At 73.6% G+C, this 48,694-nt stretch carries 41 protein-coding genes (1 of these 41 running past the window's edge); 27 read left to right on the top strand and 14 right to left on the bottom strand.

The features are described 5' to 3' along the window. From Asi02nite_RS17375 to Asi02nite_RS17365, 3 genes are all read right to left on the bottom strand, one after another. A partial coding sequence (locus Asi02nite_RS17375; RefSeq protein ID WP_203714121.1) for a hypothetical protein occupies window positions 1-230 on the bottom strand: 230 nt, incomplete at its 3' end. A 132-nt stretch (window positions 231-362) separates the two neighbouring features. Further along, window positions 363-1,757 (bottom strand): FAD-binding oxidoreductase, encoded by a 1,395-nt coding sequence (locus tag Asi02nite_RS17370; RefSeq protein WP_203714120.1) that lies wholly within the window; start codon window positions 1,755-1,757, stop codon window positions 363-365. A 98-nt stretch (window positions 1,758-1,855) separates the two neighbouring features. Beyond that, on the bottom strand, window positions 1,856-2,914 hold the full coding sequence (locus tag Asi02nite_RS17365) for a class I SAM-dependent methyltransferase (RefSeq protein ID WP_203714118.1): 1,059 nt from the start codon (window positions 2,912-2,914) through the stop codon (window positions 1,856-1,858). Between the two features lie 79 nt (window positions 2,915-2,993). Between Asi02nite_RS17365 and Asi02nite_RS17360 the strand changes: the two genes are divergently transcribed. The 6 genes from Asi02nite_RS17360 (at window position 2,994) to Asi02nite_RS17335 (ending at window position 9,689) form a co-directional block, all read left to right on the top strand. Next, window positions 2,994-4,253 carry an NAD(P)/FAD-dependent oxidoreductase gene (locus tag Asi02nite_RS17360; RefSeq protein ID WP_203714117.1) on the top strand — a complete coding sequence of 420 codons (1,260 nt, stop codon included), beginning with the start codon at window positions 2,994-2,996 and terminating at the stop codon, window positions 4,251-4,253. Between the two features lie 83 nt (window positions 4,254-4,336). Beyond that, entirely contained in the window at window positions 4,337-4,861 is a 525-nt protein-coding gene (locus Asi02nite_RS17355) for a (2Fe-2S)-binding protein (protein ID WP_203714116.1), read from the top strand. Further along, window positions 4,861-5,850 carry an FAD binding domain-containing protein gene (locus Asi02nite_RS17350; protein ID WP_239126775.1) on the top strand — a complete coding sequence of 330 codons (990 nt, stop codon included), beginning with the start codon at window positions 4,861-4,863 and terminating at the stop codon, window positions 5,848-5,850. The genes Asi02nite_RS17355 and Asi02nite_RS17350 overlap by 1 nt, the downstream gene beginning before the upstream one ends. Continuing rightward, window positions 5,847-8,096 (top strand): xanthine dehydrogenase family protein molybdopterin-binding subunit, encoded by a 2,250-nt coding sequence (locus Asi02nite_RS17345; protein WP_203714115.1) that lies wholly within the window; start codon window positions 5,847-5,849, stop codon window positions 8,094-8,096. The genes Asi02nite_RS17350 and Asi02nite_RS17345 overlap by 4 nt, the downstream gene beginning before the upstream one ends. Window position 8,097: 1 nt before the next feature. After that, window positions 8,098-9,231 (top strand): hypothetical protein, encoded by a 1,134-nt coding sequence (locus Asi02nite_RS17340; protein WP_203714114.1) that lies wholly within the window; start codon window positions 8,098-8,100, stop codon window positions 9,229-9,231. 53 nt (window positions 9,232-9,284) lie between these two features. Further along, window positions 9,285-9,689, top strand: a complete 405-nt coding sequence (locus Asi02nite_RS17335; protein ID WP_203714113.1) for a cytidine deaminase family protein — start codon at window positions 9,285-9,287, stop codon at window positions 9,687-9,689. On the opposite strand, the gene Asi02nite_RS17330 is transcribed toward Asi02nite_RS17335, so the two are convergent. Both Asi02nite_RS17330 and Asi02nite_RS17325 read right to left on the bottom strand, forming a co-directional pair. After that, the gene (locus Asi02nite_RS17330; RefSeq protein ID WP_203714112.1) at window positions 9,682-10,032 is read right to left on the bottom strand and encodes an MmcQ/YjbR family DNA-binding protein; all 351 of its coding nucleotides are present in this window, start codon (window positions 10,030-10,032) and stop codon (window positions 9,682-9,684) included. The two genes, Asi02nite_RS17335 and Asi02nite_RS17330, sit on opposite strands and share 8 nt — an antisense overlap. A gap of 9 nt (window positions 10,033-10,041) precedes the next feature. Further along, entirely contained in the window at window positions 10,042-10,608 is a 567-nt protein-coding gene (locus Asi02nite_RS17325) for a CGNR zinc finger domain-containing protein (RefSeq protein ID WP_203714111.1), read from the bottom strand. A 56-nt stretch (window positions 10,609-10,664) separates the two neighbouring features. Here Asi02nite_RS17325 and Asi02nite_RS17320 point away from each other — a divergent pair, with 56 nt between their 5' ends. The 12 genes from Asi02nite_RS17320 (at window position 10,665) to Asi02nite_RS17265 (ending at window position 26,085) form a co-directional block, all read left to right on the top strand. Beyond that, window positions 10,665-11,936 (top strand): MFS transporter, encoded by a 1,272-nt coding sequence (locus tag Asi02nite_RS17320; protein ID WP_203714110.1) that lies wholly within the window; start codon window positions 10,665-10,667, stop codon window positions 11,934-11,936. A 546-nt stretch (window positions 11,937-12,482) separates the two neighbouring features. Further along, window positions 12,483-13,544, top strand: a complete 1,062-nt coding sequence (locus Asi02nite_RS17315) for a LacI family DNA-binding transcriptional regulator (protein ID WP_239126774.1) — start codon at window positions 12,483-12,485, stop codon at window positions 13,542-13,544. Then, window positions 13,541-14,461, top strand: coding sequence for a carbohydrate ABC transporter permease (locus Asi02nite_RS17310; protein WP_203714108.1), 921 nt, complete (start codon window positions 13,541-13,543; stop codon window positions 14,459-14,461). The genes Asi02nite_RS17315 and Asi02nite_RS17310 overlap by 4 nt, the downstream gene beginning before the upstream one ends. Before the next feature lies 1 nt (window position 14,462). Beyond that, window positions 14,463-15,302, top strand: coding sequence for a carbohydrate ABC transporter permease (locus Asi02nite_RS17305; protein ID WP_203714107.1), 840 nt, complete (start codon window positions 14,463-14,465; stop codon window positions 15,300-15,302). A 30-nt stretch (window positions 15,303-15,332) separates the two neighbouring features. Continuing rightward, on the top strand, window positions 15,333-16,625 hold the full coding sequence (locus Asi02nite_RS17300) for an ABC transporter substrate-binding protein (RefSeq protein WP_203714106.1): 1,293 nt from the start codon (window positions 15,333-15,335) through the stop codon (window positions 16,623-16,625). Between the two features lie 3 nt (window positions 16,626-16,628). Continuing rightward, window positions 16,629-17,765 (top strand): ADP-ribosylglycohydrolase family protein, encoded by a 1,137-nt coding sequence (locus tag Asi02nite_RS17295; RefSeq protein WP_203714105.1) that lies wholly within the window; start codon window positions 16,629-16,631, stop codon window positions 17,763-17,765. Next, entirely contained in the window at window positions 17,762-19,099 is a 1,338-nt protein-coding gene (locus Asi02nite_RS17290; RefSeq protein WP_203714104.1) for an ADP-ribosylglycohydrolase family protein, read from the top strand. The genes Asi02nite_RS17295 and Asi02nite_RS17290 overlap by 4 nt, the downstream gene beginning before the upstream one ends. Further along, window positions 19,096-20,001 (top strand): PfkB family carbohydrate kinase, encoded by a 906-nt coding sequence (locus Asi02nite_RS17285; protein WP_203714103.1) that lies wholly within the window; start codon window positions 19,096-19,098, stop codon window positions 19,999-20,001. Before Asi02nite_RS17290 ends, Asi02nite_RS17285 begins: the two co-directional genes overlap by 4 nt. Continuing rightward, window positions 19,998-21,932, top strand: coding sequence for an SUMF1/EgtB/PvdO family nonheme iron enzyme (locus Asi02nite_RS17280; protein ID WP_203714101.1), 1,935 nt, complete (start codon window positions 19,998-20,000; stop codon window positions 21,930-21,932). The genes Asi02nite_RS17285 and Asi02nite_RS17280 overlap by 4 nt, the downstream gene beginning before the upstream one ends. Window positions 21,933-21,950: 18 nt before the next feature. Continuing rightward, the gene (locus tag Asi02nite_RS17275; protein ID WP_239126773.1) at window positions 21,951-24,071 is read left to right on the top strand and encodes an alpha/beta hydrolase-fold protein; all 2,121 of its coding nucleotides are present in this window, start codon (window positions 21,951-21,953) and stop codon (window positions 24,069-24,071) included. Beyond that, window positions 24,068-25,255 (top strand): CaiB/BaiF CoA transferase family protein, encoded by a 1,188-nt coding sequence (locus tag Asi02nite_RS17270; RefSeq protein ID WP_203714096.1) that lies wholly within the window; start codon window positions 24,068-24,070, stop codon window positions 25,253-25,255. The genes Asi02nite_RS17275 and Asi02nite_RS17270 overlap by 4 nt, the downstream gene beginning before the upstream one ends. Further along, window positions 25,255-26,085 carry an HpcH/HpaI aldolase/citrate lyase family protein gene (locus Asi02nite_RS17265; RefSeq protein ID WP_203714095.1) on the top strand — a complete coding sequence of 277 codons (831 nt, stop codon included), beginning with the start codon at window positions 25,255-25,257 and terminating at the stop codon, window positions 26,083-26,085. The genes Asi02nite_RS17270 and Asi02nite_RS17265 overlap by 1 nt, the downstream gene beginning before the upstream one ends. On the opposite strand, the gene Asi02nite_RS17260 is transcribed toward Asi02nite_RS17265, so the two are convergent. Continuing rightward, the gene (locus Asi02nite_RS17260; RefSeq protein WP_203714094.1) at window positions 26,075-27,004 is read right to left on the bottom strand and encodes a hypothetical protein; all 930 of its coding nucleotides are present in this window, start codon (window positions 27,002-27,004) and stop codon (window positions 26,075-26,077) included. The two genes, Asi02nite_RS17265 and Asi02nite_RS17260, sit on opposite strands and share 11 nt — an antisense overlap. Window positions 27,005-27,032: 28 nt before the next feature. Here Asi02nite_RS17260 and Asi02nite_RS17255 point away from each other — a divergent pair, with 28 nt between their 5' ends. The 7 genes from Asi02nite_RS17255 (at window position 27,033) to Asi02nite_RS17225 (ending at window position 37,123) form a co-directional block, all read left to right on the top strand. Then, window positions 27,033-29,600 carry a hypothetical protein gene (locus Asi02nite_RS17255; RefSeq protein ID WP_203714092.1) on the top strand — a complete coding sequence of 856 codons (2,568 nt, stop codon included), beginning with the start codon at window positions 27,033-27,035 and terminating at the stop codon, window positions 29,598-29,600. Next, on the top strand, window positions 29,597-31,009 hold the full coding sequence (locus Asi02nite_RS17250; RefSeq protein WP_203714090.1) for a hypothetical protein: 1,413 nt from the start codon (window positions 29,597-29,599) through the stop codon (window positions 31,007-31,009). The genes Asi02nite_RS17255 and Asi02nite_RS17250 overlap by 4 nt, the downstream gene beginning before the upstream one ends. Further along, on the top strand, window positions 31,006-32,385 hold the full coding sequence (locus tag Asi02nite_RS17245; RefSeq protein WP_203714088.1) for a DUF4407 domain-containing protein: 1,380 nt from the start codon (window positions 31,006-31,008) through the stop codon (window positions 32,383-32,385). The genes Asi02nite_RS17250 and Asi02nite_RS17245 overlap by 4 nt, the downstream gene beginning before the upstream one ends. Before the next feature lie 24 nt (window positions 32,386-32,409). Beyond that, window positions 32,410-33,123: a vWA domain-containing protein gene (locus Asi02nite_RS17240; protein ID WP_203714086.1), complete on the top strand. Its 714-nt coding sequence runs from the start codon at window positions 32,410-32,412 to the stop codon at window positions 33,121-33,123. Between the two features lie 35 nt (window positions 33,124-33,158). Next, window positions 33,159-34,628, top strand: a complete 1,470-nt coding sequence (locus Asi02nite_RS17235; protein WP_203714084.1) for a protein phosphatase 2C domain-containing protein — start codon at window positions 33,159-33,161, stop codon at window positions 34,626-34,628. 4 nt (window positions 34,629-34,632) lie between these two features. Next, window positions 34,633-35,649 carry a hypothetical protein gene (locus Asi02nite_RS17230; protein WP_203714082.1) on the top strand — a complete coding sequence of 339 codons (1,017 nt, stop codon included), beginning with the start codon at window positions 34,633-34,635 and terminating at the stop codon, window positions 35,647-35,649. Between the two features lie 436 nt (window positions 35,650-36,085). Further along, on the top strand, window positions 36,086-37,123 hold the full coding sequence (locus tag Asi02nite_RS17225; protein WP_203714080.1) for a hypothetical protein: 1,038 nt from the start codon (window positions 36,086-36,088) through the stop codon (window positions 37,121-37,123). Here the strand turns inward: Asi02nite_RS17225 and Asi02nite_RS17220 are convergent. From Asi02nite_RS17220 to Asi02nite_RS42340, 6 genes are read right to left on the bottom strand one after another with little or no spacing between them, the layout of a single operon-like run. Beyond that, window positions 37,111-40,290: a CHAT domain-containing protein gene (locus Asi02nite_RS17220; RefSeq protein WP_203714078.1), complete on the bottom strand. Its 3,180-nt coding sequence runs from the start codon at window positions 40,288-40,290 to the stop codon at window positions 37,111-37,113. The genes Asi02nite_RS17225 and Asi02nite_RS17220 overlap by 13 nt on opposite strands. Window positions 40,291-40,332: 42 nt before the next feature. Beyond that, window positions 40,333-40,881, bottom strand: coding sequence for an FHA domain-containing protein (locus tag Asi02nite_RS17215; RefSeq protein WP_203714077.1), 549 nt, complete (start codon window positions 40,879-40,881; stop codon window positions 40,333-40,335). After that, entirely contained in the window at window positions 40,872-41,504 is a 633-nt protein-coding gene (locus Asi02nite_RS17210; RefSeq protein WP_203714075.1) for a 4Fe-4S single cluster domain-containing protein, read from the bottom strand. Before Asi02nite_RS17210 ends, Asi02nite_RS17215 begins: the two co-directional genes overlap by 10 nt. Continuing rightward, window positions 41,501-43,333, bottom strand: a complete 1,833-nt coding sequence (locus Asi02nite_RS17205; protein ID WP_203714074.1) for an AAA family ATPase — start codon at window positions 43,331-43,333, stop codon at window positions 41,501-41,503. Before Asi02nite_RS17205 ends, Asi02nite_RS17210 begins: the two co-directional genes overlap by 4 nt. Next, on the bottom strand, window positions 43,333-44,634 hold the full coding sequence (locus Asi02nite_RS17200) for a hypothetical protein (RefSeq protein WP_203714073.1): 1,302 nt from the start codon (window positions 44,632-44,634) through the stop codon (window positions 43,333-43,335). Before Asi02nite_RS17200 ends, Asi02nite_RS17205 begins: the two co-directional genes overlap by 1 nt. Further along, window positions 44,631-46,922, bottom strand: coding sequence for a protein kinase domain-containing protein (locus tag Asi02nite_RS42340; RefSeq protein WP_203714072.1), 2,292 nt, complete (start codon window positions 46,920-46,922; stop codon window positions 44,631-44,633). The genes Asi02nite_RS17200 and Asi02nite_RS42340 overlap by 4 nt, the downstream gene beginning before the upstream one ends. Before the next feature lie 103 nt (window positions 46,923-47,025). On the opposite strand from Asi02nite_RS42340, the gene Asi02nite_RS17190 reads away from it, so the two are divergent. After that, the gene (locus Asi02nite_RS17190; protein WP_203714071.1) at window positions 47,026-47,448 is read left to right on the top strand and encodes a hypothetical protein; all 423 of its coding nucleotides are present in this window, start codon (window positions 47,026-47,028) and stop codon (window positions 47,446-47,448) included. Window positions 47,449-47,498: 50 nt separating this feature from the next. Further along, entirely contained in the window at window positions 47,499-47,981 is a 483-nt protein-coding gene (locus tag Asi02nite_RS17185) for a heme-degrading domain-containing protein (protein ID WP_203714070.1), read from the top strand. A 1-nt stretch (window position 47,982) separates the two neighbouring features. Here the strand turns inward: Asi02nite_RS17185 and Asi02nite_RS17180 are convergent, their stop codons facing one another. Together Asi02nite_RS17180 and Asi02nite_RS17175 are read right to left on the bottom strand one after the other, a co-directional pair. Further along, a complete protein-coding gene (locus Asi02nite_RS17180) occupies window positions 47,983-48,468 on the bottom strand; it encodes an HIT family protein (protein ID WP_203714069.1) in 486 nt (161 codons plus the stop codon). Continuing rightward, window positions 48,465-48,694: the final stretch of a hypothetical protein gene (locus tag Asi02nite_RS17175; RefSeq protein WP_239126772.1), read on the bottom strand. It continues 949 nt past the right edge of the window; only the last 230 of its 1,179 coding nucleotides appear in the window; its start codon lies beyond the right edge, outside the window — the gene reads right to left on this strand; it ends in the stop codon at window positions 48,465-48,467. Before Asi02nite_RS17175 ends, Asi02nite_RS17180 begins: the two co-directional genes overlap by 4 nt.

The following is a 48,694-nucleotide window of genomic DNA, read 5'->3' as shown; positions in this document are numbered from 1 at the left end:
TGCCCCGGCAGGTCGCGCAGTGCCAACGCGCCGATCGCCTGCGCGCGCACCGCGAACGCGCCCGGCGTCAGGCGCACCTGTCTGGAGGGCTCCCGGTGTGCGCCGCCCCGGCCGCGCGGGTGGCGGCGCCGGGTGATCCGCCCGAACAGCCGCTTGCGGTCGGCCTCGGCGATCAGGTCGCGCTGGTGTTCGTGTGCCACGGTGAGCATCAGGTCGGGGTGCTGGTACATCGCGGATCTCCTGTCGTTCTCGTTCGACAGGTTCAATCCTGTGCGGCCGGGCGCCCCGCGACATCGGGAGTGATTCCCTAACCGCGGGGCGCCCACCCTCCTTAGCCGACCCCCGGACCGGCCTAGGTATACCTAGACGGGCTGGATGTTGTGGTTGACGCGGAACATGTTCGTCGGGTCGTACGCCTTCTTGATCTCGGTGAGGCGCGCGTACCGCTGCGATCCGTACACCGCCCGCAGTGCCTCCGGCGTGGTCGCCTCGTCCGGTGACAGGAAGTTGACCATCTTGCGGCCTTCGACGCTCCACGGCGCGAGCCGGTGGACGATCTCGTCGAGGTAGCCGCCCATCCGCCCGGCCTGCTCGGGCCCGCCGAGGCCGAAACCGAAGAGCACGAACGGGACACCCCGGGTCGGTACGGCGTTGGGCACGGCGGGCTCCCGGTCGAGCGCGCCGCCGAGCGCGCGGATCTCGACGTTGACGAGCGGGCAGTCCGACTCCGGCCCGGTCAGCTCGACCAGCGTGGCCACGGCCTCGGGCGTCAGGTCCCACAGCGAGGTGGTCCGGTCGTGGTAGGGCATCGGGTCCGGCGGGTCCATGTGGATGAACCCGACGTTGGCGTACGGCTGCTCGGCCACCGCGTCGAGCAGCGCCGGCGCGGCCGCCCGCATCGGCGCGAGCAGGCGTTCGCCCTCGGCCGCCGGACCCACGTACGCGAACCGCAGGTGCACGACGAACGCGCCGCGCAAAGGCTCCGGCAGGTCCGGGAGGTCCGGCAGGCGCTGCACGGCCACCGAGGTGGTGGCCTCCTCGGGCAGCGTCGGCGCCCAGTCCCGCCACATGGCGAGCAGGTCGGCGAGCCACTCGCCCGAGTAGTAGATCCCGCCGCCGTAGAACGACGTGACCGGGAACAGGTCGAACTCCAGCGCGGTGACCACGCCGTAGTTCCCCTTGCCGCCCCGGACCGCCCAGAACAGGTCGGGTTCGGTCTCGGCCGACGCCGTCCGCAGCGCGCCGTCGGCGGTCACGATCTCGACGCGGCGCACGTGGTCGGCGGCGTACCCGAGCGACCGCCCGAGCACCGGGCTCTGCCCGCCGCCCAGGGTGTAGCCCACGACGCCGACCGACGGCGCGGAGCCGTTCATCGGCGCCAGCCCGACCCGCGCCGCGGCCTCGACCACGTCGTGCCAGCGGGCGCCGGCGCCGACCCGGGCGACCCGGGCGGCCGCGTCGATCGCGACGTCGTCCATCCGCGAGGTGTTGACCAGCACGGCGCCGGCCCCGGCCTGGACGACCTGGTGGCCGGCGCCGCGCACCGCGACCGGAAGGCCGTGCCGGTCCGCGAACGAGACGGCGGCCTGGACGTCCCGGGCGCCGGTGGCGCCGACCACGAGCGCGGGCCGCATGACGGCGTTGATGTTGAAGGCCGAGGTCTCGCGGGCGAAGTCCTCGTCGCCCGGCAGCAGGACCGGCCCGTCGACCTCCCGCGCGACTTCCGCGGCCTGGATCTCGAGCGTTGGTGCGTTCATTCCGGCTCACTTCCCCCGTTACAAGCGGAGCCCAAAACTCCCCGCGTCGACGGTAGCGCCGGTTGTGCTCAGTCTGAGTATGACTGCGCCCACACCCGTCAGTGGGTCAGCTGGTAGAAGCGGAAGAAGCCGAAATCCGTGATCGGCAACACCTCGACGTCGGCGAAGCCGGCCGCCCGGGCGTAGTCGCGCAGCGTGTCCGGGCGCATCACGGTGCCGGTGCCCACCGACTCCGGGTCGGTCATGCTGTCAGGCAGGCAGACCAGCGTGCTGAACCCGTACATCAGCCGTTCGACGTCGTCGCCGGGCGCCTGGAACGACTCGGCGACCGCCTCGTCCATCACGACCACCGGCGCGCCGGGGCGGACCGCGCCGCGGACGGCCGCCAGCACCTGGGCCGGGCGGGGCAGGTCGTGGACGCACTCGAACGCGAACGCCGCGTCGTAGCCGCCGTCGCCGGGCAGCCCGCCGCCGGCGTCGACCTCGTGGAAGGCCACCCGGTCGCGCAGCCCCGCCGCCTTGGCGTTGGCGTTGGCCAGGGCCACCGACGGCTTGTCGACGTCGAAGCCGTCGACGGTGGCCTCCGGGTAGGCCCGGGCGAGCGCGATCGACGACCAGCCGCCGCCGCAGCCGACGTCGGCGATCCGGGCGCCCGGCCGGCGCAGCGCCGCGTCCAGGTGGGCGACGCCGGCCAGCGCGCCCGCGAGCTCGCGCTCGAACCAGGGCCGGTTGGCGTCGGCCTGCGCCTCGCGCATCTCGGTGCCGTACGCCGCCCAGCCGACCCCGCCACCGTCCCGGTAGGCCGCGACCAGGGCCGGGAGCTGGATCGCCGCCGCCGCGAAGGTGCGGGCGAGCGGCGCGAGGTAGTTGAGGCTGCCGGTGTCGGTGAGGACCTCGGCGGCACCCGCGGGCAGCGCGAACCGGCCGTCGCCCGTGGCGGTCAGGATGCCGTAGGACGCCTGCTGCTGCAGCCACTCGTGCGCGTACCGGCGCGTGCCGCCGGCCCGTTCCACCAGCGCCGCGGCGTCGGCCGGGCCGCCCTCGGCGAGCGCGCGGTACCAGCCGAGCCGGTCGCCGAGGTAGACCGAGAGCAGCTCGGCGGTGCCGAGGGCGCTGCGGAACATGCGGTCGGCGAACTCTTCCGTCGTCTGCGTCATGCGTCGGACGCTAGCCACCGCCCGAGGACACCGCACCGCATAAAACGCCACGGAGCGTGGTTTCTGGTTGACTGTCCGAATGACGACCGAGCCGGTGTTCGTGATCGTGGGCGCGTCGCTGGCCGGCGCCCGGGCCGCCGAGACGCTGCGCGCCGAGGGCTTCGACGGGCGCGTCGTGCTGATCGGCCGGGAGCCCCAGCTTCCCTACGAGCGGCCGCCGCTGTCCAAGGGCTATCTGCTCGGCAAGGACGAGCGCGGGAAGGCCTTCCCGCACGACCAGGAGTGGTACGACCGGCAACGGATCGAGCTGCGGACGGGCACCGTGGTCACCGCGGTCGACCCCGCCGCGCACACGGTGACGCTCGACGGCGGCGAGACCCTCGGCTACACCAAGCTGCTGCTGGCCACCGGCTCGACACCGCGCACCCTCGACCTGCCCGGCGGCGAGGGTCCGCGGATCCACCGCCTGCGCACGATCGAGCAGTCCGAGGCGTTGGGCGCGACGCTGCGCGCGGGCGACCCGGTGGTGGTGATCGGCGCCGGCTGGATCGGCCTCGAGATCGCCGCCGCCGCGCGGACGTTCGGCTGCGACGTGACCGTCGTCGAGAACGACCGCGCGCCGCTGCGGCACGTCCTGGGCGACGAGGTCGGCACCGTCTTCCGCGCCCTGCACGAGGCGCACGGGGTGACGTTCCGGTTCGACACCCAGGTGCGCGAGCTGGGTGGGATCGGTGACCGGCTCACCCACGCCGTGCTCGACGACAACACCGAGGTGCCGGCGTCGGCGGTGCTGATCGCGGTCGGCATCACGCCCGAGGTCGAGTTGGCCCGCGACGCCGGCCTGCGGGTCGACGACGGCGTGGTGGTCGACGCCGCGCTGCGCACCAGCGACCCCGACATCTACGCCTGCGGCGACGTCGCGTCCGCGTACCACCCGCTGTTCCACCGGCACGTCCGGGTCGAGCACTGGGCCAACGCGCTCAACGGCGGCCCGGCCGCGGCCCGGTCGATGCTCGGCCAGGACGTCTCGTACGACCGCCTGCCCTATTTCTTCACGGATCAGTACGACCTCGGCATGGAGCTGGCCGGCTGGTTCCCGCGCAGCGGCTACGACCGGGTGGTGTTCCGCGGCGATCCGTCCATCGTGGAGGGCAAGACGCCGGAGTTCATGGTGTTCTGGACCCGGCAGCGCCACGTGCTCGCGGGGATGAACGTCAACATATGGGACGTCCAGGACGATATCCAGAAACTCGTGCGGGCCGGCTACAGCGGCCAGGATGTCGACCTCGACCGGCTCGCCGACCCCAGCGTGCCCCTGGACACGCTTCTCGCCCGATAGCACGCGGGATTCCCCGATCGCCCGCGTCCCGCGCGCGGCCTTCGCGATGCTGAAACTCTGGCGAGCGAGCCGAGGAGCGAGCGATGGCAATCAACCAGTCGACCGCGCCCGCGGAAACGGGCCTGCGGGGACCGCGGGGCGAGCCGGTCACCCTCGACGTCAACGGCGCGACGTACGCGATCGAGCTGGAACCACGCGTCAGCCTGCTGGACGCGCTGCGCGACCACCTCGACATGACCGGCACGAAGAAGGGCTGTGACCAGGGCACCTGCGGCGCCTGCACGGTCTGGATGGACGGCCGCAGGGTGCTGTCCTGCCTGACCCTGGCGTACTCCTGCGAGGGGCACCAGATCGCCACGATCGAGGGGATCGCGCAGGACGGCGAGTTGCACCCGATGCAGCAGGCGTTCATCGACCATGACGCCTTCCAGTGCGGCTACTGCACGCCCGGGCAGATCATGTCGGCGATCGCGCTGCTCCGCGAGGGCAACGCGACGACCGACGCCGACATCGCGGAGCACATGAGCGGCAACATCTGCCGCTGCCAGGCGTACCCGAACATCCACGCGGCGATCCGCGAGGTGCGCGACGCCGACGACGGGGGCTGATGACGATGCGACCGATCACGTTCTTCCGGGCCGGGTCGATCGACGAGGCGGTGGCCGCCGTCAGCAGCCATCCCGACAGCGCGTTCCTGGCCGGCGGCACCACGGAGATCGACCTGCTGCGGCTCAACGTCGTGCAGCCCACGCTGCTGGTCGACGTCAACGACCTGCCGCTGACCTATCTCGAGGACGTCGACGACGGCGGCGTACGGATCGGCGCGATGGCCCGGATGAGCGACGTGGCCCGGGCGCCGCGCATCGTCGAGCGGTACCCCGGCATGTCGCAGGCGCTCCTGCTGGGCGCGTCCGAACAGCTACGCAACATGGCGTCGATGGGCGGCAACATGTGCCAGCGGACGCGGTGCTCGTACTTCCGCGACGGCCAGTCGCCGTGCAACAAGCGCGAGCCCGGCAGCGGCTGCTCGGCGCTGACCGGGATCAACCGTGGGCACGCGGTGCTCGGCACGTCGGAGCAGTGCATCGCCACCCACCCGTCGGACGTCGCGGTGGCGCTCGTGGCGTTGGACGCGATGATCCGGACGATCGGGCCCGACGGTACGAACGCCATCCCGATCGAGCGCTTCTTCCTGCGGCCCGCGGACACGCCGAGCATCGAGCACCCGCTCGCGCACGGCGAGCTGATCGTCGCGATCGACGTGCCGGCCCTCCCGGTCGCCCGCACGTCCCGCTACGTCAAGCACCGCGACCGCGCCTCGTACGAGTTCGCCCTGGTCTCGGTCTTCTCGGCCATGCGGGTCGACGACGCCGGCAACGTCGCCGAGCTGCGGCTGGCCCTCGGCGGCGTCGGCACCGTGCCCTGGCGGGCGCACCGCGCGGAGGAGGCGCTGATCGGCCGGCCCGCGACGCCCGAGAACTTCGCCGCGGCCGCCGACGCCGAGTTCGCCGACGCGCGGACGACGCCGATGAACGAGTTCATGGTGACGTTCGCCAAGCGGGCGATCGTCCGGGAGCTGAGCGAGGTGACCTCATGAGCCCCGTCGTGGGCAAGCCGGTGAACCGTGTCGACGGGCCGGACAAGGTCACCGGGACGGGTCGCTACTGCGGCGAGATCGTGCTGCCCGGCCTCGCGTACGGGCTGATCGTGGGTGCCGCGGTGGCCAACGGCCGGGTCGTGTCGATCGACGAGACGGCGGCCCGGGCGGCGGGCGGCGTCTTCGGCATCATGACGCACCGCAACACGCCGAAGGTCGCGAACCAGCCGCGGCTGATCCCGTCGCTGGCCGGCCAGCCGGCGCCGGGGGAGAGCTTCTTCCCGATGCAGGACGACGTCGTGCACTACTGGGGACAGCCGGTCGCCCTCGTGGTCGCCGACTCGGAGGAGGCGGCCGCGCACGCCGCGGCGCTGCTCGACATCACCTACGAGCCGGGCGTTCCCGTGGCGACGATCGCGGACGGGCGGGCCTCGGCGACCCAGGCGAAGACGCTGTTCGGCGGGCTGATGCCGGCGACGGACGAGCGGGGCGACGTGGAGGGTGCCCTGGCCGCGGCCGAGGTGACCGTCGACGCCACGTACCACTTCGCCGCCAACCACCACAACCCGCTGGAGACGTCGGTGACGACGGCGCAGTGGGACGGCGACCGGGTCACCCTCTGGGACTCCACGATGGGCGTACGGGCCAGCCAGCTCACGGTCGCGTCGCTGCTGGGCATCCCGCTCAGCGACGTCCGCGTGATCACCCACTTCGTCGGCGGCGGGTTCGGGTCGAAGGCGATGGTCTGGCCGCACGTGACGCTGGCCGCGATGGCCGCGCGGCACGTGGGCCGCCCGGTGCGGCTCGCGCTGACCCGGCCGCAGAGCTTCACCTCCAACGGGCACCGCGAGGAGCAGGAGCAGCGGATCACGCTGGGTGCGGGCCGGGACGGCCGGCTGACCGCGATCCGGCACCGGAAGCTCTCGGTGACCTCGCCGTTCGACGACTGGGCCGAGCCGGCGACCGGCGTGTCGACGCAGATCTACGGCTGCGACAACTACCTCGGCGACCACCAGCTCATCCATGGCAACACGATGACGCCGACGTTCACCCGGGCACCCGGCGAGTCGCTCGGCTCGTTCACGCTGGAGACGGCGATGGACCGGCTCGCGTACGAGTTGGGGATGGACCCGATCGAGTTGCGGATCATGAACCATCCGCCGGTCGACAACCACGGCAACCCGTGGTCCAGCGACGGCATGGCGGACTGCCTGCGCCGCGGCGCCGACCTGTTCGGCTGGGCCGGCCGCGACCCGACACCGGGGACACGGCAGGAAGGCAACGACCTCATCGGTACGGGCGTCGCCGGCGCCGGCTACCCGGTCGCGTTCATGATGCCGGTGCAGCACGCCCGGGCCCGGATCTTCCACGACGGCAGCGTGGTCATCCAGACCAGCGCGCAGGAGTTCGGCATCGGCGTCACGACCTCGATGTCCCAGGTCGGCGCGGACGGGCTCGGCGTCGACATGGACGTGCTGCGGTTCGAGGCGGGCGACACCGACCTGCCCAACACCACGTCGGCCGTGGGCTCGATGGGGGCGACCATGCAGTCGTCGGCCGTGCACAACGCGGCCACGACCCTGCGCAACGACCTGATCGCGCACGCCGTCAACGACGGGAAGTCGCCGCTGCACGGGCTCTCGCCGAGCTCGGTCAAGGTGGCCGACGGCCGGATGACGTCCACTCTGGACCCGTCCATCGGCGAGTCCTACGCGGACCTGCTGCAGCGCAACCGGCTGCTCGACATGGAGGCGCTGGGCAGCTGGACGCCGCCCGGCATGGACACCCCGCACGGGCTGCTCACCTTCGGCGCGCAGTTCGCCGAGGTGGCCGTCGACAAGGACCTGGGGCTGGTCCGGGTGCGCCGGATGACCGGCGTGTTCGCCCCCGGCCGCGTGCTCAACCCCAAGCTGGCCCGCAGCCAGCTGCTGGGCGGCATGCTCTGGGGGCTCGGCCAGGCACTGCTGGAGGGCAACCAGATCGACCGCCAGTCGGGCCGGTGGGCACTCAACAACCTGGGCGAGTACCTGGTGCCCGTGCACGCCGACATCCCCGACATCCAGGTCGACTTCGTGGAGGTCGAGGACGACGTGGTCGGCCCGCTGGGCGTCAAGGGCGTCGGCGAGGTCGGCCAGGTGGGTGCGGCCGCGGCGATCGCCAACGCGGTCTTCCACGCCACCGGCCGGCGGATGAACGAGCTGCCGATGACCGCGGAGGTAGTGATGAACGGTGGCGGCCCCGGGTGAGGTGAGCGCGACCGCCGCCCTGCCCGAGCGGCCGGTCATCAGCACACCGTCCCAGGACCTGCACCCGGCTGTCCGCGCCGCCCAACAGCGGAGCGTGGCGCGCCAGCCGTGGCTCGGCCTGGCGGGGTTGCTGCTGGTGGTCCCGGTCGCGGTGGCGCTGGCGTTCGCGCTCGACGGCCCCGTCCGGTCGCTGCTGGTGATCGGCCCGCTCGTCACGTTCTCGCTCGTGCCGACCGCCGTCGTGGCGTTCTGGTGGGAGGACTGGCCGGGCACCGCGCTCGCGCCGCGCTGGTTGGCCGGCTGGCTCAACACCCTGTTCATCCTGGCCGCCGGCGTCGGGCTGACGTTCCTCGGCCAGTTCATAGCCGGCGGCGGCGTCGACCCGCGCGGCGTGTTCGACCCGAACCCACCGCCCGGGAGCCTGCCGACCTTCCCGGGCACGTTGCCGATCGCCGGTGCCGCGTTCACGGCGATGCTGCAGTTCACGCTGGTCAACGAGGGCTGGCCGCTGCGCAAGCTGCGCCGGGTGCCGGGCGGGTTGCTGGCCGGGCTGGTGGCCTGGGGTGCGGCGGTCCTCATCTACTACTTCGTGGTCGACGTGCACCCGCCGGCCAGCACCGGGCTGCACACCGAGACCGGTCCGATGTCCGGTGCCGCCCTGGGCGCGCTGACGGTCACGGTGGGCGCCTGGCAGACGTGGCTCTACGTGACCTGGCGCGGCTGGCCGTTCAACCTGATCAAGCGGCGCTGGCTGCGGCTGCTGGTGGCCAACGCGACGGTGGCGGTCGGCGGCTGGGCGACGTACACCCTGATCCATCTGGCGGTGAGCCCTGGCAAGATCATCGCGGGCGCGGCGGCGTTCATCGCGGCGGGCCTGGTGGTCTCGATGCTGTTCGAGAACGCGGTGCGCCCACACATCACGGCGGTGATGGACAAGTGGTTGTCGGTGCTGACGGTGTCGGCGTTGGCGGTGGTGCTGTACGTGGTGCTGACGGCCTACGCGCGCACGGTGGAGTTCGGCCGGGTGGAGCCGTCCGAGTTCGTGGTGCACGGCTGCCTCAACGCGCTCGCCTTCTCGGTGATCACGCACGTCGCGGTCGGCCGCCGCTGGCCGTTCGCCCGTGACCTACCCTGACCCGGCGGAAGCGCTCGAAGCGGTGGCCGCCCGCGGTCGACCTAGCCTGAGGTATGGAGTTCGAAGAGCTGATCGCGGCGGCGCTGGCCGTGGTGGCGCCGCGCCGGGTGCAGGGCCGGCTGGTCGGCGACGTCGGCGCCGCCTTGGTCACCGCCGACGGCAACCGGTACGTCGGGGTCTGCATCGACACCGCCTGCGGCACCGGCTTCTGCGCGGAGGCGAGCGCGATCGCCGCGATGGTCACCGCGGGGGAGGAGCGGATCGCCCGGATCGTGGCGGTCTGGCGGGACGAGCGCGACGACCGCCTCTACGTGCTGCCACCGTGCGGCCGGTGCCGTGAGTTCATCCGGCAGATGCACCCGGCCAACCTCGACACCGAGGTCGTGCTGGGCACCAACCGGTGGTCGCCGCTGCGCGAGTTGCTGCCCGACCACGAGTGGCCGGAGCCGGTCACGTGACGGGGCGCTCCCGCTTGGGCAGCTTGGCCACGACGGCGTCGTACGAGGCGTCGATCGCCTCCAGGATCTCGTCGTCGGGGATGCCGGTGCCGACGGTCAGCGTGTTCCAGCCCGACCGTCCGATGTAGGCCATCACCGCCGCCGAGTCGGGATAGCGGGTGAGCCACTCGTCGGCGATCTCCCGGTTGGCGCCGCACTTGAGCCCCACGGTGGGCGGCGGCCCGGCGCCGAGGAACGCGAAGATCTTGCTGCCCACCTTCGCGACCTGGTCGCCCTCCCACGGCTCGTCCGGCCACGCGCCCGGCTTGGCCAGGCAGTACGCGACAAGCTCGTCCCGGGTCATGACGTCACCTTAACCTCGGGCGGGGCCCGCGGCGCGGCGGTCGCGCCAGGCCTGTTGCTTGGCGCGGTTGCCGCACAGCCGCATCGCGCACCACTTGCCCGTGCCCGCGCGCGACGTGTCGAAGAAGGCCCAGCGGCAGGTGTCGTTCGCGCAGACCCTGAGCCGCGGCCACGTCCCGTCGGTCATCGCCTCGGTCATCGCGACGACGAGATCGCCGAGCGCGCCGTCGACGCCGCCGGCCCGCGCCTGCGCGCGCCAGGCGCGGTCGGGGGTGAACGAGAGGGTGACGCGGGCCCGCGCCGCGACGTCGTCGAGCGCGGCGAGCGCCTCGGCCGGCACCGGTCCGCGGTCGTGGTTGGCGGTCGCCGCCGCCCGCAACGCCTCGCGCAGGCGACGGGCCCGGGCCAGGTCGACCCCGCGGACCGCCTGCACCGTCCGGCCCCCGTCGCGCAACCAGGCCCGCAGCCCGGGGGCGTCGGCCAGCGCGTCGGTGCCGGCCTCGATGTCGCGCGTGTTGACGAACCGCCGGACCAGCTCGAGCCGGCCCGGTGCGGCCATCGGGTTGTCGCCGGACATGGCGCTCATCCTAACCGGCTTGCGACCATCAATGGTTACTCGTAACCTCCTTCGATATGACAACGGTTACGCGCGATGCGGTCGCCCCGGCCTGGTCCGACGTGAACTTCCGGCGGCTCTGGCGCGGGTCGGCGGCGTCCACTCTGGGCAGTGAGATCGCCGAGCTCGCGCTGCCGCTGTTCGCGCTGGTCACGCTCTCGGCGTCGGCCGCGCAGGCGAGCACGCTGCGGGTCGCGCAGTTCCTGCCGTTCCTGCTGGCCACGCTGCCGGCCGGGCTGCTGGTCGACCGGTTCCGCCGGGCCCGGCTGCGGCTGATGATCGGCGCCGACGTGGGCCGCGCGCTGCTCGTCGCGCTGATCCCCGTCGCCGCCTGGACGGGCCTCGCGAGCATGCCGGCGCTCTACGCGGTCGTCTTCGTCGCCGCGGTGCTGACGGTCGTCTACCAGGTCGCCGACTTCGCGCTGTTGCCGAGCGTGGTCGGGCCGGATCGACTCGTCGACGCCAACGGCAAGCTCTCCGCGACCCAGTCCGCGAGCGAGATCGGCGGTCGCGGGGTCGGCGGCCTGCTCGTCCAGGTCGTCACCGCTCCGGTCGCGCTGCTGCTCAACGCGCTCGGCTACGTCGTCTCGGCCGTGTCCCTGAGCCGGATCAGGCTGGCCGACGGGCCGCCGGACGACGCCCCGCCGCGCACCTCCGCCTGGCGGGAGGCGGTGGCGGGCCTGCGCGTCACCGTCCGGCACCGCTACGTCCGGCCGCTGCTCGGCGAGGCCGCCACGTTCAACCTGTGCAACGAGGCGTTCGTGCTGGGCCTGCTGCTGTACGCGGTCCGCGACGCCGACCTGAGCCCGGTCGCGATCGGCGCCGTCTTCACGGCCGGCGGGGTGGGCTCGTTCCTCGGGGCGTGGTTCGGCGCCCGCTTCACCGCCCGCTTCGGCTACGGCCGGGTCCTGCTGGTCAGCCTCGTCCTCGGCAACGGCGCGCCGCTCGGGGTGCTGGCCGCGGGCCGCGCGGGCGCCGCCCTGCTGCCGTTGCTCTGCGCGGTCTTCGTCGTGATGGGCGTCGGCATCGGCATCGCCAACGTGCACGCCGTGAGCCTGCGCCAGTCGGCCGTGCCCAAGGCCCTGCGCGGCCGGGTCAACGCGGCCTACCGCCTGATCTCCTGGGGCGCGGTGCCCGTCGGCGCGGCGGCCGGCGGCGTGATCGCGACCCAGGCCGGCCCGTTCACGGCCATGGCCGCCGGCGCGGTCGGCATCTCACTCGCGACGCTCTGGGTCGCGCTGTCCCGCGTCCCGTCGCTGGCCACGATCGCGGACGCGGCCCGTTCATAGTGGTTGTCCCGCGGCCCGTCCGCGGTAGTCGCCGTGGAGATGCCGAGCATGCCGCCTGTTCCGTCCGGGCAGGCCAACCACGTTCGACCAGGCGGCGGCTTCTCCAGCTCATGCCTCGTCGCCGGCCGACGGGTTCGAACCATCGGCCGAGCGGTCGCACGTTCTCCGGCCTGGCCGGCTGTTCGACGGTAACGACTTCGGCCGGCGTGGCCAAGCTCAACGGTCACGTTGGGCTTGGCCACGCCGCCCCTACCGCGGACCGCGCGCGCCACACCGTGGGGTCTCCGGGCGGGGCACTATCCGCACGAGACCGACCCCGAGCGACTGCTCCCGGCGATCCACGCCTTCCTGCGCGCTACGCAGCCGTTTCGTTACTCCGAGGACTCGTGGCGGCACGCGCCGGCGTGACGATCTGACACGCAGCGTGGTCGCCGCACCACCGTCCGGTGTGGTCGGAAACGTATTCGTAACGAGGGCTTGACCCCCGCGTTGATCTCGGCGCAGACTCCCGGAAACGTTTACAGCTACCGGGTGGAGGTGCAGGGCGTGGGTCGTAAACGTTTACAGGAGCCAGATGGCCGGCCGACGGTGCACACCGTCGCCGCGCGGGCCGGTGTCTCCATCGCCTCCGCGTCCCGGGTGCTCAACGGGGTCGGCGGCAGCCCCGAGACCGTGCGCAAGGTGCGCGCCGCGGCCGCCGAGGTCGGCTACGTGCCCAACGCGATCGCCCGGTCGCTGCAGTCGCAGCGCACCGAGCTCGTCGCGCTCGCGGTCGAGGACATCGGCAACCCGGTGTACGTGGCGATGATGCGCGCGATCGAGGCCGTCGTCGCGGAGTCGGGGCGGCAACTGCTCGTGCACGCCACCGGCGGGCGGATCGACAACGAGACCGCGCTGCTGCGCCGGCTGGCCCACCGCTACGTGGACGGCATGATCATCTCGCCGATCCGGGTCACCGCCGAGCACCTCACGGCGCTGGCCGACAGCCCCGTACCCGTGGTGGTGATCGGTCAGCTCGCCGAGGACGCGCCGATGGACAACGTGCGCACCGACTCGCGGCTGGGCATCGCGCTCGCCGTCGACCACCTCGTGGCCACCGGCCGGCGCCGGATCGGCTTCGTCAACGGCCCGCTCGACACCGTGCCAGGCGCGGCCCGTGACGCCGGCTTCCGCGCCGCGCTGGCCCGGCACGGCATCCCGCTCGACGAGAACCTGGTCGAGGTCGGCGACTTCCAGTACGCGGCCGGCCGGGAAGCCACGGAGCGCCTGCTCGCCCGCGCGGAACCCGACGCCCTCGTCTGCGCCAACGACCTCATCGCGGTCGGCGCGCTGCACACGCTGCTCGCTCTCGGCCGGCGCGTGCCGACCGACGTGGCCCTGGTCGGCATGGACGACACCGAACTCGCCCGGATGATGTTCCCCCAGCTCTCCAGCGTCTCGCTCGGCTCGGCCGAGCGTGGTCGCAAGGCCGCCGAACTGCTCCTGCAGCGCATCGACGACCCCGCCCTGCCGCCCCGCCGCGCGCAGGTCGCACCCAGCCTCGTGGTCCGCGCCTCCAGCGGCACCCCCGTGCCCGCCCAACCGATCCGCGAAGAGGTGACGTCGTGACAACTGTCCAGGAACGGCCCGACGTCGCGCGGGGTGGAAGGGCCAGGAGCCGTGACCGCACCACCATCTACCTGCTCCTGCTGCCGTCGCTGCTGCCGGTGCTGCTGCTCTCGGTGTTCCCGCTGCTGCGCGGCATCTACCTCGGTTTCACCGACGCCCGCGCCGGGCGCAACGTGGAGGCCAACTTCACCGGCCTCGACAACTACAAGGAACTGCTGACCGACGAGCTGTTCTGGAACTCGTTCAAGATCGGCCTGCTCTGGGCGTTCGGCGTGACCGTGCTCCAGTTCGTGCTCGCCCTCGGGCTCGCGCTGCTGCTCAACCAGCAGCTCAGGTTCCGCGGCGTGGCGCGGGTGCTGGCCGTCGTGCCGTGGGCGATGCCACCGGTCGTCGTCGGCATCCTCTGGAAGCTCGTCTACCACCCGGACGCCGGCCTGCTCAACGAGTTCTTCCACCGCATCGGCGCCGACGGGCTGCGGACGAACTGGCTCGGCGACTTCAGCACCGCCCTGCCCGCCGTCATCATCGTCGGCGTCTGGGCGGGCATGCCGCAGACCACGGTCGTGCTGCTCGCCGGCCTGCAGGGCGTCGCGCGCGAGCTGCACGAGGCGGCCGCCGTGGACGGTGCCAGCACCTGGCACCGGTTCCGGCACGTCACGCTGCCCGCGATCATGCCGGTCGTCGTGGCGATCACCTCGCTCGACTTCATCTGGAACTTCAACTCGTTCGGCCTGGTCTACGTGCTGACCGCGGGCGGGCCGGGCGGCAAGACCATGCTGCCGATGCTCTTCGCGTACGAGGAGGCGTTCCGCTACGGCAACTACGGCTACGCGGCGGCCCTCGGCAACGTGATGGTCGTGATCATCGTGGCGCTCCTCGCCGTCTATCTCCGTCGCCGGCTGCGGGAGGCGAACTGACATGCTGGGCAAACCGAGTCGCACCGGTCGGGCGTTGCAATACCTGGCCCTCGCCGGCTACCTGATCTTCCTCGGGTTCCCGCTCGTCTGGCTCCTGTCGACGGCGTTCAAGCCGCCGCGCGAGCTGGTCCAGCTGCACCCGTCGCTGATTCCCAGCAACCCGACGCTGCAGAACTTCGTGCAGGCGTTCACCGAGCAGGAGCTCGGCCGGGCGGCCTGGAACAGCCTCCAGGTCTCGCTCGCCTCGGCGGTGCTGACGGTGCTGGTCGCCATGCCGGCCTCGTACGCGTTGGCCCGGTTCAAATCGAAGCTCGGCACCGTCGCGCTCGGCTGGGTGCTGCTCTCGCAGCTCTTCCCGTTCGTCCTGCTGATCATCCCGATCTTCCTGGTGCTGCGGCAGGCCGGCCTGGCCAACTCCCACGCCGGGCTGGTGCTGATCTACGTGGTCTGGGCGCTGCCGTTCGCGCTCTGGATGCTGCAGGGCTTCGTCCGCAACATCCCCCGCGAGCTGGAGGAGGCGGCGTCGGTCGACGGCGCGGGCCGCCTGCAGGTGCTGCGCCGGGTCGTCTTCCCGTTGCTCGCACCGGGGCTCGTGGCGACCGCGCTGTTCTCGTTCATCTCCGCCTGGAACGAGTTCTTCTTCGCGCTCGTGCTGATCAAGACGCCGGAACTGCAGACGCTGCCCGTCGCGCTGGCCCGGTTCGTCGGCATCGAGGGCACCGCCCGGCTCGGCCCGCTGGCGGCGGGTTCGCTGCTCGCCACGCTGCCCAGCCTCATCTTCTTCGCCTTCATGCAACGCCGCCTCTCGTCCGGGTCGCTCGCCGGCGCGGTCAAGGGCTAAGGAACCCATCCCAAAAGGAGGTATACCCCCATGCTCTCCACCAGATTCCGTCGCACGCTCGCTGCCGCGGCGGTCGCGGTCGTCGGCATCGGCGCGCTCGCCGCGTGCGGTGACGGCGGCGACGACGAGGCCACGGCCGGCCCCGTCAAGCTGCGCTTCCTCAGCCTGGCCTGGCAGAAGGAGTCGCTGCAGGCCAACAAGGACCTCGTCGCGAAGTGGAACTCCGAGCACCCCGACATCCAGGTCGAGTACGTCCAGGGTGACTGGAACTCCGTGCACGACCAGTTGCTGACCTCGTTCGAGGGCGGCGACGCACCCGACATCGTGCACTACGAGGCCTCCGCGATCGGCGAGTTCAGCAAGCAGGGCTACCTGGCCGACCTGAAGGACCTGATCCCGGGCGACCTCAAGGGTCAGATCGACCAGGGCGTCTGGGACACCGCCACGTTCGACGGCCAGGTCACCGGCGTGCCGTTCCTGCTGGAGTCGCAGGTCGTCATCGCCAACAAGAAGCTGCTCGACGCGGCCGGCGTCGCGGTGCCCCCGGCCGACGGCGGCTGGACCTGGGACGAGTTCCAGAGCAACGCCCAGAAGCTGACCAAGGCCAACCAGTACGGCGTGGCCTGGGCGCTGAAGTCGCCGACCAACCGGGTGCTGAACCTGGCGCTCAACTACGACGGCAAGTTCTTCTACGACGAGGGCGGCCGTACCGAGGTCAAGATCAACGACGCCGAGCGGGAGGTGCCGAAGCGGATCCACGACATGATCTACACGGCCAAGACCGCCTCGCCGGAGGCGCTCGCGATGAGCGGCGCCGACACGCTGCCCGGCTTCTTCGGCGGCAAGTACGCGATGATCCCCGGCTCGGTCTCGCTGCGCCAGCAGATGGTCGAGCAGGCGCCGAAGGACTTCGAGTGGGTCACGCTGCCCCCGATCAAGGGCCTGTCCAGCAAGCAGGCGGCCAACCCGCAGACGCTGTCGATCTCGGCCGACTCCAAGCACAAGGAGCAGGCCGCGCAGTTCCTGTCCTACTTCCTCAACCCGACCAACATGGCCGCGCTGGCCAAGGGTGACTGGCTGGTGCCGACCGGCAAGGCGGCCAACGAGGAGCTGGTCAAGCTCACCAAGGGCGAGCAGGGCTGGGACGTCGCCGCGGACAGCGCCGCCGACCTGACCGTCGCCCCGTTCCAGATGGCCGACGGCTACCAGGAGTGGAAGACCAAGTACGCCACCCCGGCCCTCCAGCAGTACTTCGCCAACAAGATCACCCTGGACCAGCTCGCGAGCCAGCTGGTCGACGGTGGCAAGCAGGTTCTGAGGTAGACAATGTCACTCTTGCTCGACACTTCGGTCGGTTGCCTGGTCGGTGCCGCCGTCGGGGATGCCCTCGGCGGTGCCACCGAGACGGCGCTGCCCGAGCAGATCCGTGCCCGGTTCGGTGGTTGGGTCGAGGGGATCGTGCCCCCGTACCACGCCGACTGGGCGACCGCGCGGCCGTTGGCGCCGTACCACAAGGGCGACGGGCACATCACCGATGACACGTTGATGACCCATGCCCTGGTACGCGCGTACGCGGCCAAACGGGACCACCTCGACGCGTACGACGTGGCGGAGCTGCTCGTCCCCGATCTGATCGAGCGGGTGGTGCACATCCCCGACCTGGAGCGGGACGGGGTGACCTTCCACCGGCTCGCGGCTGCCGAGCGGTGGCTGGTCACCCGCCTGCACCACGCCCACGCGGACCCGCGCGAGGCCGGGGTCGGCAACATCGTCAACTGCGGTGCGGCCATGTACATGGCCCCGGTCGGCATCGTCAACGCGGGCGACCCGGCCGGGGCGTACGCGGAGGCGATCGAGATCGCCGGGGCGCACCAGCACAGCTACGGGCGGGAGGCCGCGGCGGTGTTCGCCGCCGCGGTCGCGGCGGCCGCGAGCCCCGGTGCGGGAGTCGAGGACGTGGTCACCGCCGCGCAGGACCTCGCCCGCGACGGCACCCGCGCGGCCCTGGTGGCCGTGGTCAAGGAGGCCCGCGCGCACGACGACTGGCGCACCGCCATCCCGGCGCTGCGGGCCGCCGTCGCGCCGTTCGACACGGTCGGCGAGGACTACCGCAACCCGGGCCTGGGCGCCCGCCGGCCGAGCCGGCTGCACGCCATCGAGGAGCTGCCGGTCGCGATCGGCATGCTCGTGGTGGCCCGCGGCGCGTTCCGGCCGGCGGTGCTGGGCGCGGTCAACTACGGCCGGGACGCGGACTCGACCGCCACGATGGCCGGGGCGATCGCGGGTGCGCTCGGCGGGGCCGCCGCCGTACCCGAGGAGTGGTCGTCCGCCGTCGCCGCCGGTTCGAAGACCGACCTCGAGGAGCCGGCCCGGGCGCTCGCGACCGTGGCCACCGAGATCTTCGAGCGGGACCGGGCCCGGTTCGCCCGGCGGGCCGACCGGTTCACGGAGCTGGCCCGGTGAGGATCACCTGGGTGCAGCCGGAGGACCTGCTGCCGCACGAGCTGGCCGCCAGTCGCGACGAGGGGCGTGACGTGTCGGCCCTCGAGCGGCGGTGGTCCGCCGCGGGTGGTGACCTCACCCCGCCGGTCAGCGGGGCGTCGCCGGACCCGGCGCCGCCGGCGCTGCGGGCGCTCGCGGTCGAGCTCCTGGATGCCGCGGACGCGCTGCCCGATGCTGCTGGCGTGAACGAGCCGGACGACCTGGCCGGGCTGCGCGCGACCTGGCCGGCCGACTGGTCGTTGCCCACGGACGTGACGCACGACCGGCTGCACGGTGCCTGGCTCGGCCGGGCCGCCGGCTGCCTGCTCGGCAAGCCGGTCGAGAAGATCCCGCGGGACGGGATCCGGGAGATCCTGACCGCGACCGGGCGCTGGCCGCTGCGGGACTGGTTCACCGCGGTCGGGCTGCCCGCCGAGGTGGCGGCGCGTTGGCCGTGGAACCGGCGCAGCGCGCCGACGAGCCTCGCCGAGAACATCGACGGCATGCCCGAGGACGACGACCTCAACTTCGCGCTGCTGGCGCTGCGCCTGCTGGAGACCCACGGGCGCGGCTTCACCAGTGCGGACGTGGCGCAGGCGTGGCTCGACTGGCTGCCCGGCGGGCGGGTCTTCACCGCCGAGCGGGTGGCCTACCGCAACCTGCTGCTCGGCTTCCCGCCGCCGGCCAGCGCCCGCCGGCACAACCCGTTCCGCGAGTGGATCGGAGCGCAGATCCGCACCGACGTGTACGGCTGGGTCAACCCCGGCCGCCCCGACCGCGCCGCCGAGCTGGCCTGGCGGGACGCCACCGTCAGCCACGTCCGCGGCGGCGTGCACGGCGCGATGTGGGCCGCGGCCCTGGGCGCCGCCGCGACCGTGGCGTCCGATGTGGACGAGGTGCTCGACGCGGCCGAGGCGGTGCTGCCGCCCCGGAGCCGGTTCGCGGCCACCGTGCGGGACGCGCGGGCGCTCGGCACGGGCGCAGCCGACTGGGAGAGCGTCGTCGACGAGCTGTACGCCCGGCACGGCCACCTCCACTGGGTGCACGTCCGCAACAACGCCGCGCTGGTGGCCGCCGCACTGGCGTACGGGCGGGGCGACCTCGAGCGGTCGGTCTGCGCCGTGGTCAGCGGCGGCTGGGACACCGACTCGACCGGCGCCACCGTCGGCGCGGTGACGGGCGCGCTGACCGGCGCCGCCGCCCTGCCGGAACGCTGGGTGGCGCCCCTGCACAACCGCCTGGCCAGCAGCATCGCCGGCTTCGACGGGATCGGCTTCGACGAGCTGGCCACCCGGACCCTGGCGGTGGCGCGATGACGGCCCAGGTGGTCGTGGTCGGCAGCACCAACCTCGACCTCGTCGTGACGACCGCGCAGCTCCCGGGCCCCGGTGAGACGGTGCTCGGCGAGGACTTCCGCACCGTTCCGGGCGGCAAGGGCGCCAACCAGGCGGTCGCCGCCGCCCGCGCGGGTGCGGACTGCGTCTTCGTGGGCGCCGTCGGCACAGACGAGTTCGGCCCCCGCCTGCGGGACAGCCTCGTCGCCGCCGGAGTGGGTGTCGACCGCCTGCGCACCGTGCCCGGCGCCTCCGGGGTCGCGCTGATCGCCGTCGACCGGGACGCCGAGAACTTCATCGTGGTGGCGCCCGGCGCGAACAGCGCGCTGACCGACCTGGACGCCGACGACCGGGCCGCGATCGCCGCCGCCGACGTGCTGCTGCTCCAACTCGAGGTGCCGATGCCCACCGTGGTCGCCGCGGCGGCCGCCGCCCGCGCCGCCGGCACCACCGTCGTCCTGAACGCCGCGCCGGCCGCGCCGCTGCCGGCCGACCTGCTCGACCTGGTCGACGTGCTGGTGGTCAACGAGCACGAGGCCGCGGTCGTCGGCGGTGGCGAGATCGAGGCGCTCCTGGCGCTGGTGCCCCGGGTCGTGCTGACCCTGGGTGCGCGCGGCGCCGCCTACGCCGACCGCTCCGGCGTGCGGGTGGACGTGCCCGCGCCCCGAATCGAGGCCGTCGACACCACCGCGGCCGGCGACGCGTTCACCGGCGCCCTCGCCGTCGGCTGGGCCGAGCGCGGTGGCGAAGACATCACGGCGGTCCTGCGCTGGGCCTGCGCCGCCGGTGCCGCCTGCGCTCAACGCCCCGGCGCCTCCTCCGCCCTGCCCGACCGGGCCACCATCGACGCCCTGCACGACGCGACATACCGAGGAACACCGTGAGCTTCAACCCGTACGTCCCGCGCCCGATCGACCGGCCGACGGTCGTGCCGCTCGGTGGCCACGCCGACCTGACCGAGCTGGACGAGGCGAAGATCTTCGCCGCGCCGGACGACCCGGCCGACTGGCCCGCCTGGCGCGCGCGGCTGGCGGAGTGGCGGGCCGACGCCCGGGCCCGGCTCGGCTACACCGGCCGGCACTACGACGAGATCGCCGGCGACTGCTTCTCGATCTGCCTCGCCTGGCTGTGGGACGAGACGCTCTACGACCACGACCGCGGGGTGTTCACCGTCGACGCGTTCCTCGACGCGGCCGGGCGGGACTTCGGCGGGTTCGACGGCGTCGTGCTCTGGCACGCGTACCCGGTGATCGGTCTCGACGACCGCAACCAGTTCGACTGGTACCGGGACGTGCCCGAGCTGCCCGACGTCGTCCGGGCGTTCCAGGACCGTGGCGTGCGGGTGTTCGTCGACTACAACCCGTGGGACACCGGCACCCGCCGCGCACCCGGCACCGATGCCGAGCAGGTCGCGGCGCTGGTCTCCGACCTCGGCGTCGACGGCGTCTTCCTCGACACGCTCAAGGAGGGCGCCGGCGAGCTGCGCGCGGCCCTCGACGCGGTGCGTCCCGGCCTGGTGCTGGAGGGCGAGAGCCGGGTCCCGCTGGCCCGGATCGAGGACCACGCGATGTCCTGGGCGCAGTGGTTCGCCGACTCCGACGTGCCGGGCGTGCTGCGGGCCAAGTGGTTCGAGCGCCGGCACATGCTGCACCACACCCGGCGCTGGAACAGGGACCACCTCGACGAGCTGCACTCGGCCTGGCTCAACGGCGCCGGGGTGCTGGTCTGGGAGAGCGTCTTCGGTGTCTGGGTCGGCTGGAACGCGCGGGACCGCGCGGTGCTGCGGGCGATGCGCCGCGTCCAGGCCAGCCACGCGGCCTGGTTGCGGTCGCAGGACTGGGAGCCGCTGGCCGACCACCCCGGCGCCGGCCAGGTGTACGCGTCGCGCTGGACCCACGACGGCACTCCGCTGTGGACGGTGGCGAACCGCGGTGCCGACCACGATGGGCCGTGGCTGGTCACCGAGGCGCCCTCCGCCGGCCGGTTCGTCGACCTCGTCACCGGCGCGTTCCTGACCGTCGAGGAGGTCGGCGACGGCCGGGTCAGCGTGGGCGGGCCGCTGCCGGCGGGATCGATCGCGGCCGTGACGGTCACCGGCGCCGCGGTCGAGCGGCACGAGCCGCCGACGGGCGACCCGTCGTTCCCGGCCCGGGTCGCGGTGCGCACCCGCACGCCGTGGGCGCCGCGCCCGGAGGTGCCGGCCGGGTTGGTGGCGGTCGCCGCGGGAGTGCGCGACCTGGTCGTCCGGCACCGGGTGCGGGAGACCGGGCTGTACGGCGAGACGCCGTACGTCGAGGAGTGGAAGCCGCTGCCGCCGCGCCTGCACCACGAGGCGACCGTGCGGCGCACGGTGCGGCTCGACCGGTTCGCGATCGCGACCCGCGAGGTCACCCACGGCGAGTACGCGGAGTTCCGCCGGGCCACCGGCTACGCGCCCGTGCGCCCCGAGCGGTTCACCGCGGGCGAAGGGCCGGCCGACGCGCCGGTCACCGGCGTGGACCTCGCGGACGCCCGCGCCTACGCGGCCTGGGCCGGGCTGCGGCTGCCGACCGAGGACGAGTGGCAGGTGGCCGCCGCGGCGGGGCTGCTCGTGCGGCGGGAACCGTTGGTGTGGAACCTGACCGAGAGCGAGCACAACGACGGGCGTACCCGGTTCGTGATCCTCAAGGGCGGCGCCGCGTACGCGGCCGAAGGTTCCGACTGGTACGTCGACGGCGGACCGCGACCGGCCGACGTCTCGGTGAAGCTGCTGCTCACCGGTGCTGGACTGACCCGCTCCGACCAGGTCGGCTTCCGTTGCGCGGCCGACCTCTGACCCCTGGGGAGTGACCTGATGGCACGAGGTTGGCGGCTCGCCGCCGGCATGGCCGTGGTGCTGCTCGCGCTCGGCCTGGCCGGTGCGCTGCCCGGCACGGCCGGCGCGGAGCGACCGCGCGCGGGGACCCTGACCACCGCGTCGGCGCCGTCCGCGGCGCTGGGCGGCAGCATCGACTACACCGTCTACCTGCCCTACGGCTACGACCCGGCGGCCGCCACCCGCTACCCGGCGCTCTATCTGCTGCACGGGCGCGGCGACACCATGCAGGCGTGGACCCGGGTCAAGGCCGACCTCGACCGGCTGATCGCCGAGGGGACCGTGCCGCCCGTCATCGCGGTGCTGCCCGACGCGCCGTGGAGCAGCCGCGGCAACTACTACGTCGACTCGTCCTACACCGGCGCCGACGACCCGGGCCGGCCCGTGGAGACGGCGCTGACCCGTGACCTGGTGTCGCATGTGGACGCGACGTACCGCACGGCCGCCCATCGCGGCGCCCGGCTCGTAGGCGGCTACTCGATGGGCGGTGCGGGCGCGCTGCGGTACGCCCTGGCCCATCCGGACCTGTTCGCCAACGCCTTGGTGCTCAGCCCGGCCGTCTACAAGCCGCTGCCGCCGGCCGACTCGTCGGCGCGGGAGTTCGGCGCGTTCGGCTCCGGCGACTCGACGTTCGACGACGAGGTCTACCAGCGGCTCAACTACCCGGCGCTGCTCACCGGCCGCGACCCGGACCTGCCGGTGCGGATGTACATCGCGGTCGGCGACGACGAGTGGGCCAACCCGGACCCGGCGGACGCCGCGCACGACCTCGACTACGAGGCCGCGACGCTCTACAACAGCGTGCGGCGGGCCGACGGGGTGGCCGCCGAGTTCCGGGTCGTCGACGGCGGGCACGACTGGGACGTCTGGCGACCGGCCTTCGTGGACGGCCTGACGCACCTGGCGGGCACGTTGAGCGCGACGCCGCCGGCCGGGCTGCCCGGCCCGGCGCACGGGACCCCGGGCCAGGACTGGGCCGGCGGCGTCGCCGCACACCCCGGTGGGGCCACCACCCTCGGTTTCGCCGCGTCCGGCCCGGTTTCCGGGCAGGCTTATACGGGTGGGCTGGACGCGGTCGTGACACGGGTGGGGTCGTGGACGACCCAGTTCGGCACGCCGGCCAACGACCGGCTCTACGGGGTCGTGCCGCTGGCCGACGGCGGGGTGATCACGGCCGGCTACACCCGCGGCGACCTCGACGGCGCCCACCCCGGGAGCCCGGCCGACGACGGCTTCGTGACCCGGCTGACCGCCGGTGGGCAACGGGCCTGGCTGACCCAGGCCGGCGATGCGGCGAAGGCCGACCGGTTCTACGCTGTGGCCGCCGCGCCGGACGGCGGTGCCTACGTGGCCGGCTACAGCAGTGGCTCGTTCGCGGGCGGCGCGTCGGCCGGCGACAAGGACGCCGTGCTGGCCCGGGTCGCGCCCGACGGCCGTCTGGTGTGGAGCAGGCAGTTCGGTGGTGCGGGCGAGGACAAGGCGTACGCGGTCGCGGCCGACGCCAACGGCGTCTACGTGGCCGGCAGCACCTCGGGCGCGCTGCCGGGCACGACCTCGCTCGGCGGGCTCGACGGCTGGCTGGCCCGCTTCACCCCCGCCGGGGAGCAGGACTGGGTGACCGCCGCCGGCGGTGCGGGCGACGACCTGCTCGGCGGCGTCGCGATCACGACGGAGGGCCTCGCGGTGGCGACCGGGTCGACCGACGGGGACGTGCTGACCGTCGCGCACACCAGGGCGGGAAAGCAGCGGTGGCGGGTGGTGACCGCCGGGCGCGGCCCCGACGCCGGCGCCGAGGTCGTCGCGGGGCCGGACGGCGGCGTCGCGGTGGTCGGCTTCACCAGCGCGCTCGGCCTGCCGGTCGGCGGCGCCGACGTGCTGACGCTGACGCTCGACCGGCGCGGCCGGCAGGTGGGCGTGGCGCAGTACGGCACCGCCCGCGACGACGCCGCGGACCCGTTCGGCGAGGAGAACGTCTACGCGACCCGGGCGGCCGACGGCCGGCTGCTGGTCACCGGTTGCACCGCCGGCTCGTTGGCCGGGAACCTCGGGAACGGTGACGTGTTCCTCGCCTCCGTCGACCCGGCGAAGGGGACACCATGAGCGCGCCGCTCGACGGGGTGAAGGTCGTGGACCTGGCGACGCTGTTCGCCGGGCCGCTGGCGGCGGCCTTCCTCGCCGACTTCGGTGCCGACGTCATCAAGGTGGAGCATCCGGCCAAGCCGGACCCCGCGCGCGGCCACGGCCCGGCCAAGGACGGCGTGGGGCTGTGGTGGAAGGTGCTCGGCCGCAACAAGCGGACCGTCACGCTCAACCTGTCGGACCCCGAGGGCGCGGCGCTGCTGCGGCGGCTGCTCGCCGACGCCGACGTGCTGGTCGAGAACTTCCGGCCGGGCACCCTGGAACGCTGGGGGCTCGGCCCCGCGGAGTTGCACGCGGTCAACCCGCGGCTGGTAATCGCCCGGATCAGCGGGTTCGGCCAGGTCGGTCCGTACGCGCGCCGGCCCGGGTTCGGCACGCTCGCCGAGGCGATGAGCGGGTTCGCCGCCGCCACGGGCGAGCCCGACGGTCCGCCGACGCTGCCGCCGTTCGGGCTGGCCGACTCGGTGGCCGCGCTGGCCACCGCGTACGCGGTCATGCTCGCCCTGCGGTCCCGCGACGCCAGCGGCACCGGGCAGGTGGTCGACCTCGCCATCATCGAGCCGATCATGGCGATGCTCGGACCGCAGATCACCTGGTACGACCAGATCGGGTACGTCCAGCCGCGGCTCGGCAACCGGTCCAACAACAACGCGCCGCGCAACACCTACCGGTGCGCCGACGGGCGTTGGGTGGCCGTCTCGACGAGCGCGCAGAGCATCGCGGAGCGGGTGCTGCGCCTGGTCGGCCGGCCGGAGCTGGTCGACGAGCCGTGGTTCGCCACGGGCAGCGGCCGGGCGGCGCACGCCGACGAGTTGGACGCCGCGGTGGGTGCCTGGGTCGCGGCGCGCGGGCGGGACGAGGTGGTCGCCGCGTTCGAGGAGGCGCAGGCGGCGGTCGCGCCCGTCTACGACGTGCGGGACATCCTCGCGGACCCGCAGTACGCCGCGCTCGGCACCGTGCACACCGTGCCCGACGAGGAGCTGGGCGAGGTGCGGATGCAGAACGTGCCGTTCCGGCTCTCGTCGACACCCGGGGAGATCCGGCACGCCGGGCGGCGGCACGGGCAGGACACCGACGCGGTCCTCGCGGCGCTGGGCCTGTCCGCCGCCGAGCTCGCCGCGTTGCGCGCGCGAGGGGTGATCTGATGCTGCTCACCTGGCTCTACGTGCCCGGCGACCGGCCCGACCGGTTCGCGAAGGCGGTGGCGTCCGGCGCCGACGCGGTGATCCTCGACCTGGAGGACGCCGTCGTGGCAGGGCGCAAGGCGTACGCCCGGGAAGCGGTCGCCGACTTCCTCGCGGTGGTGCAGCCGGTGCCCGTGCAGGTTCGGGTCAACGAGCTGACCGGCCCCGACGTGGCGGCCGACCTGGCGGCGCTGCGCGGGCTGCCCGGCCTCGGCGGTGGGTTGCGGTTGCCGAAGGTGGAGTCGCCGGAGGTCGTGGCCGCGCTGGGTGAGCGGGTGGACGCGCCGCTGCATCCGCTGGTCGAGTCGGCGGTCGGGCTGGAGGCCGCGTACGCGATCGCCGCCGCCCACCCTTCAGTCGCCTCGCTCGGGCTGGGCGAGGCCGACCTGCGCTCGGACCTGGGGGTCAGCCACGACGACGGGCTGCTCTGGGCCCGGGGGCGGGTGGTGGTGGCCGCGCGGGCCGCCGGCCTGCCGCCACCGGCGATGTCGGTGCACGCCGACGTTGCGGACACCGACGGCCTCGCCGCCACGTGCGCGGCGGGCCGCCGGCTCGGTTTCCTCGGCCGCGCGGCGATCCACCCGCGCCAGCTCCCGGTGATCGTCGACGCGTTCCGGCCGTCCGGGGCGGAGGTGTCCCGCGCGGCCGAGTTGCTGGCCGCGGTGGCGGAGGCGGAACAGCGCGACTCGGGCACGGTCGTGCTGCCCGACGGCCGCTTCGCCGACCGCGCGATGGTCGCCGCCGCCCAGCGCGTGGTCGACCTGGCGGCCCGCTATCCCGCTAGCCCCTGATGATCAACGCGTCGCCCAACGTCGTGTAGACGGAGGCTTGGTCGTTGGTCTTCATGACCCGGCCGGAACAGGTCATCCGGAGGCTGACGACGCCGGTGAGGTCGATCTCCACCTTGCGCGGGTGACCGACCGAGACGTCGATCGGCTTGGGCACGAGCTGCCGGCCGTCCTCGTTGTAGAAGATCATCTCGGCGGCCAGCCCGAATGCGCCCTGAGTGCCGTCGTCGATGCCCGCGGTCGCGGTGAACGTGGCCGAGCCGGCGACGTTCCACTGTACGTACGAGGAGGTCGCCCGTGAGCACCAGAAGGAGATGCTGCGCGGGTACCGCTGGTCGCTGAACGTCGCCGCTCCGGCGGAGGCTCTGCCGGCCGTCTCGTCCTGGCTGTCCAGATAGGTCGTGGCGCCGGGCCGCGGCGCGTCCGACGCCGACTCCGTGGGGAAGGGGTCCGCGCTGGGGGCGTCCGTCGTCCGATCGACGGTGGGCGACAAGGTCGGGTCCGCCGTTGGCGGCACCGGTGCCGCGGGCACGACCGTGGCGACCGATGTCGGCCCCGGCAGGACCGGTGGCGGCGGTTCGTCGCCTCCCGCGAGCACGCGCACGCCGGTCAGCGAGCCGGTGCCGATCGTGATCACGGTCAGGCCGACCAGCATGAGCAGCCACTGCCGGAGGCTGAGCAGGTTGAGGAACCGGCTCTCCGGCACGCCGTACTCGAGAGAACGTCGTTTCGATCTGTTGATGCCGTGCACGACCCGCACGGTGACCACGATCAGGCCGAAGGCCACCAGCACACACAGGGCGAGCAGGACCACCGCGTCGCGGTCGACGTCCGTGAAGCTCAGGTACAAGCCGAATCCGGTCGCCAACCCGGCCACGAGCACCAGGAAGACGAACAGGGCGGCCTTCTGGGTTCTGTCCACACCAGGTACTGACGGACAGCGGCACCGCATGGGCGCTGTCCGTCAGAACCAGACGGCGACGTTGACGGCCTCTAGGTGGCGGGAGCAACTGGTGATCGAGCAGGAGATCGACCTTCGCATCGCGGAGGCCTTGGGCGGACGACGGAACCAGCTCTCCTTCGTCGCCGAGTTGACCAGCGTCTGGCACGCCATGGTCGACGGGTTCGACCAGCTGGTGACCGTGCTGGCGGACGTGGAGAAGGCGGACCCGACCGACAACGGGGTGGCGCGCCTGCTGCACGGCACGGGCGACGGAATGAACCGCGTCGACGGGCTGCGACTGCGGATCGCGGCCGCCCAGCTCCAACTGGACGCCGTCAGCGCCCGAGTCCACCGCGACACGGTCAACATCGGTGTGGTCGGCGCCACCAAGGTCGGCAAGAGCACGTTGCTGCGCACGGTCACCGACCTTCCGGTGACCGTCATACCCACCACCCAGTTCAACCCCACGACGGCCTCGGCCAGCCGGATCTACCACACTGCCGGCGAGCCGACCGCGACGCTCGACCTGCACACCTGGCAGTCGTTCCGCGACAGCTACCTGGCGCCGCTCCACGAGGCCGCGGGCTTGGGCCCGGTCCCGGCCGACGCCGCGACGTTCACCGACCACCGCTACCCGGCACCTGGCAGCGCCGCCGCCGGCGCGACCGAGGCTGACGACTACCTGCGCAAGCTCGACGCGGCCCACCGGTCGTTCGCGAGCTACCGCCATTTGCTGGAGGGCCCCGCACGCGCGCTCGTCGTCGACTTCGCGGCCCTGCGGCCGTACGTCGCGTATCCCGATCTCGACGCTGGCGACCCCGCCGACGTCCAACCGTTCCACGCGGTGCGCAGCGTGCGCGTCGAGAAGGCGTTCGTCGAGCGGTCCGTCTCCAAGCTGGGGCTCATCGATCTGCCCGGTGCCGGTGAGGCCGGGCTCGACATCGACCGCCACTTTCTCGCACGGGTGAAGAACGAGATCGACCTGCTGCTCATGGTCAAGCGCGGCGACCGCAGGTCGGCCACCTACGTCGCCGAGGACGCCTACGCCCGCAACCTCGCGGACTCGGCGCGGGGCGGCGTCGCCCTCGACGACTACTACATGGTTCTCGTGAACCGGGACGAGGCGAACGACCCGACTGGCGAATACTTCGAGAACACCGTCAAGAAGGTCACCGAGGTCTCGCGAGAGCGCGGCATTCGGGTACTGGCCGCCGACGTGATCCGGCGTGACGAGGTGTTCGCCGAGGTGGTGCGGCCCGTCCTGGTGCACCTCGCCGGGCGCCTAGCGGAGATGGACCGGGCGGCCGTGCGTCAGGCGCTCGCGCTGGCGACCGAGGTGGCGGGCGAGGTCACGACCTACGCCGAGGACGCGTTGCGTACAGCCCGCGAGCGCGCGCTGCTCCTGCCCGACCAGGAGGACGAGTTCCGGGACCTCGCCGAGGAGCTTCGCGACGACCTGGCGCACGACCTCGCCGTGTTGGTCGACCACTACGACGGCGACCTCGCGGACGGGGCGGCCGACGCCGCGTTGTCGGCGGCCATCAGCGACGCGGTCGACGTCGCTCGCGGCTGGGTCCGCGACGGGCTCGGCCGAGGCTCCCGCGACCAGTGGATGAAGGAGATAAAAGGCCGCTACGTGGCGGGGTCGCTGGAGGCGAAACAGGACCAGTACTACCGCGCGAAGACGGAGATCACCGAGATCTTCAGCCGGATCGACGTTTCCTTGGAACGCTCGGTGCGGCGGCTGTGGGAGGACGTCGCCCAAGTCTTGCGCGGCCGCCTGACCGACGATCTGGTGCCTCCCGGGCCGGCGGCGCTCGACGAGCTGCGGTCGACCGCGGAGAGCCGGCGGGCGCTGATCCTCGCTGACGCGCTGCGCCAACTCCGACAGCTCAAGGCCGACTACGGAAGCGTTGTCCTGCGGGTGACGCGACCAGTGATCCGCGGCGTCCACTGGGACCGCGTGCCGTCCGTGGGGACGGCCGTTCCCGCCGTGTCCGCACAGCGTGCGACCCCGGCCCAGGCGCGCGCGACCACCGCGGCCCCGGCACCGGCCGGGTCCCGTTGGGTACGCAACGCCGACGGGAGCCTGCGGCGCGGGTCGGCTCCGGTGAGCGACCCTGCTCCGCGGACTCCGCCCCCGCCGGTCGCCGCCGTGGACCCGGCAACCACCCGAGCGCCGGTGACGGCAGTCGGGGGCCGGGAGGAGGAGTCGGCCAAGCGCGGCGCGGAGGTGCTCTACGACGAGCTCTCAGCGGCCGTCGAGCGATGCGTGACCGACCTCGAAACCGCCCTGCGCGAGGAGGGCCGGGTCATGTCCCGCACCCTCGCCGCGGCGGCCGACCGGTTCTTCGACAGCGTGATCCGTACCAACCGGAGCGAGCGGGACTACGAGTACCTGTGCAGGCCCAACCAGCGGTCCATCTGGCCCGACAAGTTCGACGGCGGCACGGCCCTGCTGGCCGCCGACCTGTCGCGCGCGCAGGAGCAGGCCCGTCTGGCGCTCGCCGCGACGGCGGCCGTCACCGGCCTTTTCGCGGGCCTGCGCCTGCGGCCGCTCACGGAGCCGACGTGACGACCGTACGCGTCGAGGACCTCGGCCCGCTCGGCGCGGAGCTGGGCTCAGGCGGTGAGGCGGCCGTTGTCGACCTGCCGCACCTGAGCCTGCCGGGCGTCGCGGGTCCGTTCGTCTACAAGCGCTACCACCCGCATGTCGCACCGGATCCGCGACGTTTGCGCGAGCTGATCGACCTGCGCGACGGGCTCGACGACCGGCGCCGGTCCGCGCTGGACGCGATCGCCGCCTGGCCGCTGCGGATGGTCGCCGACGGGCCGGCGATACGCGGGGTCGTGCTGCCGCGGATCCCCGGATCGTTCGTCCACCGGGTCCAGCTTCCGTCCGGCGCGGCGCGCGACGTGGTGCGTGAGGTCCAGCACCTGTTCGTCGACCCGGTGCGGTGCGCGCGGATCGGCATGCCGGTGCCGACAGCGGACCAGCGGCTGCGGATCTGCCGCGATTTCGCGGGTGCGCTGACCTTGCTCCACGATCCCGCGGTCAATGTGGCGTTCGGCGACATCAACGCCAAGAACGAGCTGTGGCGGCTCGACGAGGAGCCCGGGGTGATGTTCGTCGACTGTGACGCCGCCCGGGTGCGGGGCAGCGTCACCGCGGCATTCCAGCTCAACGCTCCTGACTGGACACCACCCGAACGCTCGGGAGCGCTGAGCCAGCAGACCGACCTCTACAAGCTCGGGCTGTTCGTGCTGCGCTGTCTCACCCCCGGTGACCAGGGATCGACCCGGGTCCACCCCGATGCCGCCCGGGACGTGCTCGACGACGAGGGCATAGGCCTGCTCATCCGGGCGGTCGGCACCACGCCCGCGGACCGGCCGGCGGCCGGCGAGTGGCTGCGTCACCTCAGCCTGGCGATCGGGGACCCGTTGGACCCGCCGGTGCTCTCCCGCGTCGAGCTCTCTCGGACGTTCGTGCTCCAGGGCGAGCCGTTGTCGGTCATCTGGACGGCGGTCGGTGCCGACGCCGTGGAGGTCGCGGGACCCGGCTGCGCCACGGTGGTCGCCGACGCCCGAGCGGGGCACGGACGTGTCGAGATCCGACCTGGGCGCGGTGGCAGCCTGACGGTCACCGCGCGCAACAACAAAGGAACCGTCGACGTGCGTACGCCGCCGGTGACCGTGGCCGACCTGACAGGTTGGTCCGATCTTCCCGTTCCGGCACCGCGTGTCGAGTTCCCCGCCGACGCGCTCCCGGTCCTGCCGGATGTGGGTTCCGCGTTGGCACTTTCCGTGCCGACGACTCCCCGCGTCGGCGCGATGGAGCTGCCCGCCGTGGCGCCGGCATTCGAGCTGGTGCCACTACCGGCGGTCATCGCAGCCCGCGACGCGCCTGACCCCGTCGACCTGACCGCGATCTTCCTTTCCCGGCCCGACAAGGGCCCCTCGGCGCGCAAGGGGAGCACCCGATGACGAAGCCGCACATTCTCGCCTGGCTCGGTGGCGGCCAGCGGCACATTCTCCGGGAAGCGCCGGGCGACGCGACGAAGCTCGCCTCCATGGGCGCGGTGCTGGTCGGCACGGCCGCCGTCGCGTCGGCGTCGGCCGCGTTCGCGCTCACCACCGCCGTGGGGCTGACCACGCCGGCGGCCGTCGTGGTCGGCATCCTGTGGGGCCTGCTGATCCTTGCGCTCGACCGGATGCTGGTGATCAGCATGTCGCGCCGCACCGGATTCTGGCCCAACGTCGCGGCGGCCGCGCCCCGACTTGTGCTCGCGCTGCTGATCGGTGCCGTCATCTCGGTGCCCCTAGTGCTCCGGATCTTCCAGCCCGAGATCAACAGCGAGCTGCAGGTGATGCGGTCCGAGAGCCTCATCGCCAACCAGAAGAAGCTGGACGAGCAGTTCGCCGACCTGCCCACCCTGCAGGCCCGGGTCGATGAGCTGCAGGCGGTCGCCGATGGCAGGGAACAGCCCAACGTCAGCTCCGACCCGGACGTGCGGACGGCACGGGACGCCGTCACCACCGCGCAGAAGTCCTATGACGACGCCGCCGCGAAGGCCCAGTGCGAGCTCGACGGCCGGTGTGGAACCGGCAGGGCCGGGCAGGGCGACGCGTGGCGGTCCGCACAGACGACGGCCGACCGGGCCCTGGCCACCCTGAACGCGGCGAAGGCGGAGCTGGCCGCGGTCGAGACGGCCGTCCGCGACCGCATCTCCGGAGGGGCCGCCGCAGCCGCGTCGTCCGCACGGGCGGAGCTCACGACCCTTCGTCCCACACTCGACGAGCGGGTTGCAGCGCGCGCCCAGGTCCTGCGCGACATGGAGAAGGGTGAGAAGGAGAACACAGGCCTGCTCAGCCGGCTCGAGGCACTGGACCGGCTCTCGGACGGCCGGCCCATGATGTTCCTCGCCCACTGGGCGCTGATCCTGCTGTTCGCCTGCATCGAGCTGCTACCGGTGATCGCCAAGCTCTTCTCCAGCTCCGGCCCTCCGACGCTCTACGAACAGCTCGTCCAGGTCCAGGAGAACGGCGCTCTGGCCGCCAGCCAGGTCCGCTCGGACAGAGAACGGGAGCTGGCCGAGCTGGAGATCGACGTCCGCACAGAGATCGAGCGGCACCGGGCCGCCATCCAGGTCGAAGCGGGCAAACACGCGAACGCGCGGCTGCTGAGCAAGCAGCAGGAGCTGGCCGACCGCGCGATCGACGTCTGGGCCGAGGTGGCCAAGCAGCGCACGGACGAGGAACTGGCCCGCTGGTACGCCTGGCACGCGCGCAACGACCAGAGCCCGGTCGCATCAACGAACGGCAGCCAACTGCCGGCGTCCCCGCCCACGGCGGGGTCCTGACCCCCACCTACGAAAGGATCCACAATGGATCACACCGGCGCCAAGCTCCTACCCTTCTACCTGGTGATCGACGTCTCGTGGTCGATGTCGCTCGACGGCAAGCTCGACGCGGCCAACGCCATCATGCCGTCGATCGTCGACGCCCTGGCGCAGAACCCGATCCTCTCCGACAAGGTCCGTTTCGGTCTGATCGACTTCTCGGATACGGCGCAGGTCCGGCTGCCGCTGTGTGATCTGCTCGACCCCAACCTCACCTTGCCGGCGCTCTCGGTCAGCGGCGGCACGAGCTTCGGCGCCGCGTTCACCACCCTCAAGCGCGAGATCGAGGCCAACGTGGCCCAGCTCAAGGCCGACCAGTACGTGGTGCACCGGCCGACGGTCTGGTTCATCAGCGACGGCGAGCCGACAGACGAGGAGTCGAGCTGGCGGCCGGCGTTCGCTGAGCTGACGCAATCGAAGATGTATCCCAACTTCATTCCCTGCGGCGTGGACAAGGCCGACGTCAACGTGATGGGTTCGTTGATCCATCCGGCCAGCGGGCCCAAGAAGATGGCGTTGTACATGATGGACCCGCAGTTCCAGGCGGCCAAGGCGATCACCGCGATGGCCGAGATCCTGATCTCCAGCATGATCCAGTCGGGCTACAGCCTCGCCGGCGGGAACACCGGCACCATCCTGCCGGCCAAGTCGAGCCTGCCCGCTGGCATCCAGCAGTACGACCCCGATGACCTGCTGTGAGCCGACCGTCGCAGCCAGCCCGAGAGGACCCGCAGGTGACCACGCTCCCTCTGCTGCCGATCTATCTGCTCGTCGATCTCGCTGATACCGGTCAGGCCCCACGGAAGGAACGGGCCCTCAACCGGCTGGTGTCGGCCGTCGTCGACCGGCTCCGGGCCGACCCGGTGCTGGCCGGGTGCGTGCGTCTCGGAGTGATCGGTCTGGCCGAGACCGCGATCCGGTTCCAGCCGCTGGAGCCGCCGGAGGGCATCGACAATGACCTGCGCCTGCCGGTCGGCGGCGCCGGCTCGTCCGTCGCGGCCGTGCCCGCTGCCTGCCAGCTCGTGGCGAGAGACCGCGTCAAGCTCGCCAAGCATCGCCACCGCCCGCCGCTGTTCGTCTTCCTCTCCGACGACGCGCTGGGCATCGAGGAGCGCAGTGCGCGGGTCGAGAAGGTGCTGACCGAGACACACCATGACGCCACCTTCGGATCCGTGCTCTACGACATCGACACACCGCAGCCTTCGGCGCACCGTGCGGAGGGCGACGACGCCCTGCGCGCGACCTTGGGTGAGATGGAGCGCTTCGCAGACGCGGCGCGTGCAGCGCTCACGAACGACGAGACACCACCGTGGATAGGCGGTTTCGAGTCCTACGCGGTCGGCGACCCCGGCAACGCCGCCCGGACGGTGCTTCCGAAGCCGGACCGGTCCGAGTGGGACCGGCGCGACACCGTGCTCGACGGCGTGCACCTCGGCGCCGTCGAGCTGCGGGCCGCCAGCGTGCGCGGCTGGTCGCACCGGTACTACGGCGTCGTGCGGCAGGACGACTACGCGTTCCGTCTCACCGAGGACGAACGCTACCTGGTCGCGGTGGTCTCCGACGGCGTCTCCAGCGCCACCCGCTCGCACAAGGCCGCGGCGTTGGTCACCCGGGTCGGCGCGGAACTCCTCGCCGACCGGCTCGCCCGGTCCGACGCCGACGGAGTCGACTGGGTAACGATGACCCGCCAGCTGAGCGACGAGGTGATGAAACTGGGCGAGCGGATCATCGACGTCGAGCCCGACCAGCGCCCGCTCGATCCGCGCGAGGTGGCCGCCCACCTCGCGGCCACCGTGGTCTTCGCGATCATCGACCTGCGCCCCGTCGACGACGTGATGCCGGTGCACACGTTCGCGGTCGGCGACTCGGCCGCGTGGATCCTGCGCGACGGTGCGCGGTGGGAGCCGGCGCGACCTGTCAAGAACGCCGGCGACGGCCCGGCGACGGCGATGACCCGTGCGTTGCCGCTCGCGGGCCGGGACCTCGGCCGGCCCGTCCGTGGCCGCCTGGGCCGATCCGACGTGCTCGTGCTCATGAGCGACGGCCTCGGCGATCCGCTCGGTGAGGGGCGCGGGCCTGTCGGACGGTTCCTGGCGACGGCCTGGGCCCGCCCACCCGCACCGATCCAGTTCGCCGCACAGGTGGACTTCGCCCGTCGGTCCCACGACGACGACCGCACGGCGCTCGCGGTCTGGCCGGTGTGACGTCGTGGCCGCCGACGCCATCACCCTGACCGAAGTCGGTGTTCTTGGCCCCCAGATCGGCGAGGGCGGGCAGGCGCGGGTGTTCCGGGCGCCCGCCCTCGTCCTGCCGGACGCCGCCCGCGAACTCGTTCTCAAGGCCTACCGACCCGGTCATCAACCACCGCACGGCTTGCGCAAGCTCGTGGCGGTGCGCAACGGCCTGCTGCCGGCGGACCGGGACAGGCTCGACGGGTTCGCTGCCTGGCCGCTGCGGGTGGTCGAGGAAGGCGGGCAGGTCCTCGGCGTGGTGCTGCCGTTGATTCACGCGACCTTCTTCGTGGACAGGGTGCTGCCGGGCACCGGCCAGCGGGCGACGACGCCGCGCGAGATCCAGAATCTGCTGATCCCGCCCGAGCGGGCACTCCGGATCGGCATGACGGTGCCGGACCTCGCCGAGCGGTTCGCCGTCTGTCGGGACTTCGCCGCCGCGGTGCACTTCGTCCACCGCCAAGGCCTGGTTCTCGGCGACATCAACGCGTGCAACGCGCTCTTCCGCATCGGGCGGCGGCCGACCGTGATGCTGGTCGACTGCGACTCGATCCGGATCCGGGGCAACGCCGCTGTGGTCGCGCAACTCAACGCGCCGGACTGGGAGCCCCCCGAGCGGCAGCTCACCCAGGAGTCGGACCGCTTCAAGTTCGGGTTGTTCGTGCTGCGCTGCCTCAGCACCGGCGACCAGATGTCGACCACCCGGGATCCGTCCCGGGCCGACGCCGTGCTCGACCAGGAGGGGCGTGCCCTCCTGCGCGCGGCCCTCGAGACCGCACCGGGGCGGCGACCGACCGCACGCGACTGGGGCGCGTATTTCCACTTCCATCTCACCGGTCAGCGCATCCCGCCGACCGCGACGTCCACCCGTCCTGGTCCGGGCGGTTCGCCGGCGACCTCCGGAGGTGCGGGGGTGCCACCTCGGCAGTCGGGCGGCGTGGCTACCCGGGGCTGGGTCAGAGACCCCGCGACTGGACAGTGGACCCAGCCCTGAGCGGCCTTTCTAGATCGAACAGGAATGGGGCGGGGTCAATTCCTCCGGCTGTCGGGATGCGTGCCGCCCACGGCCGCCTGTAAGTGCTTCGGCGCTGTGGGGTGCCGGCTGGCCAACCGACTGGCGAAACGGCTGTCACGTTCTGACGCACGTCGGGACTCCGGGTGGTGACCCACGTTCGGGGGACTGACCTGGGCGGACAACTGTGCGTCCCGCTCCGGCGGAGCGGGACGGCCGCGACATCGCCGCGCATTTCGTCAATTCCTTGACCCCCGGTGGGTAAGGATATCGGGCGGGGTTCGGGCGCCGATTTCTCGAGGCCAAGTCCGTCTGTTCCATCCTTGACCCCGTGCGGCGCTTTTCGCTGCCGCGGACTCGCCGAGCCGTGTCGTCTTTGGCAGGCTGGTGTCCATTGAGGGCACTGGAAGGGGCCGACGTGAAGGACGTTCTCGACGAGCTGTCGGGTCCGGTTGACGGGACCGCGGCGGCGTCCGTGCGGGACCTCGCCCGGCGCGGCCTGCTCGCCGAGCGTGCCCGGACCGCGCCCGTCGCCGAGCGCGCCCTGCTCACCGGCGGGGCGTACGAGATCGTCTGGCGGGTCGTGTTCCAGCGGCTCACGCGACAGGTGGAGATGCGGCGCGGGCACTACGTCTGCGCCAGTTCCGTGCTCCGACTCGAGCCCGACTGCCTCGACCGCTTCCAGGACGACGTGGAAGCCGTCCTCGCCCATCTGCTCCAGCACGCCCGGATGCCGATCCAGAGCCTGGAAGCCTGGATCGCGACCCGGCTCACGCCGGCCACCGTGGACGCGCACCGCCGCCGGCGCGGTGAGCGTGGCGCGCTCCAGCGCCCGCGCCTGCCGGAGTGGCTCAAGGAGGCCCTCGGCCGGGATCCCTGGCTCTCCGTGCTCGCCGTCGAGGTCCTCGTGTGGGTCGGCGTCCCGGTGACCGCGGGGCTCGGCATCTGGCCGCTGGACGCCTGGTCGGAGCGCCGGGCGACCGTGACCGACAGCCACCGTGGCGCCGACACCGAGGTGGCCCGCGACGTCGACGTCGTGCTCGCGGCGATGCGTCGCAACGCGGCCTGGTACGCGAAGTTCGTCGAGCGCCCGCTCGGTCGCAAGCAGGCGCCGGTCCTGCCGGCGCCGCGCCGTGGGGTCGAGTCGGAACCCAGCTATCTCGCGCTGACCGAACGCCACGAGGTCGACGAGGCGCGGTTGACCGCGCTCGCCGCCGAGGCGGTCGTGGCCATCGAGGCGCGGGTTCGGGCCGGCGTCGACCCGCGGACCGCCGTGACCGAGGTCGTCCGCACCGTCTTCGGCGGTGGCACGGGCGCCGAGGCGATGGACCGCACACCGGCGACGGGGCCGGAGGCCGACGAGCGCGGGCGGGCGCTGGTCGCGGAGCCGGCCACGATCGAGCGGATCGTCTCGGCGATGCTCGACATCCTGCCAGGTGCCGATCAGCGTCCATGATGGATGAAGGCCGCCCAGCCCGCCGGGTCGGCCAGTCGGGTGGGCTCGTCGGGCGGCAGCGGCATCCCGGGCACGTACGGGCGGTGCGGGTCGAGCATCCAGAGCTGGGCGGCCCGCAGCGCCGCGGCCGGTGTCGCGCCCTTGGCGAGGAAGTGGTGGAAGACGTGCATCAGGTGCGGCGTGGTGTCGTCGGGCACCGCCCACAGTGACCCGACCACGCCGGCGGCGCCCGCCGCGAGGAACGCGGTGGCGAGGCTGAGGGCCTCGTCGTAGGCGCTGTGCGCGATGCCCGTCACGCACGCGGAGAGCACGACCAGCCCGCCGGGCGAGTCCGGCGACCGGCGCTCGGCGCGCCGCAGCACCCGCTCCACCGGCAGCCGCGCGCCGCCGGCCAGCCGCAGGAAGGACTCGTCGGGGGATCCGCCGGCGTACGCGTGGCAGGCGAGATGGAGCAGGGCCGCGCCGTGCCGCTCCAGCACCGCGGTCGGCGTGCCGTCGTCGCCGCCCAGCACCGTCGCGGCGGGATAGAACGTCTCGTGCAGCGTGCGCACCTCGGTCGCCGCGCCCGGCAGCTCCCGGGTGGGGTCGCCGACGAGCACCTGGCCGGCCGCGAGCGGCGCGACGGGCCGGCGCGCGACCTCGACGAGCTGGCGGGCCGAGGCGGCGTAGGACAGCTCCAGGTCGGCGACCGCGTACCGGTGGCCGCCCGGCACCGGCCGGCGCGCGGCGTGCCACGGCACGGCGCCGAGCGCGCCGACGGGCACGAGCACCACGCGCGGCTCCCGGCCGGGGCGCGCGACGGCGGTGTGCAACTCGGCGACGGCGGCGTCCCAGGCCCAGTCGCAGATCCCGTCCAGCCAGGTCGCGGCGGCCGGCGACACGGCCAGCTCGCGCGGGCCACGGACCGCCGGGGCCGGATCGACGCGCGATCCAGGCATCGCGCGCAGGTGCGGGCAGTGCCGCGGGGTCACCCGGCCCGCCCGGTCGACCAGCAGGATCAGGCCGTCGCCGGCCGGGCCTCCGGCCACCAGGTACGCCAGCGCGTCGGCGCCGATCCGGTCGAGCGCCCCGCCGATCTCCGCGGCGTCCGGCGGTGCCAGCAGGTCCGGTCCCGCGGTGAGCAGCGCCTCGAGGGCGCGCCGGCGCAGGTCGGTGGGTGCCGGCCCGGGCAGCAGGACGTCCGCCAGCGCGGCCGCCGGATCGGTCCACGGTGGCGGCACGTCGGGGTCGACCGCCACCCACTCGTCGGCCAGCGCCTCGTGGCCGTGGGCCCGCAGCAGCGCGGGCAGCTTCGCCGCGCTGGTCGCCGCGTGCAGCACGAGGCCGCGGCCCAGCTCCACGGCCCGCACCGCGAGGTCGGGGCGGTCGGCCGACAGGCACCGCCGCGCGAGCCGCTCGCCCTGCCCGGCGACCTCCCGGGTGCTGGCCAGCGCGTGCGCCGTCCGGGTCTGCAGCAGGGCCTCCGCGCCGGCGGCCCGCAGCGCCGCGAGGCCGACCCGCAGCGCGTCGGCGGTGTCCCCGCGCTGCCAGTGCGCGTCGGCGAGCCGGGTGAGCACGAGCGTCCGGGGTGGGCCGCCCGGGTCGCCGCCGAGCTCGTCCGAGGCGGCGGTGAGCCGGTCGACCGCGGCGTCCAGGGCGGCCCGCCCGGCGCCGCGCTCGGCCCGGAGCAGCTCGGCGAGCCCTTCGAGCGCGACCAGGCCGGCCCGCTCGTCGGGAGCGGACGAGGAGATCGCGCGCAACCGGCGCAGCGCCTCGTCCGCGGCCGCGAGGTCGGTGGTGTGCGCCGCACGGAGCAGGAGGGCGACGGCGCCCGCCGCGGCCAGCGCGGGCCGGCTCGACGGGATCACCTCGGCCGTGGCGGCGGCGTCGAGCAGCGCGAGACCGGCGTCGTCGCCGCCGACGACGAGCGCGAGCCCGCGTACGACGTCGAGCCGCGGTCGCCACGGATGGCCGGGCGGCACGAGGTCCCGCAGCTCGTCGGCGACCGCGGCGACGGCCGCGCGGTCCCGCCCGCGCAGCGCCGCGACGGCCCGGTTGAGCGCGCCGAGCGCTTGGATCTCGGCGAGGTCGGGGCTGTCGGGATGGGCCCGGGCGACCGCCATGGCCCGGTCGAGCAGGTAGGCCGCCGCGTCCTGGTCCTCGCCGACACCGCCGAGCGCGTGCCGGTCGTGCAGCAGCGCGCCCAGCGTGGCGACCACGACCGGGGCGAGATCGTCGTCGACGGGCAGCAGCCGCAGGGCCTCCTCCAGATCCCGGACGGCCGCGCGGGCGTCGTCCGGGGCGCTGTCGCGGCGGGCCCGCAGCATCAGTGCCATCGCCCGCAGGAAGTGGTCCCGCCCCCGCTGGAGGCTGCCCGGTGGCGCGGCCGCGAGCAGGGCGTCGGCCTCGTCGACGAGCTGGTCGACCGGCACGGGGTCGCCCGACGCGGCCAGCGTGACCGAGACGCCGGCCAGCTTGCGCCGCAGGTCGTCCGGGGCGGCCGGGCCGGCGGCCGCGAGCTCCGCCCGTAGCGCGTCCCGGGCCGCCCGCAGGTCGTCCGGCCGGCGGGTGCCGGAGGCCAGCGTCGCCAGCTCGCCCGTCAGCGCGCCCCGCACGGCGTTGCCGGCCGGAAGCTGGGCGATCATCGCCTCGATCGCCTCGCGTACCGCCGGATCCGTGCCGTCGTCGCTCAGCCAGGCCTGCATGCCCATGAGCATCGTGCTGGTGGGCGACGGCGGCAGACTGGGAATCGTCGGCAGCGGACCGGCCCCGTTCATGGCCAGCACGAGCTGGACCGCGATCAGCGAGGTCTGCGCGGTGGCGTGCAGCTCGGGGTGGATCGGCTGGTGGTCGAGCACCCGCTGGAACTGCTCCACCGCCCGCAGGCCGTCGCCGATCGCCTCGGCGTCGAGCCCGCCCGCGCCGTGCAGCAGGGCACCGAACGCGAGCGTCGCCGCGCCGCCCGGGTCGGGGTGCAACGGCGCCGGCAGGGCCCGCAGCATCAGCAGCACGCCGAGGGCCGTCCGGGCGAGCACCTCCTCGTCGGGGGGCAGCGCGCCGCTGTCGGCCGCGTCCTCGAAGAGCCGGATCGCGCGATCGCGGTCCGCGGGACCCCCACCGGCCGTGACGAACCGCGTCATCAGCCGCTTGGCCCGCCGGCAGGCCTCGTGTGCGTCGTAGTGGGGCACGGCGTCCTCCAAGCATCGGCGTCGCCTGGACCTGACGGACAGTCAGGGACTCTCGACGGCGACGCAGGCGTGGCTGCCGAGGCGCAGCCGCGCTCCCGGCTGGAGCGGCACGACCACACCCACCCCGACGCGTACGTCGTCGACGAACGTGCCGTTGGTGGAGTCGAGGTCGACCACGGTGGCCCGCCGGCCGCGGTCGACGGAGACCTGGGCGTGCACCCGCGAGACGGTGTCGAAGTCCTCGAGTGCCGGCGCGGCGGGGGAGCGCTGCGGGTCGCGGCCGAGCACGAGCGACGCACCCGGCGCCAGCACGTGCTGCCAGCCACCGACCTTGAGCACCACGGCGCCGACGATCGGCGTGAGGCAGCCCGGGCAGACCGAGGAGTCCGACGGCAGCAGCTCCGCGGCGCAGTTGGCGCAGGTGAGACCCGGCTCGGCCGGCGGATCGCCGACGGGCTCGTCGACCGGCTCGGCGACCACCGCGTCCGGATCCAGGACGGCGTCGGGCCCGGTCAGGTTGGCCCGGCAGCCGGGGCAGATCACGTCGGCCGGTGTCACCGGCTCCCGGCAGGACCGGCAGATCAGTCCCATGTGGTGCCTCCCACCCGCACGTCCCGGGCGGTCAGGCCGGCCGCCACGCGCTCGAGGTCGCCGGCCCGGGGTATGCCGACGAACCAGATCCGCCCGTCGGCCACGCTCGCCTGCAGCCCACGCGCCGGCAGTTTCACGCCGGGGCCGTACCGCGCGCGGCCGAGCGCGGTCAGCGCGACGACCCGCTGGTTGTCGGAGCCGCGCAGCGGCACGTCACCGCGGTTGCGGCGGGCGACGTAGGGACCGGCGACCACCGCGTCGCAGCGCTCGACGACGGCGGTCTCGCGGGCCGCGCGCGACCACGGGTAGCCGGTGAACAGCAGCACGTCGAGGGGCTGTGCGCCGCGCCACTCGTGGATGCCGGCGAGCAGGTCGGCGACGGCGGCGGCCTGCTGGAGCGGCTCGCCGCCGGAGACGGTGACGCCGTCGAGCGGGCGGGGGAGGCCGGCGAGCCAGCCGAGGATCTCCGCGACCGGCAGCGCCCGCTCCGGCCGCCGCTCCCAGGTGTCCCGCGCCAGGCAGCCGTGGCAGCCGATCGTGCAGCCCTGCACCCAGATGCCCGCCCGTACGCCCGGCCCGAGCGCGGTCACCGGATGGTGCAGCCGGCTGATCTCCAGGTTCATGCCAGCTCGACCGTCGTCACGCCGCCCTCGTGCAGCAGCCGCTTGACCGTCACCGCCGACCCGGCCGCCGGTGCTTGCGCGAACAGCGCGCGGGCGAGCGGGTTGACCAGCGCCGTCTCCAGCGCCGAGCCGATGCCCCGGCCGCCGTGCACCAGGTCGGCGGTGCAGCGGTCGCGCAGCTGGGCGTGCACGTCGTCGGCGAGCGTCACGCGTACGTCGTGCTCGTCGCGCAACCGGCCGAGGATGTTGGCGAGCTGCGACTCGAAGATGCGCCCCGCCGCCTCCGGGCTCACGAAGTTGAAGACGACGATGTTGTCGCCGAGCCGGTTGAGCAGCTCCGGCCGGCTGAGCTTGCGGTTGAAGTGGTCCTCGATCGCCGCGCGGACCTTCTGCTCGACCTCCTGGTAGGGGGTGCCGGGCCGGACCGTGGGCTGCAGGGTGCCGGTCGCCGGGTCGTCGACGTACATGCCGAGGTTGGAGGTGAAGATCAGGATGCTCTCCGAGAAGTGGACGGTGCCACCGCGCCCGTCGGTCAGCCGCCCGTCCTCGAGGATCTGCAGGAACTTGTCGAGGATCCGGGCGTGCGCCTTCTCGATCTCGTCGAACAGGATGACCCGGAACGGCTGCTGGCGTACGGCGTTCGTCAGCTCACCGCCGGCCTCGAACCCGACGTAGCCGGGCGGGGCGCCGATCAGCCGGTCGCCGGAGTGCTCGGCGGAGAACTCGCTCATGTCGAACCGCAGGTAGGCGTTCTCGTCACCGAACACGAGCTGGGCGACGGACTTGGCCAGCTCGGTCTTGCCCACACCGGTCGGGCCGGCGAAGAAGAGCACGCCGCGGGGCCGCGCCGACGACCGTGACGCCTGCGCCCCGGAGAGTCCGAGGGCGGCGCGCTTGAGGATGTCGAGCGTCTTGGTGACCGCCTGCGGCTGGCCGATGACCCGGCCCGGCAGCGACTTCTCGCCGGCCAGGATGCGGGTGCGGAGGAACTCGCGGCGCCACGGGTTGTCCAGCACGCCGAGCTTGTACATCCGCGCCGCGTCGGGCAGCTCGCGGCTGGACAGACCCCGGTCGTGCGCCAGCCGGGTCGTCTCGATCATGCCCTGCAGCGTCAGCCCTTCCGCGTGCTCGGCGAACGACTGAGCGAGCTCGGCCAGCTCGTCCTCGGGGAGCCGGTCCGGCCGCAGCAGCAGCCGGGCGGTCCGCTCGCGGTCGCCGTAGTCGGGTGCCGGCAGCGCGATCGACCGCACCCGGTCGTTCGCCGCGGCGAACCAGGCCGGCAGCTCGCCCTCCTGCACCACCAGCCAGAAGACCGGGTTGTAGAGGCTGCCGGTGCGCCCCTGCGTCGCCGGCACGGGCTGCGCGGTGCGGGCGAGCTTGTCCATCCGGCGCAGGAAGGCGCGTTCCGCGTCCTGCGGGTCGGTCGCGGAACGCAGGAGCTGCGCCGCCCGCAGCAGCACCCCGGCCCGGACGGGCTGGCGCGGCCGGCTCACCGCCTCGAGCTGGGTGGCCAGCGCCGGCAGCTCGGGTGCCCGGCCGCCGGGCCGGAACCCGTCGCCCAGCAGGGCCCGCGCCGCCGCGAGGCCGTCACCCGGGCCGGCCGGTTTCAGCTCGGGCCCGTCGACGCAGTCGTGCCCGAGCAGGAACACGTACCCGCTGGTCGCCAGCAACCGGGCCAGCAGGTCGGGCAGGGCGACGAGCTGCGTCTGGTCGCCCTCGCCGACCAGGTACGAGTCGTGGACGTTGCCCCAGAGCACGTACTGCGCGTGGGTCGGCAGCGTCGCGTGGATCTCCCGCGCGAACGCCGGCCAGCCGGTGAGGTCGTGCATCATCGCTCCGTCCGCTGGTTGGTCCGCTGCTTGTGCCGGCTCTCCGTGCGCTCCTCGGCCCGGCCCGCGACGACCGGCGTGGGTCGCGAGCCCGGCGCGCGCAGCAGCACCGGGGTCAGCACCAGGCCCGACTCGGAGAGCTGCCTGATGGCCCGGTCGAGGTCGCCGCACCAGGCGGCCTCGGCCTCGGCGTCGGCCTTCGCCGCCTCCTCGCCCGCGCCCTGGCGGTAGACCAGCGCGACGAGCTGGCGGCGGTCGGCGTCGACCCGCATCCGCACCAGGTGATCGGGCTGGGCGGGATGGCTGACCTCGAGCATCCCGGCGGCGGCCGTGCCCACCGAGAAGTCCGGACCGACCAGGTAGCCGAGGTCGCCGAGGGCGTCCGCCACGGCGTCCGCGACGGTGGCCGCGGAGGCGACCGCCTCGGTCTGCTCGCGCAGCCGGGCCACCTCGTCGAGCACCTCGTCGTCGAGGGCCCGCCGGCCGGCCACCACCTCGGCCAGGGCCTGCCGCACGTGGGCCAACCGCCGCGGATCGAGACCACCGCCACCCGGGTACGGCTCGACGGCGTCGAGCAACTGCGCGGCCACGACGGCGTCGTCGCGGCGCCGGGCGACGTTCTCGTTCGCCGTCTGGATCCGCAGCCGCAACTCGGTGAGCTGGCCGGCGTTGTCGGCGCGACCTGCGGCGGCGCCGGCGGCCGCCTCGACGAGACCACGGTCGGCCTGGCCGGCCCGCGGATCGAGGCTGGCCAGCATGCGCGTCACCGCGGCCAGCGCGCCACGGGTCGGTGCCGGCCCCGCGGGACCGACCACCTCGGCGGCAGCGACGACCCGGCCGTCGTCCAGGGCGGACAGTGCGGCGGCCAGGTGCGCTCCGGCCACCTGGACGGTGGCGGCCCGGGCCCGGTCGAGGGCCGCCGCGACGGCGGCCGTGAGGCCGAGGCACCACGCCTCCGCAGCAGGGCGGAGGCCGAGGCACCAGGCCTCCGCCGCCGGGCCGGCAGGCGGCGCCTCCAGGGCGGGGTCGGGCGGCAGGCCGGCCGAGGCGAGCGCGGCGGCGGCCGTCGCCGCGTCCACGCGGGCGGTGATCAGCCGCTGCGCCTGGCGTTCCCGCTCGTCCGCGGCGCAGGCGAGCGCGGCCTCGAGCGCCGCGCGGCGGTCGCGGCGTTGCTCGGTCAGCAGGCGGATGCGCGCGTTGCGTGCGGCGGCCTCGGCCGGGTCCAGGGCGAGCACCTGGCCGAGGCCCGACGCCAGCCGCGCCCCGCCCACCGCGAAACCGACGATGCTGCTGCCGCTCATGGCTGGACCTCTCGTTTGTGCAGGGCGAGGAGCTGTTCCTCGCGCTGATCGCGGAGCTTGCCGAAGCGCTGCGTGCGGACCAGCGCCCAGACGAGGTGGCCGCCGCTGGCCGCGAGCGTGGCTACGCCCCAGGCCATGACGCCGATGCCGGCCGCCGCCGGCGCGAAGCACAGGCCGACGCAGCACAGGACGCCCACGACCAGCGGCGCCGCCGCCGCGAACGCCCGGATCGAGTTGCCCGCGCGGCGGACGAGGGCCCAGACGTCGGGCAGGCGCCGGCCCAGCCACGTCAACCTGTTCAGCGCCGACCACGCGGGGTGGTAGTGCGCCCCGATCTGGTAGGCGAGGCCGACCTCCGCCAGCGTGCAGAGCAGCCAGACGAAGCCCCAGAGGAACAGGGCGCCGCCGTTGCCGCCGTCGGCGCCGGCCGTCGGGGTCGAGGTCGAGCCCGCCAGGTCGAACAGGGCGACCCCGCCGAACGCCCCGACCAGCATCACGCCGCCCCAGATGCCGGCCGCCGCGGCGGCGTACCCGATGGCCTTGTTCCGGCCCTCGATCCGGTGCGCCTCCTCCTGCTCCCACTGGCGCAGGAAACGGTTGCGGGCCTCGGCGGCGCGCGCGTTGTCGGCCTGCGCCGCGGGGACCAGCGTCAGCACGGCGAGGGCGACCGCCGGGTCCTGGAGCCGGCGCAGGCCGTCCAACCAGGACGGTCGCCGCGGCAGCCCGTCCAGAGCGGCCCCCGCCTGGCTGGCCAGCTCGGCCGGGACTCCCGGGTCGGCCGCCGCCCGCAGCAGCACGGCCTGGTGCCGCGCGGCGTTCGCGTCCAGCGCCTGGCGACCGTCGTCCGGCAACGCCGGCATGGACCGGACCTCGTCGAGCTGGCGCCGCGAGTTGCGCCAGGCGCGGTACGCCTCGGCCAGCTCGGCGCCGCCCGCGAACTGGGCGAGCACGGGCAGCAGCTCGTACCGCCAGAGCTCGTCGACGATCGTGGCGGCGTCCCCGGGCCCGCGCGCGGCGACAGCGGCCAGCCCGGCGAGGTCCGCGGGCAGCAGCGAGGCACCGCGGTAGACCGGCGGCAGCGTCGGGTCGAGCCAGAGCAGCAGGTGCACCATCCGCACCTCGGGCGGCACCTGCGCGGTCAGCACCCGGTCGATCAGGCGGATGCGGCGGTCGACGTCCTGGTGGAACTGCTCCAGCCAGGTCCGCAGCGTCCGCCAGCCGGCGCTGGGTCGGTCGTCCGTACCCATGTGCTCCAGATAGGTCTGCCGCGCCAGGTCCCAGTTGGCCACGAACGCCCGGGCCGCCTCGGAGCGGGTCCAGCACACCGCGTCGGCGACGTGCAGGGCGTCGGAGGCCCGCACGTCGGCGACGTCGTGCACGTGCGGGCTGTCCCCGGCCAGCCAGGCGGCGACCTGGCGACCGTCCCAGCGGTGGTCGGGGTCGCGGACGAGCAGGCCCCGGCAGAGCAGCATGAGCCGCTGGTCGGTGACGCCGTCGAGGGCGATCGGCCGCACCGACAGCTCGTGCATGATGACCTGGTCCGCGAGGCCCGCGAAGGGCTCCTCGCCGGTGGCGAGCCGGCGCACGATCATGCCCAGGGCCCACCAGTCCTGCGCCGGCGAGAACCGGCCGGAGAACGACTCGGGAGCGGCGTACGCGAGGGTCAGGGCCTGTTGGGTGAACCGCTTCGAGGCGTCGCCGAGGAACTTGCTGAGGCCGAAGTCGCTGAGCGCGAGCCGCAGCGGGTCGGTGCCGCGCAGCAGGATGTTGGCCGGCTTGAGGTCGCTGTGCGTGATGTGCGCGGCGTGCAGTTCGTGCAGGCCGGCGGCGACCTGCCGGACGACGCTCTCGATCTCCGACGTGGACGGTGCGGGCCGGCCGGGTGCACCGAGGTGGTCCGCCAGGCTGCCGCCGGGCACGTACTCCATGACCTCCCAGTGCCGCCCGTTCTCGAACCCGGTCTGCACGGGGGCGACCAGGTAGGACCGGTCGAGGGAGGTGAGCCGGTCGGCGGCCGCCTGGTCGATGCGGATGTGCCGCCGATAGATCTTGACGACGTGCGCCCGCCCGTCGGCGTCGCGGGTGAGCACGATGTCGGCCTCGCCGCCACCCCGCAGGTCGCGCACGATCGTCAGGCGGTCCCGGAGCGAGCGGGGGAGCCGCAGCAGACCCTCGTCGTCACCGGGATCGCCGTGGTCGCCCGCACCCTCCCGCCGCGTCGGCCGGGGGATCGGCGGCCCCTCGCGCCTGGTGGGCGCCGGCCCGAAACCCGGTTGATCGACAGCCACCGTCGCTCCTTCCGTCCGTCAGCCACATCTGACGGACGGCCGGGCCGGAACGGGCCACCGCCGACCTGAGATGATCTTCAAGTTCGTTCGAACGGAGGCTCTCGTGCGACGTCTGACCCGCTCCGTCCTGGCCCTGACGGTCGCCGCGGCGGCCCTGTCCGGCTGCGCCGACGGGCCCGGGCCGACCGCCCGGCACGAGGCGCGCCCGGCCGCGGAGACGGCGGCCGAGGCGCGCGACCTGGTGCGCGCGGCGATCGCGGAGATGGCGGCGACGAGCTTCGCCTACCGCAGCACGTCGAGCGAGCCGGGCCGCGAGTCGCTCGCCGACCTGGCCGGCTTCCCCAACATCGGCCAGCTGGACGCCACGCTCGTGCGCGACGCGGGCGCGACCGCGGTGCCGCTGACGGTCAGCCTCGACCCGGCCGGGCGCATCACCGTCCTGGTCGTCGACGTCCCGGGCAACCGGCTGGAGACCAGGTTCAGCGAGTTCGACGACGTCGCCGCGCCGGCGCCGCCGGCCGACTGAGCCGGCCCGGCCCGTACTCTCGGCTGCGGAGAAGAGGCGAAGGGGAGGCCATGACCGGCACCGATCAGGACCTGGGCGCGCTCGTCGCGGAGCTCGAGGAGCAGGAGCGGCGGCTCGTGTTCACGCGGTTCGACAACGACGACGCGTGGCGGCTCGGCAGCCTGCTCGTGGGGCTGGCGCGGGAACGGACGCTGCCGGTCACGATCGACATCCGCCGCCACGGCCACCAGCTCTTCCACGCGGCGCTGCCCGGCACCGCGCCCGACAACGACGGCTGGATCGACCGCAAGGTCCGGGTCGTCGACCGCTTCAACGCGGCCTCGTACCTGGTGGGCCGGCGCCTGCTCGCCGAGGGCCGCGGCCTCGACGCGGACGCGGGCGTCGACCCCGCCGCCTACGCGGCGCACGGCGGCTCCTTCCCGATCCGTGTCCGCGACGTCGGCGTCGTCGGCACGGTCACGGTCTCCGGCCTGCCCCAGGCGGCCGACCACGCCCTCGTGGTGGAGGCGCTCGAAGCGTTCCTGGCGGGCTGACTCAGCCGGCCGAGGCCAGCGCCGCGCGCAGGCGGGCGGCGAGGGCGGCCTGGTCCGCGTCGGTGACCGGCAGGACGCCGCGGCTGCTCATGACCGCCGCGAACTGCTGCTTGTCGTACGGGACTCCCGGCGGCAGCGGTGCGACGTGCCAGTGCACGTGGTCGTTGCCCTGGTGCGAGCCGAGTGAGAGCAGGTAGACCCGCTCGGTCGGCACCACCCGCTTGAGCGCCTCGGCCACGTCGTGCACGACGTCGGTGACGTGCCGGAACAGCGCCCGGTCGCCGGTGACGTCGCGGACGTGGGCGCGCGGCACCACCAGCGTGTAGCCGAGCAGCGGCGGATAGCGGTTCAGGAACGCCGCGCAGGTCTCGTCCTCGTACACGATGTGGTGTCGGAAATCGGCGTCGCCGCGCAGGGTGGCGCAGACGAAGCACGGCCCCTCCCGGACCCGTCGCTCGTAGGCCGCGGCGTCGAACGGGACCTTCATCGCTTCAGGCTCGGGCCCGTCACGGTCGGCGGGCGGGCGCCGAGGAAGAAGACGCCGGGGAAGCCGCTCGTCTCGAAGCCGGCGCTCCTGTTGCCCTTCCACGTCGTGTTCTCGACGCGCATCGTGCCGGTGCGGTCGTTGCTGACGAAGAAGACGCCGCCGCCGCCCTCCTTGGCCGTGTTGTTCTGCACGACCGAGCCGGCGATGCGCAGCGTGAACAGGTTGC

The organism is Asanoa siamensis (genome assembly GCF_016862555.1).
Lineage (GTDB): Bacteria > Actinomycetota > Actinomycetes > Mycobacteriales > Micromonosporaceae > Asanoa > Asanoa siamensis.
This window is presented reverse-complemented; position numbering and strand designations above follow the sequence as displayed.

Bases quoted from the DNA above. Each gene is read 5' to 3' on its own strand.
- Asi02nite_RS17370 (WP_203714120.1), bottom strand. From the start codon at position 1,757: ATGAACGCACCAACGCTCGAGATCCAGGCCGCGGAAGTCGCGCGGGAG.
- Asi02nite_RS17365 (WP_203714118.1), bottom strand. From the start codon at position 2,914: ATGACGCAGACGACGGAAGAGTTCGCCGACCGCATGTTCCGCAGCGCC.
- Asi02nite_RS17360 (WP_203714117.1), top strand. From the start codon at position 2,994: ATGACGACCGAGCCGGTGTTCGTGATCGTGGGCGCGTCGCTGGCCGGC.
- Asi02nite_RS17355 (WP_203714116.1), top strand. From the start codon at position 4,337: ATGGCAATCAACCAGTCGACCGCGCCCGCGGAAACGGGCCTGCGGGGA.
- Asi02nite_RS17350 (WP_239126775.1), top strand. From the start codon at position 4,861: ATGACGATGCGACCGATCACGTTCTTCCGGGCCGGGTCGATCGACGAG.
- Asi02nite_RS17345 (WP_203714115.1), top strand. From the start codon at position 5,847: ATGAGCCCCGTCGTGGGCAAGCCGGTGAACCGTGTCGACGGGCCGGAC.
- Asi02nite_RS17335 (WP_203714113.1), top strand. From the start codon at position 9,285: ATGGAGTTCGAAGAGCTGATCGCGGCGGCGCTGGCCGTGGTGGCGCCG.
- Asi02nite_RS17330 (WP_203714112.1), bottom strand. From the start codon at position 10,032: ATGACCCGGGACGAGCTTGTCGCGTACTGCCTGGCCAAGCCGGGCGCG.
- Asi02nite_RS17325 (WP_203714111.1), bottom strand. From the start codon at position 10,608: ATGTCCGGCGACAACCCGATGGCCGCACCGGGCCGGCTCGAGCTGGTC.
- Asi02nite_RS17320 (WP_203714110.1), top strand. From the start codon at position 10,665: ATGACAACGGTTACGCGCGATGCGGTCGCCCCGGCCTGGTCCGACGTG.
- Asi02nite_RS17305 (WP_203714107.1), top strand. From the start codon at position 14,463: ATGCTGGGCAAACCGAGTCGCACCGGTCGGGCGTTGCAATACCTGGCC.
- Asi02nite_RS17300 (WP_203714106.1), top strand. From the start codon at position 15,333: ATGCTCTCCACCAGATTCCGTCGCACGCTCGCTGCCGCGGCGGTCGCG.
- Asi02nite_RS17295 (WP_203714105.1), top strand. From the start codon at position 16,629: ATGTCACTCTTGCTCGACACTTCGGTCGGTTGCCTGGTCGGTGCCGCC.
- Asi02nite_RS17285 (WP_203714103.1), top strand. From the start codon at position 19,096: ATGACGGCCCAGGTGGTCGTGGTCGGCAGCACCAACCTCGACCTCGTC.
- Asi02nite_RS17275 (WP_239126773.1), top strand. From the start codon at position 21,951: ATGGCACGAGGTTGGCGGCTCGCCGCCGGCATGGCCGTGGTGCTGCTC.
- Asi02nite_RS17270 (WP_203714096.1), top strand. From the start codon at position 24,068: ATGAGCGCGCCGCTCGACGGGGTGAAGGTCGTGGACCTGGCGACGCTG.
- Asi02nite_RS17265 (WP_203714095.1), top strand. From the start codon at position 25,255: ATGCTGCTCACCTGGCTCTACGTGCCCGGCGACCGGCCCGACCGGTTC.
- Asi02nite_RS17255 (WP_203714092.1), top strand. From the start codon at position 27,033: ATGGGCGCTGTCCGTCAGAACCAGACGGCGACGTTGACGGCCTCTAGG.
- Asi02nite_RS17245 (WP_203714088.1), top strand. From the start codon at position 31,006: ATGACGAAGCCGCACATTCTCGCCTGGCTCGGTGGCGGCCAGCGGCAC.
- Asi02nite_RS17240 (WP_203714086.1), top strand. From the start codon at position 32,410: ATGGATCACACCGGCGCCAAGCTCCTACCCTTCTACCTGGTGATCGAC.
- Asi02nite_RS17215 (WP_203714077.1), bottom strand. From the start codon at position 40,881: ATGGGACTGATCTGCCGGTCCTGCCGGGAGCCGGTGACACCGGCCGAC.
- Asi02nite_RS17210 (WP_203714075.1), bottom strand. From the start codon at position 41,504: ATGAACCTGGAGATCAGCCGGCTGCACCATCCGGTGACCGCGCTCGGG.
- Asi02nite_RS17205 (WP_203714074.1), bottom strand. From the start codon at position 43,333: ATGCACGACCTCACCGGCTGGCCGGCGTTCGCGCGGGAGATCCACGCG.
- Asi02nite_RS17200 (WP_203714073.1), bottom strand. From the start codon at position 44,634: ATGAGCGGCAGCAGCATCGTCGGTTTCGCGGTGGGCGGGGCGCGGCTG.
- Asi02nite_RS17185 (WP_203714070.1), top strand. From the start codon at position 47,499: ATGACCGGCACCGATCAGGACCTGGGCGCGCTCGTCGCGGAGCTCGAG.
- Asi02nite_RS17180 (WP_203714069.1), bottom strand. From the start codon at position 48,468: ATGAAGGTCCCGTTCGACGCCGCGGCCTACGAGCGACGGGTCCGGGAG.